Here is a 57,671-nt window from a genome sequence, read left to right on the forward strand (position 1 = left end):
GACGCGTCCGTGCCGGACCGGCCCCGAGGCTGGGCTCGCGACGGACGTTCAGCGGCCGTCGGCGGCGAGGGCGACGCCCTCGGCGTGGACGAGGGCCACCACCTTCTCGAGCACGGTCGGGTCGGTCTCGGGGAGCACGCCGTGGCCGAGGTTGAACACGTGGCCGCGCCCGCCGCCCCGCCGCAACACGTCCCGCGTGGCCTCCTCGACCACGGGCCAAGGCGCCAGGCACAGCGCCGGATCGAGGTTGCCCTGGAGGGCCCGGCCCCCGACCCGCTCGCGGGCGACGTCGAGCGGCACCCGCCAGTCGACGCCCACCACGTCGGCGCCGGCCTCGCCGAGCAGGCCGAGGAGCTCGCCCGTGCCGACCCCGAAGTGGATGCGGGGCACGCCGGTCTCACCGATGCCCTCGAGCACCTTGGTGCTGAAGGGCAGGACGAAGCGGCGGTAGTCGTCGGGGGACAGGGCGCCGGCCCACGAGTCGAAGAGCTGGATGGCCGAGGCGCCTGCGGCCACCTGGGAGCGCAGCGAGGTCAGCGCGAGGTCGGCGAGGGCGTCGAGGAGCCGCTCCCAGAGCGCCGGGTCGCCGTGCATGAGCGCCTTGGTCTTCGCGTAGGTGCGCGACGGGCGGCCCTCGATGAGGTAGCTGGCCACGGTGAACGGGGCGCCGGCGAAGCCGATCAGGGGCACCTCGAGCTGCTCGACCAGCAGGCGCACCGTCTCGAGCACGTAGGGCGTGTCCGCCTCGGGGTCGAGGGGGCGCAGGCGGTCGAGGTCCGAGGCCGAGGTGAACGGCTCGGCGATCACCGGGCCCACGCCGGGCACCACGTCGACCCCGAAGCCGATGGCCTCGGCGGGCACGACGATGTCGGAGTAGAGGATGGCGGCGTCGACGTCGTAGCGCTCGACGGGCTGGCGGGTGATGGTGGCCGAGAGCTCCGGGTCCTTGATGGCCTGGAGGATGCTGCCCTCGCCCCGCACGGCCCGGTACTCGGGCAGCGAGCGCCCGGCCTGGCGCATGAACCAGACGGGGATGCGGTCGACGGGCTCACCCCGGCAGGCGCGCAGGAAGTCGCTGGACGCGGCCGGCGAGGTGGGTTCGGCGGGGGCGGCGGGCACGTCCTCAACGTACCGTCAGGGGTCATGCGGCGATCCATCGACGACCACCCCTTCGACCCTGCGGACCAGCCACCCGACGACGACGACCTGGCCCGCCTCTCGTGGGCGGTCGCCATCTCGGACGACTACGAGGACGCCGAGCCCCGGGTGGTGCTCACCGTCGAGGAGGTCGGCCGCGCCGGCGAAGGCCTCGTCCTGCACCTCACGCCCGCCCTCACCCGCCGCCTCCGCACCGCCCTCCACGACGCCCTCAAAGAGATTGGCCACCCCGACCCTTGACGGTCAGCCGACCGCCCGCCCGTCGGGTCCTGTCCCCGATCCGGTATCCGAAAATCGGGCCGGAAAGGCATTGGCCCGATCTTTCGGACCCTCCGGATCGGCGCCACCCGCCGGGCTCCCCATGCCGCTGACCATCGCCCAATAAGCAGGCGGACGGCGCCCCAGGGGGCGCCGTCCGCGATGTCGCTCCAGCGGGACTAGGACTCCAACTGCCGCGCGACGTCGCGGTAGCGGGAGACGGGGATGAGGTGGATGCCGTCGAAGGCGCCGGTGGCGGCGATCTGGTCGACGAGGTCGCAGGCCAGGGTGACGCCGGCGTCGCGGTCGGACTCGATGGCGGCGACGACGTGGTCGGGCACGGCCAGCTGGGGGATGTCGTGGCTCAGCTTGCGGGCCATCGGCGCCGACGCGATCACCATGACACCGGCGTAGACGGGCCCCGCGAATTCGACGGTCTCGCGCCATTCGACGAGCGCCTCGACGTCGAAGCCCACCTGCACGAAGAGGGAGTCCGCTTCCTGCTTCCAGGCGGGCAGGGGGCGGAGCCCCGTGGTCACTCCGATGCGGAACGGGCCCGTCGAGGCGTCGTGGGTGGCCGCGAACGACCGGGCCTCGTCGATCATGAGGCGCACCGTGAGGTCGTCGGACCGCTTGCCGGACTCGGGCCGGTCGCCGTAGACGAAGAGGAACTCGTCCACCCCGTAGGCCGCCGCGGTGAGCAGATCGCGACGGAAGCCGAGGAGGTTGCGGTCACGGGCGTTGAGGCAGGCGATCGAGCGTCCTCCCATCTGCGCCACCTCGTGGGCGACGGCGATGCTCGACACCGTGGCCCGGCCGATGTGGTTGTCGGGGATGAGGAAGGCGGAGGCGATGGTGCTGAGCACGCCGATCTGGTGGCGCACGTGCATGAGCTCGGGCCGGGTGGCCGGCTCGATCTCGCAGATGACGGGGAGCCCGGCGGCGACCATGGCCCGACCCTAGAGCAGGTCTGCCCACTACGGTCGGGAGATGCCTGCGGTGTTCGTCCACGGTGTGCCCGAGACCCCGGCGGTGTGGGGATCGCTCGTCGAGCGGCTGGGGCGCGATGACGTCGTGCTCCTCCAGCTGCCTGGCTTCGGGTGCCCGCTGCCCGACGGGTTCGAGCCGACGATGTACCGCTACGCAGACTGGTTGGCCGGCGAACTGGCGACGCTGTCCGCCCCCGGTGACATCGACCTCGTCACCCACGACTGGGGTGCGCTGCTCATGCTGAAGGTGCTGGCCGACGAGCCCGGCCTGGTGCGCTCATGGGCCACGGACGCCGGCGATCTCGGCGCCGACTTCAAGTGGCACGACCTCGCCCTGCTGTGGATGACCCCCGGTGCCGGCGAGGAGTTCATGGAGGGCATGGTCAACGGTCCGGTCGCCGATCGTGCCGCGCTGCTCGCCGGCGCCGGCGTGCCCGAGCCGGGCGCCACCGAGATGGCCGAGGCGCTCGACGCCACCATGGCCGCCGCCATCCTCACGCTCTACAGATCGTCGGCCGACATCGGCAACGAGTGGGGGCCCGGCATCGATGCCATCACCGGTCCGGGCCTCGTGATCGAGTCGATGAAGGACCCGTTCCGCAACGCCGGCCGGGCCCGTCGGCTGGCCGAGCGCACCGGTGCCGAGGTCGTCCCGCTCCCCGACGGTGGCCACTGGTGGATGCTCGACTCCGCCGATGACGCCGCCGCGGCACTGACCACCTTCTGGGCCGCCCTCGACCGCTCCTGACCTGCCGCTGGTGCGGGTTTCGAGGCGCGTCAGCGCCGCCAGGAGCGGGCGAGGTCGGTGATGGCGAGGCGCTCGAGGCGGGTCGTGGCCGTGGCGTAGGCCACCTCGACGAGCTCGGCCTCGACGGACTCGTCCATCGACCCACCCTTCATCAGCTCCAGGTCGTCGAGGGTGGGTTCGAACACCAGCACCGGCGTGCCCTCCGCCTCCACCTGGTCGACCTCGAGGCCGAGCACCTTGTGGTAGCCGGCCCGGCTGGCCCAGCGGGGGTGCCACTGGAGGGCCTCGCCGACGGCCGACATCGGTGAGATCACGACCACGCCGTCGAGCCCCTCGCCTGCGAGGAGGTCGGCGTTGGTGGACGAGTGGGCGGCCCCGTCGAGGTAGAGCTCGTCGTCCACCTCGACCGGCTCGAAGTAGCCCGGGATGGCCGACGAGGCCTCGACGGCACGGGCGAGGGGCGGGCACCCCGGCTCGCCCGGGGCGGGGTCCCGGCCGAACACGACCCGGGCACCGTCGCGCATGCGCACGCTGCAGATCCACAGTGGATCCTCGGGCCAGCCGTTGCCGTAGAGGAGCCGGAGCTTGTCGCCGAGGGGGGTGATGGGCACCGTGCCGCGGGGCAACAGTCCTGAGAGGCCGACGCCGAGCCCGGTCGGCCAAGGCCGCCGGAAGCCGTGGCGCACGAGGCGGGGCGCCTGCGGTCGACGGGCGGCGAGGCCCTTCACCGGCTCGGGCTCGTCGAAGTCGGTCGCGTAGGTGAGGTCACCCAGCAGCGCGTGGCCCTCGGCCGAGGTGGGACGGCCGGTCACCCGGGCGCGGTGGTCGGCGGGGGAGAGTCCGAGGCGCAGCGTGGACCCGATCCCGGCGCCCGCCGACGTTCCCACGATGATCGACGCGTCCAGCGCGTCCCAATCGGCGTGATCGGCCAGCGCGGCGAGGGTCCCGATGGTGTACGCCCGACCGATGATGCCGCCCGCACCCGTCACCAGACCGACCGCCATCGGCTCCAGCATCGCACGCCCGCCCGTGCGCGAGGCTGGCGGTATGGCTGAAGATTTCGAGGCCCGCATCGCGGCCGCCTACGCCGTGGACGGCAAGGCGGTCGTGCTCGGGCGCGGCGTGCTCGACGGCACCACCCACCCCGGCGCGGTCGTCCAGATCCCGACCGCGATGTGCAACCGCCACGGCCTCATCGCCGGCGCCACGGGCACGGGCAAGACCAAGACCCTCCAGCTGATGGCCGAGCAGCTCTCCGCCCTGGGGGTGCCGGTGTTCGCGGCCGACCTGAAAGGCGACCTCTCGGGCCTCTCGCAGCCAGGCCAGCCCAACGAGCACATCGACGCCCGCAGCAAGGACCTCGGCGTCGAGTGGCAGCCCGCCGGGCGGGCGGTCACGTTCCTCTCGCTCGGGGGCCTCGGCGCCGGTGTGCCCGTGCGGGCGCCGGTGTCGAGCTTCGGCCCGCAGCTGCTGGCCAAGGTGATGTCGTCCAACGAGACCCAGTCGTCGTCGCTCTCCATCGTGTTCCGCTACGCCGACGAGGCCGGCCTCCCCCTGCTCGACCTGGCCGACCTGCGCGCCGTCCTCCAGTACCTCACCAGCGACGAGGGCAAGCCCGAGCTGAAGGCCCTCGGCGGGGTGTCCACCCAGACCGCGGGTGTGCTGCTGCGCTCGATCAGCGAGCTCGAGGCCCAGGGCGGCGACGCCTTCTTCGGGGAGCCCGAGTTCGACGTCACCGACCTGCTCGGCGTCGGTGCCGACGGCATCGGCCAGGTGAGCTGCCTCGAGCTGCCCGCCGTGCAGGACCGCCCCCGCCTGTTCTCCACCTTCCTCATGTGGCTCCTCGCCGAGCTGTTCCAGAACCTGCCCGAGGTCGGCGACCTCGACCAACCGAAGCTGGTGTTCTTCTTCGACGAGGCCCACCTGCTCTTCGACGACGCCTCGAAGGAGTTCGTCGAGCAGGTCGCCCAGACCGTGCGACTCATCCGGTCGAAGGGCATCGGGGTGTTCTTCGTCACCCAGCTGCCCGACGACGTGCCCGACGACGTCCTCGCCCAGCTGGGCAACCGCGTCCAGCACGCCCTGCGGGCCCACACGCCCCGTGACGCCAAGGCCCTCAAAGCGGCGGTCAGCACCTATCCGTTCACCGAGGACTACGAGCTCGAGCGCGACCTCACGGCGCTGGGCACGGGCGAGGCCATGGTGACCATCCTCGACGAGAAGGGCGCGCCCACGCCGGTGGTGTGGACGAAGCTGCTGGCGCCGTCGTCGCTGATGGCTGCGGTGGACACCGCCACCCTCGACGCAGCGGCGAAGGCGTCGCCCCTGTGGGCGAAGTACGCGGTCGAGGTCGACCGCGACTCGGCCCGCGAGCTGCTCGCCGCGAAGATGGCGGCGGCGGCCGCCGCGACGGCGCCCACCGAGGCACCCGCCCCAGCGCCGGCCGGAGGCGGGGTCCAGGTGCCGAAGCCGCCCCCACGCACCTCGGCCCCCCGGTCGGGGTCCGGCGGACGGCGCTCGTCGTCGAAGGACGACGGCAACGTCGTCACCGACTACCTCCGCAGCCGCGAGGGTCGATCGATGATCAACACCGTGGTGCGGGGCGTGTTCGGGATGTTGAAGAAGCGGTAGAACCCCCGAACACTGGGCCCCTCCGGCAGGGCGGCGGCCCCGGGCGGCGCCGGTAGGATGGTCGACCCCCCATGGTGCGACATCCCGAGCTCGAGGCCGAGCAGGCCTACATCGACCACGCCTACGAGTGCCTCGAGGCGAACCGGCGGTCGGCCACGCGCCTCCAGGACACCCTCGAGGTGGGCAAGGGCGGCACCGAGCAGGCTCGCTGGGAGCGGGAGGTGTTCCAGGGGAACATCCTGAACCGGCTGTCCCAGCTCCACCTCGGCGATGCGTCGCTGGTGTTCGGCCGCATCGACCGCACGCCCGAGGCCGGCGGCGAGTCCTTCCACGTCGGGCGCCTGGCCGTGTCCGACGAGGACCAGGAGCCCCTCGTGGTCGACTGGCGGGCGCCGGTGGCCGAGCCCTTCTACCGGGCCACCGGGCGAGAGCCGATGGGTCTGCGCCGACGACGCCACTTCGCCACCCGGGGTCGCACGCTGCTGGGTCTGGAGGACGAGGTCTTCGGCGGCATCGAGGGCCTCGACGCCAACGGCGCCGACGACGGCATCACCGGGTACGGGGCCCTCATCGCCGCACTGGAGTCGTCGCGGTCGGGCCGCCTCGGCGACATCGTGGCCACCATCCAGGGCGAGCAGGACGAGATCATCCGCGCCCCGCTGCCCGGCGTGCTCGTGGTGCAGGGTGGCCCGGGGACGGGAAAGACCGTGGTCGCACTCCACCGGGCCGCGTACCTGCTGTACACCCATCGCTTCCCGCTCGAGGGCCAGGGCGTGCTCGTGGTGGGCCCCAACCGCCTCTTCCTCGGCTACATCGAGCAGGTGCTGCCCTCGCTGGGCGAGGCCGGGGTCGAGTTGGCGGTGCTGGCCGACCTCATCCCCGAGCAGCGGGTACGGGGCCGCGACGGCGGGCGGACGGCGCGGGTCAAGGGCGACGAGCGCATGGTCGACGTGCTGCGACGAGCCGTGCGCGACCGTGAGCGCCCGCTCCGGGAACGTCTCGAGGTGGGCTACGGGCTCACCGTGCTGCGCCTGTCGGTGGCCGAGAGCGACCGCATCGTCCGGGAGGCCCGCCGGCGCTTCCGCACCCACAACGCCGGCCGGCGCTTCGTCGAGCGGTCGTTCTTCGATGCCCTGGCCGCCAGCAGCCGCCTCGAGCCCGATCCGGTCGAGGTGCGCGCCCAGGTGCGCGGCGACCTCGCCGTGCGTGAGGCTCTCGACTGGATGTGGCCCGTGCTCACCCCCGGCCAGCTGCTCCACGACCTGTTCGGATCACGGGCCCTGCTGCGCTCGGCCGGCCGCCACCACCTCACCGACGCCGAGGCCGACGCGCTGGTCCGCCCTCGCAGCGAGTCGGCCGACGAGGTGGTCTGGACCGCCGACGACGTGCCGTTGCTGGACGAGGCGCGCACGCTGCTGGGCCCGCCGCCGCGCCGCAAGCGGCCCAACGGCAACGGCCCCTCCGCCGCCGACGACGAGGTGCGCACCTACGGCCACATCGTGGTGGACGAGGCCCAGGACCTCTCGCCGATGCAGCTGCGGGTGCTGTCGCGGCGCTCACTCAACGGCTCGATGACCATCGTCGGTGACATCGCCCAGGCCACGGGCGCCTGGGCCCACGACGACTGGGAGGGAGTGCTCGACCACCTGCCCGACCGTCGGCCGTCGCAGCGGGCCGAGCTCACCGTCGGCTACCGCATCCCTGCCGCCAACATGGCCCTGGCGGCCAAGGTGCTGGCCCTGGCCGCACCGGATCTCACGGCCCCGTCCTCGGTCCGCGAGGGCGAGAGCAATCCCCGCATCGAGGCGGTGGCCGACCCGGCGGCGATCGGGGCCGAGGTGGCCCGGCTCGTGGTCGAGGAGAGCGAGGCCGTGGGGATGGGCAGCGTGGGCATCATCTGCCCGCCGTCGCTCACCGCCTCGGTGTCGCAGGGCCTCGAGGCCGCCGGCATCGAGCACGGCGCCGCCGACCGCCACGGCCTTGAGCAGCAGGTCACCGTCGTGCCGGTCGGGCTGGTCAAGGGCCTCGAGCTCGACGCCTCGATCGTGGTCGAGCCGGCCGCCATCGTGCGCGAGGAGCCCCAGGGCATGCGTTCGCTCTACGTCGCCCTCACCCGCGCCACCAAGCGCCTCACTCTCGTGCACGCCGAGCCCCTGCCCGAGGTGCTCACCGACTGAAGGCCCGAGCGGGGGTCAGGCCTCGGCGGCCAGGGCGGCGGCGGCGAGGTCCTCGGGCTGGTCCTCGTCCACCGCTGGTGCCGGCGCCGCCGCACTCGGGCGGTCGGGGCGCAGGAAGAGGTAGGTGACGGGGATGATGTAGGCCACCCACACCACCACCTGCTCGAGGGAGGGGCGGGGGTCCCAGCCGAACAGGCCGGCGAGGAAGCGGCCGGCCTGGGTCTGGGTGGTGAGCCACGAGACGCCGGTGAGGTCGTAGACGGCCCAGTTCAGGCTGTCGAGGGCGTCGAACTCGGTGGCCTGGAGGAACATGATCCCCTTGGCCAGCAAGCCCGCGGCGAAGACGATGACGATCATGCCGGTGATGTTGAAGAACAGCTTCATGGGAAGGACCTTGCTGCCCGAGTACACGAGGTAGCCGAGGACGATGGCGATGCCGAGGCCGATGAGCCCCCCGATGAACACGTCCCAACCGGTGCTGGACGTGGCGGCGGCGATGAGGAACAGGGCGGTCTCGATGCCCTCGCGCAGCACGGCGAAGAAGGCGACCACCAACACGCCGGTCTTCACGCGGTCCGAGGCGAGGGCGGCGTCGACCCGGTGCTCGAGCTCGCCCTTGATGGCCCGGCTCTGGCGGCGCATCCAGAAGACCATCCACGTCAGCACACCGGCTGCGAGGAAGGAGATGGCCGCGAAGGCCCGGAGGCGGGCGTCGCCCTCGAACGAGCCGACGGTGTTGTGCAGCACGACGCCGAACACCACGGAGATCGCCGCGGCCAAGCCCACCCCGGCCCAGACCGGGCCGTCGAGGTCGCGCCGGTCGATCTTGCGGAGGTACCCGAACACGATGCCGACGATGAGCGATGCCTCGAACCCCTCGCGGATGAGGACCAGCATCGATTCACCCATGGTTAGGGTACCTTAACAAGCAGTGCCGCTTCCGCCACCCCACCATCATCGCGCGCCGTCGAGGGGCCCCCGTTCGGCGGAGCTCGTGGTCGTCGGAGCCGGCCCCGCGGGCCTGGCGGCCGCGCTCGGCGCCGCCCGGGCGGGCCATGGGGTCCTGGTGGTCGAGGCCGAGGACCGGGTCGGGGGCATGGCGGGGAGCTTCGACGTGGCCGGCCAGCGGGTCGACCTCGGCAGCCATCGCCTGCACCCCGCCATCGCCGGCGAGCACCTGGCCCTGCTGCGGGACCTGCTCGGCGACGACCTCCAGGTTCGGCCCCGCCATGGGCGCATCCACCTCTCCGACCGTTGGCTGGCCTTCCCGCTTCGCCTGGCCGACCTCGTGCGCCGCCTGCCGCCGTCCTTCGCCCTCGGGGCAACGCGCGACGCCGCCCTCGGCCCGTTCCGTCGCCCACGGGCCGACACCTTCGCCGAGGTGGTGCGGGCGGGGCTCGGGCCGACGGTCGCGGCCACCTTCTACGAGCCGTACGTCACCAAGCTCTGGGGGGTCCCGCCCGATCAGTTGGCCGGCGAGCTGGCTCGCCGGCGGGTGAGTGCCTCGTCCGCGTCCGACGTCCTGCGCCGCCTCGTGCCCCGGCCGAGGGGCGGTCCGTCCGCGAGCGGTGCGCCCGACAAGCGCACCTTCCTGTACCCGGCGACCGGTTTCGGCGCGATCTCGGAGGCCCTGGCCGATGCGGCGGTGGCCGCAGGTGCCGACCTCCGGTTGGGTGTCGCGGTCGACGGCGTCGCCCTCGGCCCGGACGAGGTCGGTGTCCATCTGGTCGACGGCTCGACGGTCGAGGCCGGGCGGGTCTGGTCGACCGCACCGCTTCCGGCCCTCGTCCGTTGGGCGCATCCGGCGCCGCCGGACGGCGTGCTGGCCGCCGCCGGAAGCATCGAGCACCGCGGCCTCGTCCTCGTGTACCTCGTGGTCGACCGCCCGCAGTGGACCGAGTTCGACGCCCACTACTTCCCCGCCGCGGACAACCCGATCGCCCGGCTGTCCGAGCCCAAGAACTACCGCGACGGGCCCGACCCTGCCGACCGCACGGTCCTCTGCGCCGAGGTGCCCGCCGACGTGGGCGACGCCACGTGGACGATGTCGGACGCCGACCTCGGGGCGCTCGTGCAGGACGTGCTCGTCCGTCTCGGCCTGCCCGACCCCGCGCCCGTCGCCGTCGAGGCGCGGCGCCTGCCCCGGGTCTACCCCCGCTACCGGGTCGGCTTCGAGCACGACCTGGCCGCCCTCGAGGAATGGGCGGCGACCCATCCCGAGCTGCTGACCTTCGGGCGCCAGGGTCTGTTCGTCCCGGACAACACCCACCACGCCCTGGTCATGGGTTCGGCCGCGGCCGCGGCGCTCGCCGGTGACGGCTCGTTCGACGAGGCGGCGTGGCAGCAGGCGCGCGACGGCTTCCGGTCCCACGTCGTGGAGGACTGAGACCGACAGGGCATTGACAACGTGTTAGGTATGCCTAACACTCGTGCCCATGCCGTCGACCGCCACGACCTCCCGACCGAGCTGCGCAGCCTTTGACCGGTGGCCGAGCGCCACCGGGGAGGTGCCGTCGTGATCACCGCCGGGGGGATGCGCGCCCTGCGGGTCAGTGCCACGCTCGCCCATGCCGTCCCCGCGCTGCGGGTGCGCCTCCGCGACGGCGAGGACCTCCACGTCGAGGTCGGGTCGTTCGCCGACGCCGACCTCGGCTCGACGGGGCAGCCGGGTCGGGAGGCGCCGCGCCTCCGCCTGTCGCCGTGCCAGTTCCGGATGGCGGTGGCCAAGGGCTGGTCGATGCAGGAGGACGGTCGGCCGATCAGGATGCTCGACCTGCCCGGTGACCCCGCGGTCGACGTCGGTGTCCCGCCCGGTGGCGCCACCCTTGCCGCGGGCATCCAGCGGGTGCCCTTCGGTGGCCGTCACCTCTTCGTGGCCGCCACCACCCTGTCCGTGAACGCGGTGGCGGACTGCGTCGGCGAGGACGACCCCGACGACGATCTCGGCGCCATGGCCGAGCTCTGGGGCGTGGCGCTGCGGGCGGATCCGGTCACCGGGGTCACGGTCATCTGGGCCGAGCTCGACGCCGGCGACCGAGGGCTCCAGCACGCCCTGCTCGACACCCTGGAGCGCGTCGTGGCCCGCGTGGCAGTGGCCGAGCTCATCGCCGGAGCGACAGATGCGGCGTCCTCGCGCGAACGCTGAGCCACCGGGCCCGGAGGTCTGGCTTCGCCAGTGCGTGGCGTGTGGCGGCGCGGACCACCGGAGTGCCTGGGGGAGTGAGGCCGTGCGTGCGTGCCCCGACCGGTTCCGGTGCCCGCGCTGCGGCGGCACCGAGGCCGAGCTGCGGCGGTGGCCGCCTCCGGCACCGCCGCCGCGCTAGTCGTCCCCGTGGATCTGCTGGGACAGGTAGTTCTGGAGGCCGACCTGGTCGATCAGGGTGAGCTGGGTCTCCAGCCAGTCGGCGTGGGACTCCTCGCCCTTCAGGCGCTGCTCGAGCAGCTCGCGGGTGCCGTTGTCGCCCTTGGCCACGGCGAGGGCGATGCCCCGGTTGTAGCGCTCGACGGCGGCCTTCTCGACCACGAGGTCGAGGGCGAACTGCTCGGCCACGGTCTCGCCGACGGTCACGCTGCCGAGGCGCTGGAGGTTGGGGACACCCTCGAGGAAGAGGATGCGCTCGATGAGCTCGTCGGCGTCCTTCATCTCGTCGATGGACTCGTCGCGCACCTTGGCGGCGAGGCGCTGGTAACCCCAGTTCTCGCACATCTTGGCGTGGATGAAGTACTGGTTGATGGCGGTCAGCTCCGCCGTCAACACCTCGTTGAGCAGCTCGATGATCTCGGGGTCGCCCTGCATGTGATGGGTGCTCCTGGTGGGGTGGGGGAGGCCGGCGTCAGGCGGCGGCGGAGGAGGTGGCCTCGAGGCCGAACTGACGCAACAGCTGCTCAATGGTCTCGTGGCAGCCGCCGCACTGTCCACCGGCGCCGCAGCGCTCGGCCAGCGCGTCGGCGTCCAGGGCCCCTTCGATGATCTCGTCGCGGATGCGGCGATCGTTCACGGCCTCGCAGTGGCAGACGACCATGGTCAGTCGCCGTGGGCCCGCACGACGGTGGGGACCCCGTCACGGGCCAGCTCGAGGGCGACGGCGAGGGTGACGCGCTGCTCGACGTCGCGGCGGTGGAGCCGGCCGAACACGGTGCACTCGGCACGGGGGGCGCCGGAGCCGCCGAGCACGATGCGCTGCCCCGTGATGCGTTGGAACCCCTGCAGCATCGGACCGCGTCGGCCCGGCTGGTCTGCGGCCTTGATACGGGGGAGCACATCGGCTTGGCTCACATTGTTAGGTTGCCCTACCAGCGCGGTCCTGTCAACGCGCAGGGTGCTCCTCACCGGAGCAGGCCCTCGCCCAAGAAGTCGCCCTCGTCGGGTGTGCCGGGGAGGGCGAAGAAGAACCCGCCGCCCTCGGGCAGGAGGTACTCCTCCAGCGGCTCGCCGGCCAGGCGGGCCTGGACGGGCAGGAACTGGCGCTCGAGGCTGCGCTGGTAGGAGACGAAGGCGAGGCCCTGGTCGAGCTGGCCGTCGCCGTCGAAGCCGCGTGAGTAGCTGAAGCCCTTGCGCAGGATGCGCTGGTCCTCGGTCTCGGCCGTGCGCGGGTTGGCCAGGCGGATGTGGGCGTCGAGGGGTGTCCGCTCGCCGTCGGGGTCGGCGGCGTAGTCGGGCACGTCGGTCTCGACCTCGCCGTCGAGGGGAGCCCCATCGGACTTGCGCCGGCCGATCAGCGCCTCCTGCTCGCCGAGGCGGGTGCGGTCCCAGAACTCGACGAACATGCGGATGACCCGCACCACCTGGTAGGTGCCGCCCGTCGCCCACGCCGGCTCGCGATCGCCGTCAGCCACCCACACGAGGCGGTCCATGAGCCCGTCGTCGGAGGGGTCGAGGTTGGCGGTTCCGTCCACGAAGCCCATGAGGTTGCGCACCCCGGCCTCACCCGGAGCGGCTTCGGTGCGGCGGTTGTAGCCCTCGAGCATCCAGTGCAGGCCGAGGTTGCCGCGGGTGACCCGCATCAGCTGACGCAACGCGAAGAGCGTGACCTCCTGGTCGGCGCTGGCGATGTTCAACAGCAGGTCGCCGTGGGTCCGGTCGGGGTCGAGGCGGTCGTTGGCGAGGAAGGGCATCGGCTCGAGCTCGACCGGTCGACGGTCGGCGAGGCCGTAGCGCTCGTCGAAGAGGCTCGCCCCGACCGAGACCACCACGCTGAGGTCCGACGGCGGGACGGGGTTGCCCACGGTGCCCGTGTGCAGCGGCGGGAAGTCCGGGTCACGCTCCTCGTACGGGATGCCCGACATGAGACGCCGGATCTCCTCGGTCAGCGCTCGGAACGCGTCCCGCAGCTCGTCCCGGTCGCGGGCGTGGACGGTGAACGCAGCGAGCAGGCCCTCGGCCTGGTGCGTGGCCACCACCCCGACCTGGTGGGCCCCCAGTGGGTCGAGGTAGCGGCGGTCGGTGTCGAGCGCCGCCGTGGCGAGGTCGACCGAGCTGCCCTCGCCCGCGCTCGCACAGGCGGGGAGCACCCCGGCGACGCCGCCCAGCAGGGCGGCGCCGCCGGCGGTGTGGAGGAACCGCCGGCGGCTCAGCCCGGCCATCGGTCAGCTCGACTCGAGGTTCAGCACGCCTGCCATCTCGGCGAGGCGCTCGGAGAGGCCGGCCAGGGTGGCGGCCATGGCGTCGCGGTCCTCGTCGGTGAGCTCGGTGTAGTCGAGGTAGCCGCCCTGCCCGTCCTCGTACTCCTCGAGCTGGTCGTCGAGCTCGTCGAAGTCCGCCTCGATGGCGGACAGCAGCTCGGGATCCGCCTCCTCGAGGGCGGGGGCGAGGAGCTCGATCCCCTCTCCGGAGCCCTCGACGTTGGCGGCGAAGTCCCAGAGGTCGGTGTGCGAGTAGCGGTCCTCCTCGCCGGTGATCTTGCCGGTGGAGACCTCTTCGATGAGATCGGCGGCGCCCACCACGAGGGCGGCCGGCGGGATGTCCATGTCGGTGACCTCGGTCTTCAGGGTCTGGAGGTCCTCGTCGAGCTGGTCGGCGAACGGCGCGGCGGCCTCGGCGTCGTCCTCCTCCCACAGCAGGTACTCGATGCGGTGCCAGCCGGTGAAGGCGGGGTCGTCCACGCCTTCGAAGTCGTCCACGCGGGCGTCGACGGCACCGTCGATCTCCTCGACGAGGCCGGCCACCGGCTCGATGCGCTCCCAGCCCTGGCGGGACGGGGCGTAGGCCTCCTGGGCGGCGGCGACGTCGCCGTCGCGCACCGCGTCGGTGAACACGGTGGTGGCGGCGATGGTCTCGTCGATCTGGTCGAGGACGTAGACCTTGTACTCCGCGAGTGCGGCGGTGATCAGCTCGTTCTCTGTCGTCTGTGCCGCTTCGTCCTCGGAGATGCCGCTCGCGGAGCCGGACCCCGAGCCCGACCCAGAGGCCGACCCCGAACCGGAGCCGGACCCCGAGGCCGAGCCGGTGGAGCGCACGTCACCGCCGTCGTCGGTGCAGGCGGCGGCCCCGGTGAGCAGCAGGGCCACCGTGGCGGCGGTGGCGAGGCGGGCAAGGGGGCGATGGTGCACGTCGGGTCTCCTGGCGTCGGGTGTCGCCGGAGAATTAAGTCTCCCTAACACCAAAAGTCAAGCTCGGTTCAGCTCTCCGTAGACCGCGGGCACGACGTTGCGGAGGTACGTGCCCAGGCGGATGAACGACTGCCCGTGGGTCCGGAACCGGTAGGTGATGGGCACCTCGGCGTAGCGGAAGCCCTTGGCCAGCAGGTCGAGGGTGAGCACCTGGGCGTAGTTGAAGTCGTGGATCACCTCGGCCGCGGCGGTGGCGTCGCCCGACAGCACCCGGTAGCCGCTCTGGCCGTCGGTGATGCGCCGTCGGGAGATGATGCTCACGGCCGCGGTCAGGACCCGGTTGCCGAAGGACCGGTGGGCCTTCATGGTGCGCGGACCGCCGGCGAAGCGTGAGCCCACCACGTAGTCGGCCTCGCCGGCGAGGATCGGGGTGACGAGGCGCTCGAGCTCGGCCGGGTCGTACTCTCCGTCGGCGTCGCAGAACGCGGAGGCGACGGCGCGCCGCTCGGTGGCCTCGGCGAAGCCACGGCGCACGGCGGCGCCGAGGCCCTGGTTGTGGCCCATCGCCACGACGGTGGCGCCCGCTTCGGTGGCCCGCGCCGCCGTGGCGTCGGTGGAGCCGTCGTCGATCACCAGCACCTCGACCGGGTGGCCGAGCACGCTCGCCGGGGCCCGCCGGACGACGTCGGCGACGGTGGCCTCCTCGTCGTGGGCGGGCAGGAAGAGCACGACGGGCCGGAGATCCGGGGCCGCGGGATCGCGCGGGAGTGCGGCGGGGGTGGTGGCCGGTGTGGTCGCCGTGGGCGTCGCGGGGAGGCGGAAGCGGCCCAGGATGCCTGGCGCGGGCGAGAACACGGCCACGGCGCCGACCACGAGCGAATAGGCGGTGGTGAGGGCGTGGACCATGAGGGCGGCGGCCAGGCCCGAGCCGGCATCGAAGCCGAGGGCGAGGTAGGCCGCGACCGCGGCGGCCTCGTAGGTGCCGAAGCCGCTGGGGGCGATGGCCGCGACCTGGGCGCCCACCGCGACCGCGGTGACCACGACGGCCTGGCCGTAGGTGAGGTCGAGGCCGGCCCAGTGCGACGCCTGCCACGTCAGCACGCTCTCGGCCAGCCAGGCGACGAGGGTGAGGGCGGCCACGGTCGGCCCGGGGAGGCGCACGTCGGCTCGGCCGCCCCGGGCGGTGCGGCGGAGCCACCAGAGGCCGGCGCCGCCCACGGCCAGGACCGCGGCCAGCACCGCCCACGCCCACAGCCCGAGGAGCTCGGCCACCACGGCCGGCCCGACCACGATGCCGAGCAGGACGATGGCGAGGATGTCGGCGGCACGCAGCGCCACGGTGGACGACGTGGCCTCGGCCAGGGGGATGTCCGCGCGCCGGACGACGCTGACGATGCGCAGGGGCTCGCCGAGGCGCAGGGGCAGGACGTGGTTGGCCCCGAAGGCGAGGTGGATGCCCGCGAGCGACTGGCGGAACGAGAGGCGGGGGAGCACCCGGCACCACGCCTGGGCCCGGAACAGGAAGGCCGAGCCGAAGGCGGCCATGGCCAGGACCACGACCAGGGGGCGCTCGGCCATGGCGTCGGCGCTCTGGCGCAGGGCGTCGATGTCGACGGCGCGGGCCACCACGACGGCGGCGACCACCATGACGACGAAGCCGAGGACGAACGACCACGGACGGGTGCGGGCGGAGAGCGAGGGCATAGGGTTAGGCAGACCTTACAACGACCGTCGGCGGAAGCGATAACGTGCGACGGTGTCCGGGACCCGTCTGCGGTGGTGGTTGGCGGGCCTCGCCCTCGCCGTCGCCGCGTGGACGGTTTGGGCCGTCCCGGCCCGCGCCACCTACGGCGGGCGGACGACGGCGGACGAGCCGCAGTACCTGCTGAGCGCCATCAGCCTGGGTGAGGACCTCGACCTCGACATCAGTGATGAGCTCCGCGACGAGCGCTGGCGCGACTTCCACGACGCCGAGTTGCCGGTCCAGACCGAGCCCGACGCCGACGGTCGGGCGGTGAGCCCGCACGACCCCCTGCTGCCGGCGGTCCTGGCCGTGCCCGTCCTGGTCGGCGGTTGGGCCGGGGCCAAGCTGGCGCTGGCGGCGCTGGCCGGGCTCTTGGCGGCGGCGACCGCCTGGGTCGCCGTGCGCCGGTTCGCGGTGGCGCCGGCGGTGGCCATCGGTGTGGCGGCGGCGTTCGGGGCCGCCTCGCCGCTCGCCGCCTACGGGGTGCAGGTGTACCCCGAGCTGCCCGCGGCGCTGGCGGTCACGGTGGCCGTCGGCGCGCTCACCGGGCTGTTCGCCCGGCGGGGCCAGGTGGTGTTCGCGCTGGCCATCGTGGCGTTGCCCTGGTTGGCGGTGAAGTACGTGCCGGTCGCCGGCGCGCTGGTGGCGCTTGCCCTGCTCGACCGGTGGCGGCGGGGCCGGCGGCGCGAGGCCGGGGTCCTGGTCGGCGGGCTCGCGGTGGCCGGGGTGGCCTTCGTCGTGTTCCACCGCGTCGTCTACGGCGGGTGGACCGTCTACGCGTCGGGCGACCACTTCGCCGAGACGGGCGAGGCGAGCGTCATCGGCGTCGACCCGGACTACCTCGGGCGGTCCCAGCGCCTGCTCGGCCTGCTCGTCGACCGCTCGTTCGGCCTCGTCACGTGGGCCCCGGTGTTCCTGTTCGCGGTGGTGGCCGTCGGCGCACTCGTCCGGCGTCGCCCCACCGGCTGGTCTGCTCTGCTGGTGCCCGCCGCCGCCGGTTGGGCCACGGCCACCTGGGTGGCGCTCACCATGCACGGGTGGTGGTGGCCCGGCCGTCAGGTCGTCGTGGTGGTCCCGCTGCTCGTCGTCGCCACCGCCTGGTGGCTCGACCGTCACCGCCGTGCGGTGGGGCCCTTCGTCGTCGCGGCGGTGCTGGGCGCGCTGAGCTGGGCGTGGGTGGTCGTCGAGGTGCTCCAGGGGCGCCTGCGCCTCATCATCGACTTCGACGCCACCCGCAACCCGTGGATGCGGGCGCTGCGACCGGTGCTACCGGACTTCCGTCAGCCGGGGGCCCGGACGGGACTGCTGGCGGCGGCGTGGGCGCTCGCCCTGGCAGGCCTGCTGTTGGCGGGGTGGCGGAGCGAGCGGGCGTCAGGCGCGGGCGCCGGCGGCCGCCGCGGCCAGCACCAGGATGCGGGCGCTGGCGAAGCTGCCCAGACCGACGTGACGGCCCTCGATCTCGACCGTGAGGGTGCCGTCGGGTGAGACGGCGGTGACCGTGCCCGACCGGCCCGGCAACACGTCGGAGGACTCGAGGAACTCGAGCAGGCCGGGCGTGAACTCGAGCTCCTCGGGGATGCGCGACACGGTGAACGCCTCGCCCGGACCCAGTCGATCGAGGGTGACGGTGAGGGGCTCGTGGTAGTCGCTGCCCGGGATGGGGTTCCCGTGCGGGCAGGTGGTGGGGTCGCCGAGGACGCGGCTGAGGGCCTCTTCCACGTGCTCGGAGATGACGTGCTCCCACTTGCCCGCTTCCGCGTGGGCCTCGGCCCAGGACAGGTCGAGGATGTCGGTGAGGAAGCGCTCGGCGAGGCGGTGGCGGCGCACGACCCGCTCGGCCAGGCGGGTGCCGTCGGCCGTGAGGCGGATGGAACCGTCGATGGTGACGAGGCCCTCGCCCTCCATGCGGCGGATCATCTCGGACACGGCGGGCCGTGACACCTCGAGGCGGTCGGCGATGCGGGCCTGGATCACCTCGACGGCGTCCTCGTGGAGCTCGAAGATCGCCTCGCAGTACTCCTCGAATGCCGGATGGAACTCTCTCGTCCGGTGCTCGGCCACGGGTGGAGTGTACGTGTCCTTCCCCGTTAGCGTTGGGCCCGTGACCGACACGTGCAAAGCCCCCATGACCTCCCGCGTCCTCGCGGTCGCCTTCGCCGCCGCGCTGGCCTTCGGCCTCGCCGCCTGCGGCAGCAGCGGCGACAGCGGCCCCTCCGGCGGCGGCGACGCCCTCCCGCCCGGCGACGTCGTGATCGTGGCCGACAACATCGCCTGGGACACCGACGAGCTCGAGGCTCCTGCCGACACCGATTACACGATCGTGATCGACAACCAGGACCAAGGCGTGCAGCACAACCTCAACATCAAGGACACCGACTTCAAGACCGAGCTCGAGACCGGCGTGTCCGCCCAGGTCCTCCAGATCAACCTCCCCGCCGGCGAGTACGACTACATCTGCGACCTGCACCCGAACATGGCGGGGACGCTCACGGTCTCGTAGCGGGCGGGCGGGGGCGACCTGCACCCGGCCCGTCCTCGAACAGGGGGCGGGGACGCTCACCGTCTCGTAGCGGGCGGGCGGGGGCGACCTGCACCCGGCCCGCCGCTGAACACCGGGCGGGCACCATCACGCTCTGATCACTATCATCCTAACCATGCGAAGGTTTTGCGCGGGAGGGGTGTGATGTCCGGAGGTGGACCCGAGGAGCGGCCTCCCGGCGGCGCCGAACAGGCGCCGTCATGACCGGCAGCTTCGACCCGCTCGATCCCGCCACCCTCCAGGATCCCCAGCCGCGGCTGGCCCGGCTCCGAGCCGAGGGGCCGGTGCACTACGTCGAGCGCCTGGACGCGTGGTTCGTGGTGCGCCACGAGCTCGTCGTCGAGGCACTGCGCCGGCCCGAGGTCTTCTCCAGCCAGTTCCCGAAGTCCGTCCTGCCCCTGAGCGCGGACGACCAGCGCCGGATCGCCGAGGCGATGGCCGACGGCCTTCCCCGACCCAAGACGATGATCACCGCCGACGGCGACGTGCACACCCGCTACCGGCGACTCGTGTCGAAGGCGTTCTCGCCGCGGGCGATCGCGGTCCTCGAGCCCACCGTCCGCGCCATCACCACGAAGCTCATCGACGCGTGGATCGACCGGGATCGAATCGAGGTCGTGGAGGACTTCGCGGTGCCGTTGCCGGTCGAGGTGATCGCCCGGGCACTCAACGTGCCCGACGACCGTCTGGCCGACTTCCGCCGGTGGTCCGACGCCACCGTGCTCACCTTCGGAGCCACGCCGACCGTCGACGAACGGGTCGCGGCCATCCGCACGGTCCAGGAGCTGCAGCGGTTCTTCGTCGCCGCGATCGAGGAGCGCCGCGCCCGGCCACAGGACGATCTGCTCACCGGGCTCCTCGACGCTCGGATCGACGCCGACGACGACGTCGACGACAAGCGGCCGCTCGACGTCCCCGAGATCGTCAGCCTGGTGCAGGAGCTGCTGGTGGGCGGCAACGAGACGACGACGAAGCTGATCGCGGAGATGGTCCGCCTGTTCGCCGATCACCCGGACCGGTGGGCGGCGGTGCGGGCGAACCCCGACCTCATCCCCGCGGTGGTGGAGGAGTCGTTGCGCCTGGCGTCGCCCGCGCAGGCCATGTGGCGGCTCACGACCGAGGACGTCGAGCTCGGCGGGGTGGCCATCCCGGCGGGGAGCCGTGTCGTCCTCTCCTACGCCTCGGCAAACCGGGACGAGGACCTCTTCACCGAGCCCGACGCGTTCGAGCCCGAACGGGCCAACCTCACCGACCACCTGGCCTTCGGACGGGGCCCGCACTTCTGCATCGGGTCGGGGCTGGCCCGGCTCGAAGCCCGGGTGGCCTTCGAGGAGCTCGCCCGGCGCGTGCGGGTCATGACGCTGTCGGACACCAACGACTTCCCCTACAACCCGAGCTTCCTGCTGCGGGGCCTGGAGCGGCTGGACGTCGACATCGTCGCCGCCTGAGCGGCGCTCTCAGGCGTTGCGGAACGCCGGGTCGTGGCGCAGGAGCTCCCGGCGGGCGATGGTCATCTCGTGGACCTCGTCGGGCCCGTCCGCGATGCGCAGCGTCCGGTGGTAGGCGTACATGTCCGCCAGCGGGAAGTCCTGGGTGACCCCGCCGCCGCCGTGCACCTGGATGGCCCGGTCGATCACCTTCAGTGCAATGCGGGGGACGGCCACCTTGATCCCGGAGATCTCGGTGGCGGCCGCCTTGTTGCCCACCGTGTCCATCAGGTGGGCGGTCTTCAGCACGTACTCCCGTGCCATGTCGATCTCGATCCGGGACTCGGCGATCCAGTGCTGGATGAGGCCCTGCTGGGCCACGAGCTTGCCGAAGGTCGTGCGCTCCAGTGCCCGCTCGACCATGAGGGCTAGGGCGCGCTCGGCGGCGCCGATCGCCCGCATGCAGTGGTGGATGCGCCCGGGCCCCAGGCGGGCCTGGCTGATGGCGAAGCCGCCGCCCTCCTCGCCGAGGAGGTTGTCCACCGGCACCCGCACGTCCTGGAAGTCGACCTCGCCGTGACCGCCGCGGTGCTCGTAACCGAACACACGGAGCGACCGCAGGACGGTCACGCCCGGCGTGTCCTTCGGCACCACGATCATCGACTGCTGGAGGTGCCGCGCCGCCGACGGATCGGTCTTGCCCATGACGATCATCACCTCGCACCGGGGCGCCAGGATTCCGGAGGTGAACCACTTGCGCCCGTTGAGGACGTAGTGGTCGCCGTCGCGCTCGATCCGCAGCGAGATGTTGGTGGCATCTGACGACGCCACTGCAGGCTCGGTCATGGCGAACGCGGAGCGGATCTCGCCCTCGAGCAACGGCGACAGCCAGCGCTGCTGGATCGCCTCGGAGCCGTAGAGGTGGAGGATCTCCATGTTCCCGGTGTCGGGTGCCGAGCAGTTCAGGGTCTCCGAGGAGAAGTCGGACTTCCCCAGCTCCTCGGAGATGGGGGCGTAGTCGACGTTCGACAGCTTCGTCCCCGGCTCGCCGGGGCGGAGGTGGGGGAGGAAGAGGTTCCACAGGCCCTGGGCCCGGGCGACTGCCTTCATCTCGTCGAGGATCGGCGGGTAGCTGTGCTCGCCGAGCTCCTCGTACTGGCGCTGGTAGGTGGCCTCGTTGGGGTACACGTGCTCGTCGAGGAACGCCTTGACCTCGGCGAGGAGCGCTTGGCCCTCTGGGCTGAATTCGTAGGGCATGGTCGTCGTCCTCCTGGGTCAGCCGGCCGGGGTGGGGACGGTTGCCGGCTCGGTGCGGTAGTCGTCGAGGTCGGCCGCTTCGGTGCGGGCCCAGAACTCGACGATGCGGAAGGGGTTGATCGCGACCACGCGGCCCTTGGAGTTCCGGTAGTAGTTCTCGACGCCTGCGTTCGTCCACACCAGGCCTTCGTGGATGGCGTCGACCTCGGCGTTGTAGGCGTCGTGGACCCCTTGGCGGACCTCGACCGAGCCCAGCCCCGCATCGAACATCTGGCGCAGCAGGCTCATCACGTAGTGCATCTGGCGCTCCATGATCGTGATGAGGCTGCCGCCGTGGCCGAACTGGGCGTTGGGGCCGTACAGGCAGAAGAAATTGGGCGCCCCGGGGATCGCGGTGCCGAGGTAGGCGCGTGCATCGTCGGGGCCCCAGACGTCGCGGACGGCCACGCCGTCCCGGCCGATGACGTCCATGGGCGCGAGGAAGTTCACGACGTCGAAGCCGGTCGCCCACACGAGCACGTCGGCGGGGTGCTCGGTGCCGTCACGGGTCACGACCCCGTGGGGCCGGATCTCGACGGCGTCGGTGGCCAGGTGGACGTCGTCCCGGGTCATGGTCCGGAACCACCCGTTGTCCATGAGCATCCGCTTGCCGTACGGCGGATAGTCGGGCAGGACCCGGTCGAGGAGGTCCTGGCGGTCACCCAACTCGGCGACGATGTACTCGGTGTAGAAGGCGCGGTGACGGTCGTTGACCCGGCCGATGGCCCGGCCGTCCGACCCATCCCACTCGGGGTCCTTCTGCAGCGCCGGGTACAGGACGTCGTTGAACGCCCACGCCAGCCGGATGCGGTACCAGTCGTGGTAGAGCGGCACGGTCGCGAGCAGGTGGCGGATCGGCTCGGGGATCTCCTGGTGGAACTTGTCGAACGGCGCCGCCCACTGCGCGGTGCGCTGGAACACCGTGACCGACTCGGCGGTGTCGGCGATGGCGGGGACCAGTTGCATCGCGCTGGCACCCGTGCCGATCACGGCCACGCGCTTGCCCTCCAGATCGATCCCCCCGTCGGGCCAGCGCGCCGTGTGGGCGGCCGGGCCGACGAAGGAATCGGCCCCGGGGAGATCGGGGATCTTGGGCTTGTTGAAGGCGCCGACGGCGCTGATGACGACGTTGGCCCGGTGGGTCGTCGGCGTACCGTCCCGGTCCTGGGTCTCCACGATCCACTGCAGTGCGTCCTCGTCCCAAGTGGCCGACACCACCTCGGTCCCGAAGGTGATGTGGTCGGTCACCCCGAAATCGGCCGCCACGCGGGAGACGTAGGCGTGCAGCTCGTCCCGCAACGAGAAGTACTTCGACCAGTCGGCCCGGGCGAACGAGAAGGTGTAGAGGTAGCTCGGCGTGTCCACCCCGCACCCGGGATAGCGGTTCTCCAGCCAGGTCCCGCCGACGGCGTCGTTGCGCTCGAGGATCCGGTAGGGGATGCCGGCGTCCGCCAGGCGCACGGCGGCGCACACCCCGGAGATGCCGGCGCCGACGATCAGCACCTCGAAGCCCGGCGGGGGGTCGAGGCGCTCGGCGGGCCGCTCGAACAGCCGCAGCTCGTTGGCGATGATCGGGGCGTAGGCCTCGGGCACGTCCTGGCCGACGCAGGCCTCCATCATCTCGAGCAGCAGCTCGGGCGACGGGGCGTCGATCGCCACGGGGGCGCCGGCGTCCCAGGCGACGATGGCCTCCAGCGCCGCAGCCCGGATCTCGTCCTGGACGTCCTCGGGCAACCCACCGGTGTCGTTGTCGTCGAGGCCCCGCGTGCGCGTGGGGCGGTAGGGCTCGTCCAGCCACCGACGGTCTCCGGTCAGGTGGACCAGCACCATCAACAGGGTGGGGATGTTGGCGATGTCCATCGCCTCCTGCCACCGCGTCCTGTCGTCCACCCTGGGTCCCCCTCCGTCTCGGTCTCTCACTACTATACGCAGGGTTATGGATAGCCGATTCGAGGAACTCCTGGCCACCCTGCGGGGCGTGCAGGAGCTGGCCCGCACCGAGACCGGCGTCGCGCTCCGCCGGCTCCCGAGCTGGACCGCGGCGCAGGCCGCGGACCCCGCCCTCGAGGTGATGGCCGGCATGCCCGCCGGCATCCGCTTCGAGCTGGCCACCGACGCCACGACCCTGGAGCTCGACGTCCTCGCCACCTTCCTCGAGGTGGACGGCTCGCCGGTCGGCCCGACCAGCGCGGCGTTCGACCTGGTCGTCGACGGGGAGGAGGTCGACACCCAAGTCGTCGTCGACGGGACCCGGGTCGTCGTCGAGCTCGGCGCCGGCGTCTTCGACGTCGTCGAAGGCGCGACGGCCACCGTCCGCTTCGACGGCCTGCCCGGCGACCCCGCCGCCCGGGTCGAGGTGTGGCTGCCCCACGCCACCACCCTCGAGCTCCGCGACGGCCGGCTCACGAGCGGAGCGACGCTCGCTCCCGCGTCCGGGCACCGTCGGCGCTGGGTGCACCACGGCAGCTCGATCAGCCACTGCATGGAGGTGCACCGTCCGACCCGGACGTGGCCCGCGCTCGTGGCCCGCGGCGCGGGGGTGGACCTGGCGGACCTCGCCTTCGCCGGCCAGTGCCTGCTCGATCCGTGCGTGGCCCGCACCATCCGCGACCTCCCCGCAGACCTCATCAGCCTGAAGCTCGGCATCAACGTGGTGAACGGCGACACGATGCGCGAGCGGGCCTTCGTCCCCGCCCTGCACGGCTTCCTCGACACGATCCGCGAGGGTCACCCCGCCACGCCCCTGATCGTGGCCACGCCGATCCACTGCCCGATGGCCGAGACCCGGCCGGGGCCGCACGTCGAGGGCGCCGACGGGGTGTTCCGCCCGGTCCCCCGCCCACCGGAGCTCGCCGACGGTGCGCTCCACCTCGTGCGCGTCCGCGAGCTCATGGCGGCAGCGGTCGCTGCCCGGCGCGACGCCGGCGACGAGCACCTGCACCTGCTCGACGGGCCGGCGCTGTTCGGTCCGGCCGACGCCGGCGACCTCCCCGACGGCCTGCACCCGAACGAGGCGGGGTACGCCCGCATGGCCGACCGCTTCCTCGAACTGGCCTTCGGAGCCGGCCGCCCGTTCGCCGAGTGAACCTTGTCAGCTAGCAAGGTTTGAGTTACGTTCCCCCCGACGGAACGACGGGGGGAACGATGTACCGCGAGGTCCTCTACGAGGTCGACGACCCGGTCGCGACCATCACGCTCAACCGGCCCGAGGTGCTGAACGCCTGGACGCCGACGATGGAGATGGAGGTGCGCGATGCGCTCGCGCGTGCGGTCGCGGATCCCGCGGTCGTCGGCATCGTCCTGACCGGCGCGGGGCGGGGGTTCTGCGCGGGCGTGGATCTGACGATGCTCGAGGCCTACGCCGCGGGCGACCGCGACGTGCTCGTCGCCGAGGAGGTGGCGCTGCCGGGTGAGGCGTGGAGCGAGGACCTGCGCGGCCCCTACAGCTTCCTGATGTCGCTTCCGAAGCCGGTCGTCGCCGCCATCAACGGCCCGGTGGTGGGCCTGGCCCTGGCCATCGTCCTGGCCTGCGACCTGCGCTTCATGGCCGAAGACGCCCACCTCGCCACCACGTTCGCGGAGCGCGGCCTCGTCGCCGAGTACGGCCTGGGCTGGCTGCTGCCCCGGATGGTGGGCCCGACGGTGGCGATGGACCTGCTGTTCTCGGCTCGTCCGGTGCGCAGCTCGGAAGCCGTCGCACTCGGTCTGGCCAACCGGTCGCTGCCCCCTGACGAGCTGCTCAGCGCGGCGCGCGCCTACATCGTGGATCTCGCCGCGAGGTGCTCGCCGGCCTCGCTGGCGGTGATGAAGCGGCAGGTCTACACGCACCTCCACGCCGGCCTCCGCGAGGCCGAGCTGGAGTCCCGCCGACTCATGTTGGCGAGCTTCGAGCGGCCCGACGCCGCCGAAGGCGTGCGCTCGTTCGTGAAGAAGCGGCCCCCGCGGTTCGCGCGGCTGGGCACGACCACGGGAGGTTGAGACATGGGTGGAGTGATGGGTGGAGGGCAGGCAGGGCTGTGCGCCGACCGGGTGGTCGTGATCACTGGCGCCGGCCGGGGGATCGGGCGGGGCCACGCCCTCGCCTTCGCCCGCCACGGGGCCAAGGTCGTCGTCAACGACCTCGGCGCCGAGGTCGGCGGTAACGGGGCGTCGCTGTCGCCGGCGCAGGAGGTGGTGGCCGAGATCGAGGCCGAGGGCGGCGAGGCCGTCGTCGACGGCCACGACGTGAGCGACTGGGCGGGCGCAGAGGCGCTGGTGGCCACCGCGGTCGAGGCGTTCGGGCGCCTCGACGTGCTGGTGAACAACGCTGGGATCCTGCGGGACCGGGTGCTGGTCAACATGGCCGAGGACGAGTGGGACTCGGTCATCCGGGTCCACCTCAAGGGGACCTTCGCCACCTGCCACTTCGCGGCCAACCACTGGCGGGACCGCGTGAAGGCGGGCGAGGAGGTCGACGGTCGCATCATCAACACCACCTCGGCGTCCGGGCTCTACGGCGCCGTCGGCCAGGCCAACTACGGCGCGGCCAAGGCGGGCATCGCGGCGTTGACGATCATCGCCGCCGAGGAGTTGGCGCGCTACGGCGTGGCGGTCAACGCCATCTCGCCGGGCGGGCGGACCCGGATGACCGAGCCGCTCGGCTACGGCGTCGGCATCCCCGAGGACAAGTTCGACTTCGCCGACCCGGAGAACGTGGCCCCGATGGTCGTGTGGCTGGGCAGTGAGGAGGCGAAGGGCATCACCGGGCAGGTCTTCCAGGCCAGCGGGGGCACGATCGGCATCGAGCAGGGCTGGCACCACGGGCCCGAGGTCCGCCAGAAGGCCCGCTGGGACCCCGCCGAGATCGGCCCGGTCGTGCGCGACCTCCTCGCCCAGCAGGCGGCGGGCTGAGGTGGACCTCGACGACACGCCGGAGGAGGCGACCTTCCGGGCGGAGGCCCGGGCCTGGCTCGAGGGTGAGGTCGAGCCCCTGGCGCCGGGAGAGGCGCCGGCCGCGATCTCGGAATTCGAGGACCCCGACGAGATCGAGCGGTCCCGGGCCTGGCAGGCCCGCAAGGCCGAGGCCGGGTGGGCCTGCTTCACCTGGCCGGTCGAATACGGCGGGCGGGGCGGCACCTCGACGCAGCGCTCGATCTTCGCTCAGGAGGAGGCGCGGTTCCGGATCCCTCCCGACGTCTTCACCGCCGGCATCGGCATGGCCGGCCCCACGCTGCTGGCCCACGGCAGTGACGAGCAGAAGCGGCGCTGGCTGCCCGGGATGGCCCGGGGTGAGCAGATCTGGTGCCAGCTGTTCAGCGAGCCGGGGGCGGGCTCGGACCTCGCCGCCCTGCGCACCGCGGCGATCCGCGACGGCGACGAGTGGGTCGTGGACGGCCAGAAGCTGTGGTCGTCGGCGGCGAACCTGGCCGACTGGGGCCTGCTGCTCGTGCGCACCGACCCGGACGTGGGCAAGCACGCGGGGCTCACCTACCTGCTGGTCGACATGCGCTCACCCGGCATCGACGCCCGCCCGATCCGCCAGATCACGGGCGGCGCCAACTTCAACGAGGTGTTCCTCACCGGGGTGCGGGTCCCCGACGCCAACCGGCTCGGCGAGGTGGGCGGGGGCTGGTCGGTCGCGCTCACGACGCTGATGAACGAACGGTCGTCGCTCGGCGCCGGCGGGACGGGCGGCGCCCTCGGGGTCCGCGCGCTGATCGCGTTGGCGGCGGCGACCCACGACGAACGGGGCCCCCTGCTCGGCGACGATGCCGTGTGCGAGGCCATCGCGGACTGCTACGTGCGCTCGAAGGGGGTCGTCTACACGTCGTGGCGCACCCAGACCGCGATGTCGCGCGGTGTCCCGCCCGGGCCGGAGGTCTCGATCGCCAAGCTGGTCGCCGGCCGCATGCGCCAGGACATGATGGCCCTGGCCCTCGACCTCCAGGACCTCTTCGGTGCGGTCGTCGCGTCCGACCCGGCCGCCGACCACCTGCCCTGGGACCACGGCTACCTGTTCGCCCCCGCCGCCCGCATCGGTGGGGGCACCGACGAGGTCCTGCGCAACATCATCGGCGAGCGTGCCCTCGGGCTCCCCCCGGAGCCGCGGGTGGACAAGGGCCTCGCGTTCCGCGAGATCCCGACGGGACGGTGACGTGAACTTCGACTTCGACGACGACCACCGGGAGCTCCAGCGGGCCGCTCGCGCCCTCCTCGACGATCGGTGCACCCTGCGCGACGTGCGCTCGGTGTTCGAGGGCCCCGCCCCGTTCGACGCCGACCTCTGGGACGCGGGGGCGGCGATGGGTTGGATGGGGCTGGCCGTCCCGGAGGCCGATGGCGGCCTGGGGCTCGGCTACCTCGAGCTCTGCCTGGTGGCCGAGGAGCTGGGGCGGGCTTTGGCCCCGATCCCGCTGTCCTCCTCGGTCTACCTCGGGATCGAGGCCCTGTTGCTGGCCGGCTCACCCGATCAGCGGGCGCGCTACCTCCCGCGCCTCGCCGCGGGGGAGCTCATCGCCACGCTGGCGGTCCAGGAGCGACGGGATCGCGTCGCCGGATTCGACCTCCAGACCCGCTTCGAGGACGGTCGCCTGCACGGCGTGAAGGCGCCGGTGCCCGACGGCGAGTGCGCCGGGCTCGCCGTGGTGGTGGCCAACGGTGGCTCGACGCTGGCCCTGGTCGAGCTGGACGGCGAGGGCGTGCGACGGGAGCCGCTCGCGTCCCTCGATCCCTCGCGCTCCCTGGCCCGCCTGCACTTCGACGGCGCGGCGGCCGAGGTGCTCGGCGCCGACGGCGATGGCCGCCACCTGCTCGACCGGCTCTACGACCGCGCCGCGGTGCTGTTCGCGTTCGAGCAGCTGGGCGGGGCCCAGCGCTGCCTCGACCTGGCCGTGGGCTACGCCAAGGAGCGCTACACGTTCGGCCGGCCCATCGGCTCCTACCAGGCCGTCAAGCACAAGCTGGCCGACGTGTTCGTCGCGGTCGAGCTGGCCCGCTCCAACGCCTACTACGGCGCGTGGGCGCTCTCGACGGGCAGCGACGAGCTCGCGATCGCGGCCTGCCTGGCCCGGATCAGCGCGACGGAGGCATTTCAAGCTGCGGCAGAAGAAGGACTGCACGTCCACGGCGGGATCGGCTTCACCTGGGAGCACGACGCCCACCTCTTCTTGCGTCGCGCCCGGCTGCTCGCGGTCGAGCTCGGGGCCGCCCGCCGGTGGAAGCGCACGCTCGTCCACCGCCTTGCCGCGCGCCCGTGAGCACTACGCTCCCCGCCCGATGAGCCGCGCGGGGGAGGAGCCGGGCGACGCCGGGGTGCCCGGCGTCGTCGAGCCGGTCCAGGGCCGCTCGAAGCTCTCCACCCGACGCCTCCTCGAGGCCGCCGGCGACCTGATCGCCGAGCGGGGCTTCGAGCAGACCAGCCTCGCCGCCATCGGTGAGCGGGCGGGCTACAGCCGAGGCCTGGTCACCACGCGGTTCGGGACCAAGGAGAACCTGCTGAAGGTCCTGATGGAGCGGATCACCTCCGACTGGATCGAGCACAACGTCCTGCCCGAGATCGCCGGCCTGCCCGGCCTCGACGCGATGCTCACCTACCTCGACACCGTGATCCGCCAGCTGGAGCGCGACCCGCAGGCGATGCGGGTGCTCTGGGCGCTGTCGTTCGAAGCGGTCCGCCCCTCGTCCCCACTGCGCCAGTACGCCGAGCCGTACCACCGGAACACGGTGAACGTGGTCACCGAGTTCCTCGAGGCGGGCATCGCGGACGGGACGATCAATCCCGAGATCGACCCGCAGGCCGAGGCCCTGCTCCACGCCGCGACCCTCCGCGGGCTGGCCTACCACTGGATGCTCGAGGGCGAGTCCGCCGACGTCGTGGCGCTCTTCACGTCGTTCCGCGACCGCATCGCCCGCGAGTACCGGAACCCCGAGGGGCCCGACCGCACGTCCTGAGACCGACCACGGCTAGAACCTTGACAGGCGACAAGGTTTGGTGTCAGATGCGTCCGTGACCGATCTGGCGCGCATCGACGGCTTGGCGCAGGCCGAGATGGTCCGGGCGGGCGAGATCAGCCCGCTCGAGCTGCTGGACGCGACGCTGCGTCGCATCGAGGCGGTGAACCCCGAGGTCAACGCCGTCGTCGCCACGATGGAGGAGGAGGCCCACCGGGTCGCCGCGGGGGAGCTCCCCGACGGACCGTTCCGGGGGGTGCCCTTCCTGCTCAAGGACGGCGGCGGCGCCGCCTACGCGGGCGAGGTCGCCTCCGGCGGCAGCCGCTACCTGGCCGACTACGTGCCGCAGGAGGACGGCGAGATCACCCGTCGGTACAAGGCCGCCGGGCTGGTGTGCTGCGCCAAGACCAACCTCTCCGAGTTCGGCATGCAGCCGACCACCGAGCCCGAGCTCCACGGGCCGACCCGCAACCCCTGGGACCTGACCCGCATGGCCGGTGGGTCCAGCGGCGGCGCCGCCGCCGCCGTCGCGGCCCGCCTGGCCCCCATGGCCAACGGCAGCGACAGCGGTGGCTCCATCCGGGTCCCGGCGGCCTGCTGCGGCGTGTTCGGCCTGAAGCCCACGCGCATGCGCACGTCGTCGCCCCGCCGCGAGCTGGGCCTCTCGATCCGCATGGGCTTCCTCTCGGAGCACGCCCTGACGATCTCGGTCCGGGACTCGGCGGCGCTGCTCGACGCGTGCGCCGGCGGCCTCCCCGGCGATCCGTTCATCGCCCCCGCGCCGCGCCGGCCCTACCTCGAGGAGGTCGGGGCCGAGGTCGAGCCGCTGCACATCGTGTTCAGCACCGAGGCCCCGTCGGGGGTGCCCCTCGATCCCGAGTGCGTCCGCGCCGTCCTCGACGCCGCCGAGCTCTGCGAGGAGCTCGGCCACCACGTGGAGGAGAAGGCGCTCCGCCTGGACGTGGCCCGGCTCGCCGGCGCCTTCGGGCACATCTCCGCCGTCGGCACCGCCTGGGACATGCGCAACTGGGAGCGCAAGATCGGCAAGCCGATCGTCCAGGAGGACTTCGAGCCCGGCACGTGGGCGGCCATCGAGCGGGGCCGCTCGGTCGGTACGTCGGCCGACGACCTCATGGACGCCCAGGTCACCATCCAGTCGATCTGCGACGAGGTGGCCGCCTTCTCCGAGCCCTACGACGTCTGGCTGACCCCGACGGTGGGCTCACCGGCCCTGCCGCTCGGGATGTTCAAGGCCACCCCCGAGGAGCCCAACCGGGCGATGACGACGTCGATGAAGTTCCTGCCGTTCACCATGTTGCAGAACATGACGGGCCAGCCGGCCATGTCGGTCCCGCTGGCATGGACCGACGACGGCCTCCCGGTCGGCCTGCAGTTCGTCGGCCGCTACGGCGACGAGGGCCTGCTGTTCCGCCTCGCCGCGCAGCTCGAGGAGGCCCGGCCCTGGGCCGACCGGATCCCGCCCGTCAACGCCCTCGACATCCCCTAGGAGATCCCCCATGGCCGCTTCCGTCGAGTCACCCGTGTCGATCGACTCGCGCGACACCTGGACCGCGTACACCTTCGTCGACGACCCGGTGATGGACGACCAGTTCAAGCACCACCTCAGCATGATGCTGTACGGCATGACCGACCTCGGGGAGTGCCTCGAGGTGGCCCGCCACATCGTGGCCGACGACATGGAGAGCTGGATCGGCGCCTGGTCGGCGATGGCCCAGCGCATCCAGGCCCGGGCCGAGGCGTTCGACGCCAAGGGCAACCGGGCCAGCGCCGCCTCGGCGTACCTCCGCGCCGCCACCTACTGGCGGGCGGGCCTGATGCACTTCGGCCCTCCGTCGGACCCGCGTGAGGAGACGTGCACGAAGACCAGCTACCACTGCTACGACCGGTACCTGGAGCTCTCCGGCTACCCGGGCGAGTACCTCGAGGTGCCCTACGAGGGCAGCGTCCTGCCCGCGTACTTCTACCGGTCGCCGAAGGCGAGCGGCCCCGCACCGACCTTGATCTTCCACCAGGGTCGCGACGCCTGGCCCGACGACACCCGCTGGGTCTACGACAGCGCGATCGAGCGGGGCATCCACTGCCTTGCCCTCCACGGGCCCGGCCAGGGCCTGGCCATCCGCCTCCACGGGCACCCGTTCCGCCACGACTGGGAGCAGGCCATCACCCCGGCCCTCGACCGGGTGCTGGAACTGGACGGCGTCGACCCCGACCGGGTCGGGCTGATGGGGGCGAGCTTCGGCGGCTACCTGGCCCCGCGCGCCGCGGCGTTCGAGAAGCGCCTGGCGTTCTGCATCGCCAACCCGGGCGTCCTCGACTGGGGGAGCTCGATCAAGGCGTCGTTCCCGCCCGAGCTGCTCGAGCAGTACGAGGCCGGGCCCGAGGCGTTCAACGCGGCCATGGACATGGTGATGGGCATCTCGGCCACCCACTCGTGGTTCATCGAGGACTCGATGTGGAAGCACGGGGTGGCGAACCCGTACGACCTCATGAAGGCGTTCGAGGCCTGCGACCTGCGGCCGCACGCGGACAAGATCGAGTGCCCGACCCTGGTCATGGACGGCTCCCAGGAGGCGTTCTCGACCGGCCAGGCCCGACCGCTCTTCGACGCGCTGACCTGCTCCAAGGACTACCTGCTCTTCGACGACGAGTCGACCGCGCAGCTCCACTGCCAGAACGGGGCCAACGCCACGGCCGCGGAATTCATGTTCGACTGGCTCGAAGGCGTGCTATGAAGATCGACGGCGGCATCGGTTCCGACCTCGGTGCGGTCGGCGCCGTCGCCCGGGAACGGGAGGCGCAGGGCTACGACGGGCTCTGGACCGCCGAGACCGCCCACGACCCGTTCCTCCCCCTCGCCGTCGCCGCGCAGACGACCGAGCGGGCCGAGCTGGGCACGGGCATCGCCGTGGCCTTCGCCCGCAACCCGATGCTCCTGGCCCAGGTGGGCTGGGACCTCCAGGCCGCCTCGGGTGGCCGGTTCCTCCTCGGCCTGGGCAGCCAGATCGAGCCGCACGTCACCCGGCGCTTCTCGATGCCCTGGTCGGCCCCCGCGGCTCGGATGCGGGAGATGATCGAGGCGATCCGGGCCATCTGGGCGTCGTGGCAGGACGGCACCAAGCTCGACTTCCGGGGTGACTTCTACACCCACACCCTGATGACACCGTTCTTCAGCCCGGGGCCCAACCCGCACGGCGCCGCGAAGATCTTCCTCGCCGGCGTCGGCGAGCGGATGACCGAGGTGGCCGGCGAGGTCGCCGACGGGTTCCTGTGCCACGCCTTCACCACCGACCGCTACCTGCGGGAGGTCACGCTGCCGGCGCTGGAGCGTGGCGCGAAGTCCGCCGGGCGGTCGTTGGCCGACATCGAGATCTCCGGTCCCGCCTTCGTGGTGACCGGCACGACCGAGGAGCAGATGGCCGACTCGGCGGCGAAGACCCGCCAGCAGATCGCGTTCTACGGCTCGACGCCGGCCTACCGACCGGTCCTCGACCTCCACGGGCTCGGTGAGATGCAGGACGAGCTCAACGCGATGTCGAAGCAGGGCCGGTGGGAGGAGATGGGCGCGCTGATCACCGACGACGTGCTCGACCTGTTCGCCGTCGTCGCCGCACCGGAGGACCTCGCCGACGCCGTGGCCGCCCGTTTCGGCGACGTGGTCCAACGCCTCAGCTTCTACACCCCCCGCTCCGGCGACGTGTCCCGGTGGCGCACCGCGATCGAGCGCCTGCAGGGCGTCGGCGGGTGACGACCGGGCCGGAGCTGCACGTCGACGTCCACGACGGCGTCGGCGAGCACCTCCTCCTGGTGCACGGCTTCCTCTCGAGCCGCGCCCACTGGCTGCCCAACCTCCCCCGCCTGGCCGAGGTCTGCCGCCCGGTCACCGTCGAGCTGTGGGGCCACGGGCGGTCGCCGTCGCCCACGGAGCCCGAGTGGTACGAACCGGCGGCGTACCCCGCGGCGTTCGAGGCCGTGCGGGAGGCCGTCGGGTGCGAGCGCTGGTTCGTCTGCGGCCAGTCGTTGGGCGCAGCGTTCACCCTGCGCTACGTGCTCGACCGCCCCGAGCGGGTGCTCGGCCACATCTTCACCAACAGCGCCGCCGCCGTGGCGGTCGAGGGCCGGATCGATCCGGCCCGCATGGAGGCCATGGCCGAAGCGTTCGAGCAGGGGGGCACCGAGGCCATACGGGCCCAACGCATGTTCCCGGGCAACGTCGAGGGCCTGTCCGACGACGTCCGGGCCGCCCTGTACGACGACGCCGGGCTCCACGACCCCGTCGGTCTCGCCCGCACGTTGCGCTTCGGGTCGGACACGTCGTCGCGGTCGAGGATCGCGGCGAACCAGGTGCCCACCCTCCTCGTGGTGGGGGAGCGGGAGAAGGGGTTCGTCGGCCCTCGTCGCCTCCTCGAGGAGACCATGCCCCACCTCCAGGTCGTGCCGGCCGACGCCGGCCACGGCGTGAACCTCGAGGCCCCCGGCACCTTCGATGACGCGGTCGTGCGCTTCATCACCGAGCTCAGCCCGGTCTGACGTCCACCCGCCGGCGTCACCCAAAACCTTGTCAGGCGACAAGGTTTGAGCTAACGTGGCGCCGTGCACCCGGGACACCACGTGCTCGAGGCGCCGGACCGGGCGGCGCTCGTCGTCGCCGGCACCGGTGAGACCACGACGTTCCGCGAGCTGGACGACGGCTCGAACCAGCTGGCCCGGGTCTTCTGGGAGGCGGGGCTGCGGCCCGGGGACCACGTCGCCCTGTTCAGCGAGAACCACCCGCGGTACTTCGAGGTCTACTGGGCCGCGCTGCGGTCCGGCCTCTACCTCACGCCCATCAACCGCTCGCTCACGGCGGCGGAGGTGGCGTTCATCGTCGAGGACTGCTCGGCCCGCATCGTCGTGTGCTCGGAGCTCCTCGGCGACGTCGCCCAACAGCTCCCCGCTCTCGTCCCGGGCGTGCAGTGGCTCATGTACGACGGCTTCCGCCCCGGCTTCGACAGCTACGAGGAGGCCGTCGGCGCCCAGCCGTCGACGCCGTTGGACGACCAACCGCTCGGGGAGGTCATGTTCTACAGCTCGGGGACCACGGGCCGGCCGAAGGGGATCGTGCGCCCGCTCAGCGGGAAGTCGATCGACTCGAACCCGGGCGGGAAGATGGCCAGGAACTTCCTGGGGATGGGCGACGGGGCGGTGTACCTCTCGACCGCCCCGCTCTACCACACGGCCGCGTTGGGCTTCGCGGCGGCCACCCAGGCCCTGGGTGGCACGTGCGTGCTGATGGAGCGCTTCGACGCCGAGGAGGCGCTGCGGTGCATCGAGATCTACGGCGTCACGCACACCCAGTGGGTGCCCACCATGTTCAAGCGCCTGCTCGACCTGCCCGAGCAGACCCGGGAGCGCTACGACCTCGCCACCCACGAGGTGGCGCTGCACGGCGCCGCGCCGTGCCCCGTGGAGCTCAAGCGCGGGATCATCGAGTGGTGGGGTCCCATCGTGCTGGAGTACTACGGCGCCACCGAGGGCAACGGGATGACGGTCATCGACTCCCACGAGTGGCTGCACCACGTCGGCTCGGTGGGCCGGCCGGTCTTCGGGTCGATCCACATCTGCGACGAGCGCGGCGAGCCCGTGCCCACCGGTGAGGACGGCCTCGTCTACTTCGAGCGGGAGACGCTCCCGTTCGCCTACCACAACGACGACGCCAGGACGGCCGCCACCTGCCACCCCGAGCACCCGCTCTGGACCACCCTCGGCGACGTCGGCCACGTCGACGAGGAGGGGTACCTCTACCTGACCGATCGCCAGGAGTTCCTGATCATCTCCGGGGGCGTCAACATCTACCCGGCGGAGAGCGAGCTGCTGCTGCTGACCCACCCGCTGGTCGCCGATGTCGCGGTCATCGGGGTGCCCGACGCCGAGTTCGGCGAGTCGGTGAAGGCGATCGTGGAGCTCCGGGCGGGTGACGCCGGCACGCCGGAACGCGAGGCCGAGCTCATCGAGTTCTGCCGATCCCAGCTGGCCCACTTCAAGTGCCCGCGCTCGATCGACTTCGTCGACGCGCTGCCCCGACTGGAGACCGGGAAGCTCGCCAAGAAGGCGTTGCGAGACCGCTACCGGGAGGCCGCGGCAGGAAGCGGCTGGACGAGCGGGTCCGGGTGAGCTAGAAATCATGCGAATAGTACGCAGCGGCAATCGAGGGGAGCGCTGGGATGGGACGAGGACGACGATGTGGGGCACGGTGGCATCGATCGACGGGGGCGGCACTCGTGCTCGCGTTCGCCTTGGTGGCGGCCGGGTGCAGCAGCAGCGATGACGGCGGCGGTGAGAATGCCTCCGGCGACGGCACCACGACGAGCGCCCCGGCGCCGGTCGAGGACAGCCACTTCACCGGTACGGACACCTTCTGCACCGCCGTGGAGGGGGAGCCGGCCGAGGCCCCGACCGCCAGCGACGACGGCATCACCGCAGATTCCATCACGCTGACCCACGTGCGCCTGCAGCTGGAGGACCTCGAGAGCATCGGCTTCGCGACCGATCTGGGTGACCAGAACGACTACGCGCAGACCTTCGTCGACGTCGTCAACGACCAGTGCGGCGGCATCAACGGGCGCCAGATCGACCTCCAGAACGTCGAGGTCCCGGTCCCCGGCTTCGCCCCCGACGCCGACGCTGCCGCCCAGGAGGCCTGCATCAACGTCGCCGAGGAGCAGCGGTCGGTCGCGGCGTGGTCGAACAGCGGGGTCGGCGTGCCGCTCGCCAGCTGCCTGACGGGACCGAACGACGTCATCTTCCTGACGACGTACGACCTCAGTGCGACGGACTTCGAGGAGTCCGACGGTCGCCTGTTCTCCGTCTCGCACTCGCCCACGGACATCCTCCGGTACGCCGCGCTCGAGCTCGGCCCGGACCTGGAAGGCAAGAAGATCGGCATCGTCCACGGCGACACCGACCCCGATCCGCAGGTGGCGGAGGAGGGCCTCGTCCAGACGCTGGAGGAGCAGGGCCTCGAGGTCGTCCGCGTGGACACCATCGGCTGCCCGGACGGGCCACCGTGCACCGAGGGCGTTCGGGAGTCGGTGCAGGGGATGCTGGCCGACGAGGTCGACGTCATCTTCCCGCTGCTCGACACGACGTCGTTGCCTGGCTACCTCGCCGAGATGGTCACCCAGGGCGCCGAGCCCGGCGACATCCAGTTCTACAACACCAGCTTCCTCGCCCAGGACAGCGAGCTGGTCACCGGCAAGATCGTCGAGTTCGGCGGTGAGGACGCCGCCGCCCTGTACGACGGCGCCGTGTTCATCAGCGGGGCGCAGTCCGGCCAGCAGCGCGAGGACGCGTTCGAGCCGGACCCGTTCACCCAGATGTGCAACGAGGTGTACGCCGAGAACAGCGCCGCCGCCGGCGGAACGGTCTTCGACCCGACGGCCGGTGACGACGAGGCCCGCTTCTACAGCTCGGTGTCGGGTCACTGCGCCATGGTGCGGATGCTCGCTCGGGCGATCGAGGCCGCCGGCCCCGACCCGTCCCGAGAGGACATCGCCGCCGCCCTGGGCAACCTGGGCGACGTGGACCTCGGTGAGGGTGCGCCCGGTAGCTTCACCCCGGGCAAGCCCACCGCGCCGGATGCCATCACCCGGCTCCAGTTCCAGTATCCGTGCCAGATCGAAGCGGACACGGAGCAGGGCCACTGCGTCCAGTCGGAGGGGGACTTCCTCCCGATCCCGGAGGGTTGATGCAGCACGAGGACGACGGCGCGGCCAGCACGCGCAACGGGACCAACCCCCACACCGCCCCGGCCAGCCTGGCCGGGGCGGTGCTGGCGGAGGAGGCCAAGAGCCAGCAGGTCCACGCCGAGCGATCGGCCGATGTCGTCCTCCCCGATGACCTGTTGCCCGGCGTCGACGTGGCACCCATGAGCCTGCGGGAGACCCTGCGGGCGGGCGGACTGGCCATGATGGTCGTCATCGTGCTGGTCACGATCGTCGAGGAGTTCAACCGCCAGACCACCACCGTCCTCGGCCCGGACATCCAGAGCACCTTCTCGATCAGCGACACGAAGCTCGTCGGCATCGCCTCGTTCGGGGGGGTGGCCCTCGTGCTGGGTGCGGTGCCGTTGGGCTGGCTCGCCGACCGGGTCTCACGGCGTCTCATCGTCGTGGTCTCGTTGCTCGTCGCCAGCCTCGGCCTCGTGCTGGTCGCGGCGTCGGTGAACACCTTCCAGCTGTTCTGGGCGTTCACCCTGATCGGCTTCGGGGCCGCCTACTCGAACCCGGTCTACGGCTCGCTGATCGCCGACCAGTACCCGATCCCCGGTCGGGGTCGGGCATTCGCGCTCTACGCGATGGCCACCCCGATCGGCCTCATGCTGGGGCCGTTCGTCGCGGGCGCCGTCGCCGACCTCGCCGGCGGCCCGGAAGGCTGGCGCACGGTGTACGTGACCATCGCCGCCGTGGTCGTGGTCTTCGCGATCGGCGCCGCCGTGTTCCTGAAGGACCCGGCTCGGGGCCGCTTCGAGCAGGAGCTCGTGCTCGGCGAACTCCTCGACGAGAAGACCACCAAGCAGGAGCTGCCCATCACCATCGCCACCGCCTACCAGCGGATGAAGAAGATCAAGACCTTCTGGTTCGTGTGCACGGGCCTCGGTGTCCTCGGCTTCGCCTTGATCACGGTCCCGCTGCAGCTCGGCCTGCTGCTCCGGGACGGCTACCAGTACGGCGCCTACACCCGCGGCTGGATGCTCTCGCTCGCCCAGATCCCCGCGGTCGTGGCCATGATCGCCGCCGGGTATCTCTACGACCGGGCCTTCCGTGAGAATCCCGAGCGCATGGTGCGCCAGGCCGGGCTCTTCATCGTCGCCTTCGGTCTGGTGCTCGTGGTCGGCCTGCGCTTCGACTCGATCGTCCTGCTCATCGGTTTCTACGCACTGGCGGGCGCCTGCACCAGCGCCGCCCTCGTCGCCGTGGGCCCGATCGTCTCGTCCGTCTCTCCCTACCGGCTGCGCGCCCAGGCCTTCGCCATCGTGCCGGTCTTCACCTTCCTCATGGGCGGGTTCTTCGGGAGCCTGCTCGTCGGCGCGCTCTCCGATGCCCACGGCCAGCGCACCGCACTCACGATCGTCGTGCCGCTGTCGGCCACGATCGGTGGCCTCCTCTTCTTCTCCGGTGGCCGCTACCTCAAGCGCGACATCTCGCTCGCGGTGGAGGACCTCCTCGAGGAGCAGCAGGAACAGCAGCGCATGCGCCGGTCGCCCGGCGACATCCCGGCCCTCCAGGTCCGCAACCTCGACTTCAGCTACGGCCCGGTGCAGGTGCTCTTCGACGTCGACCTCGAGGTGGCCAAGGGCGAGGTCGTGGCCCTCCTCGGCACGAACGGCGCCGGCAAGTCGACCCTGCTGCGAGCGATCAGCGGCCTCGGCATCCCCGACCGCGGCGTCGTCCGGCTCAACGGCCAGGCTCTGACCTACGTCGAGGCCGAGGTGCGGTTCCAGGTCGGCGTGGTCCAGCTCCGCGGCGGCGCCGGCGTGTTCCCCGAGCTCACGGTGGCGGAGAACCTGCGCACGGCGCTCCTGGCCAGCCACTTGCCGTCGCACGAGGTCCAGGAGCGGGTCGCGAAGGCGATGGACCTGTTTCCGGTGCTGACGAGCCGGTCGGGGACCGCCGCCGGCCAGCTGTCGGGTGGCCAGCAGCAGATGCTGGCCCTCGCCATGGCCCTGGTCCACGAGCCCGAGGTCCTGCTCATCGACGAGCTCTCCCTCGGGCTGGCGCCGACGGTGTTGCAGGAGCTGCTCGTGGTCGTGGCCCGCCTGAAGGCGGAGGGCCAGACGATGGTCATCGTCGAGCAGTCGCTCAACGTCGCGCTCGCGTTCGCCGACCGGGCCGTCTTCATGGAGAAGGGCCGGGTGCAATTCGAGGGTCCGGCCCAGGAGCTGCTCGAGCGCGACGACCTGGCCAAGGCGGTGTTCCTCGGCGGGGAACGGGGAAGCGGGTGATGCTCGGCTTCCAGATCACCCAACAGGCGCTCTTCTATGGAGCCGTCAGCGGTCTGACCTACGCCGTCCTGGCCGCCGGCTTCGTCCTCGTCTACCGCTCGACCGGCGTGCTGAACTTCGCCCAGGGGGAGATCGGGGCGTTCGGCGTGGCCATCATCGGCCTGCTCGCGGCCGGGTACGACATCCCCTACTGGCCGTCGTTCTTCCTGGCGGTGGCCGCCAGCGTTCTCATCAGCGTCGTGGTCGAGATGACGGTGGTGCGGCGCCTCTCCAAGTCGTCGCGCCTGGTCCTGCTCATCGCCACCATCGGGCTGGCGCAGCTCCTGTTCGCGGCGCGGCTCCTCCTGCCCGACGCCGCTGCGGCCGAGGCGTTCCCGCTGCCCTTCGACGTGTCGTGGCAGCTGACGGACTCGATCCTGGTCGTCTCCCGCGAGGTCCTGGTCCTCCTCGTCGCCCCGGTGACCATCCTGGGTCTGGCCCTGTTCATGACCAAGACGCGCTTCGGGCTCATGGTCCGGGCGTCGGCGGCGAACCCGGACACCGCCCGTGTCTTCGGGATCAGCGTCAAGACCACCTCGACCATCGTCTGGGCCATCGCCGGTGGGTTCGCGGCGGTGACGGCGATCATGATCGCCCCGATCCAGGGCATCACCCCGGGCAGCGCCGTTCGAGCGGGGACGGCCGCCATCGGCCCGTCGTTGATGGTGCGGGCGCTGGTCGTGGCCCTCATCGCCCGCATGCGGTCGTTGCCCCTGACCCTCGTCGGTGGTCTGGCCGTCGGGATCTTCGAGGCCGTGGTGCGGGCCAACGTCGACCGCAACAACCAGTCGATCGTCGACCTCTGGCTGTTCCTCGCGGCGGTGGTCCTCGTCCTGTTCTGGGTCCGCGGCCAGCGCGATCCCGCCGCCTTCTCGCTCTCCGCCCGGGTGAAGCCGATCCCCGAGCGCCTGCTGGCCCTCTGGTACATCCGTCACCTCACCAAGATCGGCTTCGGCCTGCTGTTCGGCGCGCTGGCCATCCTGCCGTTCTTCCTCGACCGGCCGTCCCAGGACTTCCTGTGGACCGACGTGCTGATCTTCGCCATGGTGGCGCTACCGCTCTCGATGCTGCTGGGTTGGGCCGGCCAGTTCAGTCTCGGCCAGTTCGCGTTCGTCGGCGTCGGCGCCGTCGTGACCGTGATGGTCACCCACGACCACGACATCCCGGTGCCGTTCGACCTGTTCGATCTGCACCTCCAGGTGCCGTGGGGTGTGGCGGTGCTGCTGGCGACCGCCGTCGGGGTGGTGGCCGCCCTGCTCATCGGCCTGCCCGCGCTCCGGGTGCACGGGCTCTTCCTGGCGGTGATCACCTTCGCCTTCTCGGTGGCGGCGGCGAGCTGGTTGTTCGACCAGGGGGCGTTCACGGGCTCGGAGTTCGCCACCAGGACGCCGTTCATGGTGCCCCCGGTCGTCGGGGGCATCGACTTCTCCGACCGGCGCAGCTTCTACTTCCTGTGCCTGGCCTGCCTCGCGCTGATGACCGCGCTCATGGCGCGCGTGCGGCGCACCGGCCTCGGCCGGTCGATGATCGCCGTGAACGAGAACGAGGACATGGCCGCGGCCTCCACCATCTCGGCCACCCGGATGAAGCTCGTCGCCTTCGCCATCTCCGGGGGCATGGCCGCCTTCGCCGGCGCGCTCTTCATCACCCTCCGGGTGGAGCTGAACCCGACCGAGGCCTTCACCCCCGACGACTCGCTCCGCATGATCGCGACGGCCGTCATCGGGGGTCTCGGTTCGGTGGCCGGCCCGATCATCGGGGCGCTGTTCGTCCGGGGCCTGCCCGTCGCCTTCGGCGACGTCGAGGAGGTCCGGCTCCTCACCAGCGCGGTCGGCCTGCTCTTGCTGCTCATGTACTTCCCCGGCGGGCTGATGCAGATCGTCTACGCGGGCCGCGACGCCGTGCTGGGTTGGGCCGACCGCCGCCTCACCGCCAAGGAGCCGGCGGCCGCCCCGGCGGCGCCCGCCGAGGTGCCGGTCCGCTCGAGCCGCGAGATCGCGGTCCCCGAGGGGGCGCCGTGGCTCCGGCTGGACGACCTGCGGGTTCGCTTCGGGGGCATCACCGCCGTCGACGGCGTGTCGCTCGCGGTGGACGGCGGCGAGCTGGTCGGGATCATCGGCACCAACGGCGCCGGCAAGTCGACGCTGATGAACGCCATCAGCGGCTTCGTCCCGTCGTCGGGGACCATCGAGGTGCTCGGCCGCGACGTCAACGGCCTCCCCCCGCACAAGCGCCACCTCGTGGGCATGGGCCGCGGGTTCCAGGCCGCCCGGCTGTACCCCGAGCTCACCGTGCGGGAGACGATCATGGTCGCCCTCGAGGCCCGGGAGCGGTCGCTGGTGGTGCCGTCGATGACCGGCCTGCCCCCGTCGCCCGGCCGTGAGCGGCGCAAGCGCGCCGAGGCCACCGAGCTCATCGATTTCGTCGGCCTGGGGGCCTACGCCGAGCAGTTCGTGGCCAACCTCTCGACCGGTACCCGCCGCATCGTGGAGCTGAGCTGCCTCGTCGCGGCCGACGCCAAGCTGCTGCTGCTCGACGAGCCGACGGGCGGCGTGGCCCAGCGCGAGACCGAGGCCTTCGGCCCCCTGATCGTGAGCATCCGGCGCGAGCTGGGTGCGGCGATGGTCGTGATCGAGCACGACATGCCGCTGATCATGGGGATCTCGGACCGCGTGTACTGCCTCGAGGCCGGGCGGGTGATCGCCGAGGGGAGCCCCGACGCGGTCCGCAACGACCCGCTCGTCGTGGCGTCGTACCTCGGCACCGACGAGCGGGTCATCCAGCGCTCGGGTGCCGTGGCGGTCGGCGCCGCTCCCGATGAGGTCGGCTCGTGACGCGGATCGGCCACTGGATCGCCGGCAAGGCCGTCGAAGGTGCCTCCGGTCGATCGGCACCCGTGTTCGACCCGGCGACGGGCCGCCAGACCGCCACGGTCGCCTTGGCGTCGACCGCGGAGGTCGACGACGCGGTCGCCGCCGCGAAGGCGGCGTTCCCCGAGTGGCGGGCCACCTCCGTGGCCCGACGGGCCTCGATCCTGTTCGAGCTGCGCGAGCTGATGGTGCGCCGCCGCCACGACCTGGCCGCACTGGTCACCGCCGAGCACGGGAAGGTCCTCGCCGACGCCGCCGGCGAGGTGGCCAGAGGGTTGGAGAACGTCGAGTTCGCGTGCGGCGTGCCGACGCTGCTCCAGGGCGCCTTCACGGAGCAGGCCTCGACCGGTGTCGACGTGACCACGATCCGCCAGCCCGTCGGGGTGCTGGCCGGGATCACCCCGTTCAACTTCCCGGTGATGGTGCCGTGCTGGATGTTCGCCACCGCCATCGCCTGCGGCAACACGTTCGTGCTCAAGCCGTCCGAGCGCGACCCGTCGGCGTCGCTCCTGCTGGCCGAGCTGGTGGCCGAGGCCGGCGTTCCCGACGGCGTCTTCAACGTGGTCCAGGGCGACCGTGAGGCGGTCGACCGGCTGGTGGACCACCCGGAGGTCGCCGGCGTCAGCTTCGTGGGCTCGACGCCCGTCGCCTGCTCGATCTACGCCCGGGCGGCCGCCGCCGGCAAGCGCGTCCAGGCGCTCGGTGGGGCCAAGAACCACATGATCGTGCTGGCCGACGCGGACGTCGGCCTCGCCGCCGACGCCGCCGTCTCGGCCGCCTTCGGCTCGGCCGGCGAGCGCTGCATGGCCGTCTCGGTGGTCGTGGCTGTGGGTGCCGTGGCCGACCCGCTGGTCGAGGCCATCGCCGAGCGCACGTCGGCGCTGGTGGTCGGCCCGGGCACCGAGGACGAATCGGAGATGGGCCCGCTGATCACCGCCGAGCACCGGGACCGGGTGGCGTCCTACGTCGACGCCGCCGAGTCCGCCGGCGCCGCCGTGGTGGTCGACGGTCGGGCCTGCGCCGTCGCCGGCCACGCGGACGGCTTCTTCCTCGGCCCCACCCTGGTCGACACCGTCGATCCCGCCATGTCGGTCTACGCCGACGAGGTCTTCGGGCCGGTGCTGTCCGTCGTGCGGGTCGACACTTTCGAGGAGGCGGTCGAGCTCATCGCCCGGAGCCCCTACGGCAACGGCACCGCCATCTTCACCCGTGACGGCGGCGCCGCCCGCCAATTCCAGTTCGAGGTGGAGGCCGGGATGGTCGGCATCAACGTGCCGATCCCGGTGCCCGTGGCCTACCACTCGTTCGGCGGGTGGGGGCAGTCGCTGTTCGGCGACACCCACATCTACGGGCCGGAGGGCATTCGATTCTGCACCCGCACGAAGGTTGTCACCGCGCGGTGGCCCGATCCGGCGACCAGCACGGTCGACCTCGGCTTCCCCCGCACCCACTGATCTCCCGACCCCGAAAGGTCCCCGCATGACCGCATCCCCCTTCGACCTGCACGGAAGAGTGGCCGTCGTCACCGGTGCCAGCTCCGGCATCGGTGCCGAGATCGCCCGCGCCCTCGGCGAGGCCGGGAGCCAGGTCGTCCTCGTCGGCCGGTCGGTCGAGCGCCTCGCCGACGCCGAGGCCGCCGTGGCGGCCACCGGGGCGGACGCGCTGAGCGTGGCCGCCGACCTCTGTGCCGACGACGGTCCCGCGGCGGTGGTGGCGGCGGCGGTCGAGCGGTTCGGCCGCATCGACGTGCTCGTGCACTCGGCCGGCATCTACGAGCAGGCGTCGCTGGCCGACAGCACGGACGCGGTGATCGACGCCCAGTGGGCCACGAACGCCCGGGCCCCGTACCGGCTCACCCGGGAGGCGCTGCCGCACCTCGGGCGCGGCAGCTCGGTGATCTTCCTCTCCTCGACCGCCGGCCACGTGGGCTCGGCGAACGACTCCGCCTACTGCGTCTCGAAGGGGGCGGTGGAGATGCTGGTCAAGGCCCTCGGGGTCGAGCTCGCCCCCCAGGGCATCCGGGTCAACGCGGTCGCCCCGGGCAACGTGCGCACCCCCATGAACGCCGCCTTCTTCGCCGACGCCGAGGTCAAGGCGTCGGTCGAGGCGGCCACGCCCGCCGGTCGGATCGGCGAGGTCACGGACATCAGCCCGGCGGTGGTCTACCTGGCCTCCGCGGCGTCGGCCTGGGTGCACGGCACCAGCCTGCGCGTCGACGGTGGGGAGACGGCGCAATGACCGATCGCTTCCCGAGCGGTATCGACCACTACGACTTCGGCGACGAGCTCAGCCGGCTCGAGCGGGCCTCGCGCTTCCACGAGTGGACCCGGAACTTCTTCGACGAGGGCCCGCACCTGGTGGCCTGCCCGGAGCTGCCCTGGGGCGACGAGGTGCGCCACCGGTCGATCGAGGCCTACGAGCGCTTCGTGCACGGCGAGACGTGGATCACGGGTGGCGGAGCCCGGGAGATGGAGGCCGAGATCGTGTCGTGGATGGGCGGCATCCTCGGCGCCGCCGAGCCCGCCGGGTTCGTCACCTCCGGCGGGTCGGAGTCGAACATGTGCGCCATCCTGGCGGGGCGCGAGCGGTCGGGGATCACCACGGGCGGCAGCCTCGTGTACCCGGCCAACGCCCACTACTCCGTCCCCAAGCTGTGCCGGATGTTCGGGCTCGAGCCGATCGTCGTGCCGTCGGTCGAGGGCTCGCTCTACGAGGTGGACGTCGAGGCCTACGCCGCGGCGATCCGCCCGGACACGGTGGCCCTCTTCACCACGGCGGGCACGTGGGCCTACGGCACGGTCGACCCCATCGAGGCCATCGGGGAGATCGCCCTCGAGCGCGACCTGCATCTGCACGTCGACGGTGCCTTCGGGGGCTACATCCTCCCGTTCCTCGAGCGCTCGGGGTACGACACCGAGCTCCCCCTCTGGGACTTCCGGGTGCCGGGGGTCAGCACCATCAGCGCCGACCTCCACAAGAACGGCATGGCGCCGCCGCCGGCCGGGACGTTGTTCTTCCGCGACGCCGGCGTGCTCGAGCACGCCAAGGCCGTCTGCCCGCCGAACGGGACGATGACGGGCACCCGGGGCACCGGCCCCATCGCCGGGGCCTGGACCATGGTGAAGCTGCTCGGCGAGGAGGGCTACCAGGCCGTGTCGCTGAAGTCGATGGCGCTGCGCGACGAGCTGATCGCCGGCGCCACCGCCATCGACGGCCTGTCGATCTACCCGGGCACCCGCATCAACATCGCTCTGATCGTCAGCGACGAGCTCGACCTGCGGCCGGTGGCCACCGAGCTGCGCGACCGGGGCTGGATGTTCTCGGCGCGGGCGGTGCCGGAACCGGTCAGCATCGTGGTCGTGCCCATGCCCCACAACCACGGCCAGGTGGGCCCGTTCCTCGACGACCTGCGCGACGCCATGGAGCTGGCCGTGCCCTTCGACGGCGCGGCGGCCGGGGCCGACGGCGGCCCGGTCTCCCAGTACGGCTTCTGAGGTCGACGTGCGCATCTCGGTCGACATCGGGGGGACCTTCACCGACCTCGTCCTCGAGGACGGGGGCCACCTCGAGCTGGCCAAGGCGCCGACGGTGCCGCACGACCCCGCCGAGGGGATCCTCGACGTCCTGGCGGCGGCCGCGGCCCGCCGGGGGGTCACCCGGTCCGAGCTGCTGGCGGCGACCGACACGTTCGTGCACGCCACGACCCGGGGGCTCAACGCCGTCCTCACCAGGACGACCGCGACGACGGCGTTCCTGACCACCGCCGGCCATCCCGACGTCCTGCTGCTGCGGGAGGGCGGGCGCGAGGACCCGTTCGACTTCACGGTGCCCTATCCCGAGCCCTACGTGCCGAGATCGCTGACCTTCGAGGTGCCCGGCCGGCTGCTGGCCACCGGCGAGGAGCTCGAGCCCCTGGACCGGGGTTCGGTGGAAGCCATCGCCGATCGCCTGGCGGCCACCGAGGTGGAAGCCGTGGGTGTGTGCCTGCTGTGGTCGACGGTGAACCCGGCGCACGAGCTCGTCGTCGGCGAGGTGCTGGCCGAGCGCCTGCCCGACGTGCCCCACACCCTGTCCCACGCCCTGAACCCGTCGCTGCGGGAGTACCGGCGCGCCTCGTCGGCCTGCATCGACGCCTCGCTCAAGCCGTTGATGAGCCGGTACCTGCAGGACCTCGGTACCCGGCTGGGCGACGCGGGCTTCGGCGGCCGCCTGCTCGTGGTCACGTCGAGCGGCGGCGTGGTCGACGCCGACGACGTGGTGCGGGCGCCGATCCTCTCGATCAACTCCGGCCCGTCGATGGCCCCCGTGGCCGGGCGGGCCTACGCGGCCGCCGACCTCGACTCGGCCGAGGTGATCGTGGCCGACGCCGGCGGCACCACCTACGACGTCACCGTCGTCCGGGGCGGGCAGATCCCGTGGACCCGGTCGGCGTGGGTCGGCCCCCGCTTCACGGGGCACATGACCGGGTTGCCGTCGATCGACGTGAAGAGCGTCGGCGCCGGTGGCGGCAGCATCGCGTGGGTCGACCCCGGCGGGCTGCTGCACGTCGGCCCCCAGAGCGCCGGCTCGGTGCCCGGGCCCGCCTGCTACGGGCGGGGGGGCACGGCCGCCACCGTCACCGACGCCGCGGTCGTGCTCGGCCACCTCGACGCGGCCGCCTTCTCCGGCGGGGCGATGCCGCTGGACGCCGGCGCCGCCGTCGCCGCGGTCCGCCAGGCCGTCGGCGGGCCGCTCGGGCTCGACGACGTGGAGGCGGCCGCGGCCGTCCTCCGCCTCACCACCGAGCAGATGGTGCGGGCCATCGAGGAGATCTGCCTCGAGCAGGGCATCGACCCGGCCGGGTCGGTCCTCGTCGGCGGCGGGGGAGCGGCGGGCCTCAACGCCGTCGCCGTCGCCCAGCGCCTCGGCTGCCGCCGGCTGATCCTGCCCGCGGTGGCCGCCGCCCTCGCCGCGGCCGGCGCGCTCATGTCCGACCTCACCGCGGCCTACACGGCCACGGTGCCGACCACCAGTGCGACCTTCGCCGCCGACGCGGTCAACGACGCGCTTGCCACCCTCGAGGGGCAGGCGGCGGCGTTCGTGTCGCGATCCGGTGCCACCGACGAGGCGTCGACGGTCTCCCTCTACGCCGAGGCCCGCTACCCGCAGCAGATCTGGGAGCTCGAGGTGCCGTTGCGCGTCCCGCGGTTCGCCTCGGCCGCCGACGTGGACGCCTTCGTCGAGGACTTCCACGGCGTGCACGAGACCGTGCTGGGCATCTCCGACCCCGGTTCGCCGGTCGAGGTGGTCGGCTGGGGCGCCCGGGTGCGGTGCCCGCTGCGGCGCTCGGGCGGGCTGCTCACGGCCAGGGCCGAGGACACCACCGTCGCCGGGGCCGAGCGGCTGGCCTACGTGGACGGGGTCGGCATGGTGGCGACCCCGGTCCGGGCCCTCGGCGCGCTCGGCGACGACGAGGCGGCCGAAGGCCCCCTGCTGATCGAGTCCGCGTTCACCACCGCGGTCGTCCCCAAGGGGGCGACCGCCCGCCGCACGCCGGCCGGCTCCCTGGTCGTGGAGCTCTGATGGGCACCCTCGACGGCGCCGAGCTGGCGGTGCTCAGCAACCGCTTCGCCGCCATCGTGCGCAAGATGCAGAACACGCTCGCCCGGTCCGGCCGGTCGGGCGTGCTCAACACCGCCCGGGACTTCTCGTGCTGCATCCTCACCGCCGCGGGCGACATCTTGATGACCGCGGAGAGCCTGCCCATCCACGTGACCGGTGGCCCCGACCTGCAGGCGCGCTCGATGCTCGAGTTCTTCCCCGAGCCGAAGGCGGGGGACGCCTACCTGCACAACTCGCCGTACCACGGCAACACCCACCCGGCCGACCACTCGCTGTTGGTGCCGGTGGTCGACGCCGACGGCGTGCACCGCTTCACGGTGCTGGCCAAGGCCCACCAGGCCGACTGCGGCAACTCGGTGCCCACCACCTACATGGTCAGCGCCCGCGACGTGTACGAGGAGGGGGCGCTGATCTTCCCCTGCGTGCAGGTGCAGCGGGAGTACGAGGACTGCGCCGACGTGCTGCGCATGTGCGAGATGCGCATCCGGGTGCCCGACCAGTGGCGGGGCGACTACCTGGCGCTGGTGGGCACGGTGCGCATCGGCGAGCGGGCCGTCGCCGAGCTGGCCGAGGAGCTGGGGTGGGGGGCGCTCGACGCGTTCGCCGAGCAGTGGCTCGACTACGGCGAGCGGCGGATGGCCGCGGCCATCGGAGCGCTGCCCGCGGGCACGGCATCGGCCTCGACGACGCACGACCCCGTGCCCGGCCTGCCCGACGGGGTCACGGTCGGGGCCACGGTGCGGGTCGACCCCGAGCGCCAGGTGATCGAGGTCGACCTGCGCGACAACCCGGACTGCGTGCCGTGCGGTCTCAACCTGAGCGAGGCGGCGTCGCGGGCCTCGGCCATGATCGGCGTGTTCAACAGCATCGACCACACCATCCCGCACAACCAGGGCGCGTTCCGGCGCGTGGAGGTGCTGCTGCGCGACGGCTGTGTGGTCGGCGTCCCCCGTCACCCGGCCAGCTGTTCGGCCGCCACCACCAACCTGGCCAACCGGGTGGTGAACATCGTGCAGCGGTCGATGGCCGACATCGGGGTCGGTATCGGCCTGGCCGAGGTGGGGACCGGCTTCTCGCCGTCGGAGGCGGTGGTGTCGGGCGTCGATCCGCGGCACGACACGGCGTTCGTCAACCAGCTCTTCACGGGTCCCAACGGCGGTGCCGGCGGCCCCGACACCGACGGGTGGCTGACCATGTCCGACCTCGGCAGCGGCGGCTCGCTGCTGCTCGACAGCGTGGAGATCGACGAGATGAAGCAGCCCCTCGTCGTCCACGAGCGGCGGCTGGTGCCCGACAGTGAGGGCGCGGGCCGCCACCGCGGAGCGCCCGGCCTGCACGTGGAGTACGGGCCGCTGGGCTGCACGATCGAGACCCTCTACGCCAACGACGGCGCGGTGAACGCCACCGCCGGCGCCCAGGGCGGGCTCGGCGGGGCCCCCTCGGCGCAGCACCGACGGGGCGCCGACGGGCGCCTGGAGGAGGTCGACGCCTGGGGGCCGACGGTGATCGCGCCGGGTGAGCGCATGGTCGCCCGGACCGCCGGCGGCGGCGGGTACGGTCCGCCCGTCGACCGCCCGGCCGAGGCCGTGGCCCACGACGTGGCCGAGGGTTGGGTCAGCCGCGAACGGGCGGTCGAGGTGTACGGCGTCGTCGTGGGCGACGATGGCGAGGTGGACGTCGCCGCCACGGCGGCGCGACGAGACGGAGGCAACGGGTGATCGACCGCGAGCGACTGGCCACGGGCATCGGCGGCGTGGTGGGCGACCTGGCCGAGAGGAACCTCGCCGTCATGGCGACCCGATGGGACGGAGGAAACGGGTGATCGACCGGGAGCGACTGGCCACGGGCCTGGCGGAGGAGCGCCGCCTCTTCGCCGAGCGGAACCCGGAGTCCCGCCGGGCGGCGTCGGAGGCGACCAACCTCTTCGGCGGGGTGCCGATGACGTGGATGGCGAAGACGGCCGGGGGCTTCCCGCTGTTCCTGGACCGGGCGTCGGGGGCGAGGGTCACAACGCTCGACGGCCACGAGCTCGTGGACTTCTGCCTCGGGGACACCGGGGCCATGGCGGGGCACTCGCCGCCGGCGACGGTCGCCGCGGTGCAGGCGCGCTATGCCGAGGCGGGCGGGGCGACGGCGATGATGCCGACCGAGGACGCCGCCGCGGTGGCGGCCGAGCTGACCCGGCGCTTCGGGGTCAGCTCGTGGAGCTTCGCCCTGACCGCCACCGACGCCAACCGCTGGGCGCTGCGCCTGTGCCGGGCGCTGACCGGGCGGCCGAAGGTGCTGGTGAACGCGTGGTGCTATCACGGCAGCGTCGACGAGTCGCTGATCGTGACGTCGCCGTCGGGGCCGGTGCCGCGGCCGGGCAACGTCGGCGCGCCGTGCGACGTGACCGAGAGCAGCCGGGTGGTGGAGTTCAACGACCTCGCCGCGCTCGAGGCCGAGCTAGCGCACGGTGACGTGGCCGTCGTGTTGATGGAGCCGGCCCTGACCAACATGGGCATCGTCCTGCCCGAGGACGGCTACCTCGACGGCGTGCGCGAGCTCACCCGCGCCGCGGGGACCCTGCTGATCATCGACGAGACCCACACGCTGTCGGCCGGGCCCGGTGGGTGCACGCAGGCGTGGGGGCTCGACCCCGACATCGTCACCCTCGGCAAGGCCATCGCCGGCGGCATCCCCATCGGCGCCTACGGGCTCCACGCCGACCTGGCCGAGCGCCTCCTGTCCCGCTCGGACCTGGACCTGGTGGACACCGGCGGCGTCGGCGGCACCCTCGCCGGCAACGCCCTGTCCCTGGCGGCGGCCCGGGCGACGCTCGAGCAGGTGCTGACCGAGGAGGCGTTCGCCGCGATGACCGCCCTGTGCACCCGCTACCACGAGGGCGTCGAGCGCCTCATCGCCGACCGGGCCCTGCCGTGGTCGGCCAGCCAGCTCGGCGCCCGCTCCGAGTACCGCTTCACGTCGCCCGCCCCCCGCAACGGCACCGAGTCCCACGCCGCCACCGACGTCGACCTCGAGGACTACCTCCACCTCTACCTGGTGAACCGCGGCGTCCTGCTGACCCCGTTCCACAACATGGCCCTCATGTGCCCAGCGACGACCGAGGCCGACGTCGACCTCCACTTGCAGATCCTGGACGAGGCGGTGGCGGCGCTGACGTGACCCAACCTGACGTGTGACCGCGCTATCCCTGATGCCTGGGCTGTAAGGAAACAGGATCTCGTTTATGGGCTCTACGCGACCAACCTGGGACGGCGGGGTCGGCCGGCCCGGCCACGAAGCCCCGGATGGTCAGCCAGGGTCCGTCCATGTCCAGTGACGTGCTAGTGCCTTCACTGGCGACTCGTCCGGCCAGGGATCGAACAAGGGCACCGGACGGGCGATCCACCCCCCTCAGCGCCGACACCACCCGCTCGACGAGGTAGGCGACCGTGCCCGAGTCGAGCTCATCGTCGCTGACCATCACGCGGCCGTCACGCGCTTTCGCCGAGCGGCGATCTGCGCGGACGACGGCGCTGCTTGCCGCTTCGCCGGATGGATGGGAAGACCGGCTACCTATCGTCCGAGGCAAAGGCACTGAAGTCGACGGCCGAAGCAAGGTCCGTAGTCCGCTCGATGCACCGCAGGACCCCAGGGTCCTTCACTCGTTTCACCAGTTTGTCGAGGGCGCCCAGTAGATCAGCGGCTTGTTGCCCGAAGCCGTTACGCAGCTCTTCACGGGCCAACATGGCCCGGGCCATCGCCTCCGCTTCGGCTTCGTTGGACCGTCGTGCCAACTCGATAGCGTCCCGGTAGAGCACTCGACCGCCCTCAGGGTTGCCGCTCCGGAACTCGAACAGACCGGTGGTTGCGCTGATGGCAACTCGTTCGAGTCGCTCGTGCGCGTTCACCCGCGCCGTACGCAGTGCAGCCACCGCATCATTGGGCTTGCCCATTTCGATCAGCGAGTAGGCGAGGTTGTTGGCAAGAGTCGAGTCGTTGGGGTTAGCGCGGAGGCCCACCTGCGCAGCGCGCTGGCTAGTCTCCCAGTCCTCCTTGCCGATGGCCGCGACGTACGATGCGTGAATCGCTGCACTTGCATCGAAGGGTTGATCGTCGAGCCACGCCCAGCTTTCGGCCAGCGCCAAGTCCCATTGGCCTCGTTGCGTTGCCGCTTGGGCGAGCGCCTCGGCACGGAATGGAACCTGCAGCGCCTCTGGGTCGACCTCCAGGGTTGTGAGCTTGTGGGAAGCCCACTCGGCCTGGGCGAGGCTGTTGTCGGTGGGTGCGGTGAGACTCGCTACGAACAGTTTCTTGGCGGCGCGGTCGCCGCCCGCCTTCAGTTCAAGGGTCGCCATCTCGCTGACGAGGTCCGAATTCTCGATGGGCCTGAACCGGCCCGAATCGATGATCCGCCGAGCGACACGCTTTCCCGGCAGCGGCTTCCTCTCGAGGCTCGTAGCCGATAGGAGCGTGGCCATAAGCCAGGGGTCCGAGTTGGTTCGAGCTGACTGCCGCAAGAGTTGGGCGGCCGCACCTGGCTTGCCGATGTGAATGTAGAAGCGAGCGGAGACGCGGAGGAGATACCGGCTCTCGGGAGCGAGGCCTCGGGCGATCGTGAGTGCCTTCTCGGCCTGTTCGATGTGACCGAGGGCGGTGTAGCGCCGGGCGAGGTCGGACCATGCAATCGGGTTGCGGACGTCGTGAGCGATCCGTCGCTTGGAGTCGCGGATCTTCGACGCAAGGAATCCTTCCGATGCGGAGCCAAGATTCGCTCCGGGAATCTCCGTGGGCTGGCCGGGGTCCCGGATCCGCGCCGCGAGCCCGAGGTAGGTCGGGTTGTTGCTTCTGGAGAGCAGGTCGATTGCGGGGTGCGACTCGCTGGCCGTTCCAGCTACCAGGTGGGCACCAACGACCTCCGCCGCTGCCAGCTCGGTTCCGACGATCGACCATCGGAACTCAAGACCTTCGAGATCGTCGCGCTGGCCCTCTGTGAGCGGACGCTGTTGAGGCAGGTTCTGAAACTCTCCTGCCTCAATGGTCCTGCGGATGCTGCGCCACCGAGGTACTACGTGGCGGTCCTTCCTGGTACGGCCCGCCGCCACCTACGACAGAACCCTGGCGAGATGGAGGTCGGCCTGCTTGGACAGCCGGTCGAACAAGGATGTGTACCGGCCGATGGCGTAACGCGGAAGTCCCTCCAGGCGGGGGCTACCGCGAAGGGCCGGGTCAGGGTCACACATCTCCCGGATGACTTTCATCAGGTCGCCGCGAAGCGGTTCGCGGATCCGGTCGGCGATACCAAGGAGAGCGCGGTCATACGCGTCCCGGACATACGGAAGCACGTTGCGGTAGGAGTTGGGCCAGACCCGGTGATGAAACGTCGGGTCGAGTTCCTTGAAGATCAACGCAGTGAGTCCACTGCCCGTGGCGAGAAACACGACCATGGAGCCGACGTGGTACATATCGCATGCCCATCGCCGGACCCGATCGTCGGTCTGCGGGTGGTTGTAGAGGAGTTCCAACGGCGCGTACGTCGAGTCCCCGTTTATTCCGGCCCCGCTCCACAGGGACCCATCGACACCATCCGAGGCTCGCCCCAGGTCTCCGACCTTCGCATCATCCCCAAAGGTCATAATGTTCGACGGCTTCACGTCTTGGTGCGAGATCGACATCGCGTGGAGCTGCCCGATGCCTTTGGAGATGCCATGCATCACGTTCAGCGACCAGGCCTCGTCGAACGCGTTCCCGTTGCTCTCAATGGCCTTCCGGATGTCACCATCAGCGCACTCGAAGATGAGGTACGGCACGGCGGAGAGGACACCGAACATCGGGTCGAAGCGCCCGGCGGGGGCAACGGTCTCACCTGCACTGATGCCGCGGACAACGTTTGACATGCGCCGCGATCCGCACCGCAGGACGATGGCCTTCTCGTGCTCGTAGGACACGGTGCCGAGTGCCAGGGCCCGGGCGACATCATGACCAATCGTCGTGAGCTTGGCGAGGTCGAGCGCCTTCATGAATGCACGCTCGGGCTCACCGTGGACCTCCCGCTCGACGATGTACGGCACCGAGAACGTCGAGCCTGTGGCGTGATCGGCCAGCGGCATGCCTTCGGTCACGACCCAGCCTTCGTCTAGCTCCACGCCGATGAGGACTTCGGCGGGACGCTTTTCCGGGGACGGATCGGCTGGTGTACGGGCATCATCGGACATCAGCCATGCCGCCCGTCGGCACGCCGGCGCTCGCGGCCCGTCCGCACGTGCGCGCCAGAATCGTTGATCCGCCACCTCATCATCTGCTCACTGACTCCAAAGTGCTCCGCTGCCTTCACGAGGGGTACTCCCGACCGAACCACCTCTACGGCCGCTGGCTCTGGGACCAACAGCACCGAGCCGAAGTAGTCCGCCTCCGCCTCTACACCTGCGTGGAGCTCTCGACACCCAGTCTCGTTGAGCGGCGGGGCATCCTGATGGTCCAGGATCACGTGCGCGAGTTCGTGGGCGAGGTTCGACTGCTGGCGGGCCGGCGAGTGGCTGTCATTCAGCCAGATGCCAACCCGGTCTCGTCGTCGCACGATTGCTGCGGACATAGCGTTCGGCTCAACGTGGGTGAGGTGGTGGGAGTACTCGCTCTCAGGCATCTCGCTCAGGCGGATGATCTTGATGTCGAGCTGGTCAGCGAGCTCGAAGCAGCAGACGCGATCGTGGACCCCTGCCCCTGCAGCGCTCCGGACGCGCAGACTCTGCAGCTTAGCGGCTGCTTTGAACCCGTAGGGCAGCTTCCGTTTCCGCAGCTGGGCTCGGCTCAGGTGGTCGTCGTCAGCTGTCGGCATCTTCCCGCAACGCTTCGTACGTGGCTCGCAACATCTCTTCAATAGCGGTCACTGACGTTTTCGAGAGGTTCGGGTCGGCCCGCAGCAGCGCACTGATGCGAGGCAGTGCTTCAGCCTCGCCGCGGACATCTCCGACCACGAAAGTGTCGAGGTCCAACCCCGCCCAGCTGGCCAAGGCAGCCATGCTGTCGACGTCAGGTCGCTTACCTTGCTTCATCCGCGTAAGAGTCGACGGGCTGACGCCGGCGGCGGCGGCCACGTCTTTCCAGGTGAGGCTCTTCGTGTCTCGTTGTAAGTCGAGCGCCTTGTAGAAGGCCTCGGCATTGAAGGAGTTGCGCCGGTTCATGTGTGCGACGCGCTGATTCGCCAACGGAGGGCGATGCCTGATTCGGTCATCGGTTGCAGGATAGCAATCATGCCGTGGATGCGAGCGAACTCTCCGGCTCCGGCGCCTCCGCTGCGCGCTCATCGGTCCGTGGTCGGCAGCGTGCGCCCGTCAGCGCGGCCGCGACGCGATGCCCGGATATCTCCGCACTCGGAGCATTCCGGGCCCTGGCGCGGCGTGGTGTATTCGACTTCGCCAGTGATCGGGAGGGCTCGGAAGTAGTTGGTGCCGGCGTGAGCGCGAGGCAGTCCGGTGATGTGAAACATGAACTCGTTCACGGCATGGGACGCAGCGACGCTGTTGATGGTGACGACGCTCGGCGCAGCGACATCAGGGTCGTCGACGTAGCGTTGTCGGCCTGCCTGCTCGACGCCGACGGCCTCCTCGGCGAGACGGGTGGGCGGGATGAGGTTGTTGCACCAGAGGCATCCCGTTTCGGGCCCGAAAGGGCGGACGACGGAGAATACGTCGGTGATGGCGCCGTCAGCCTTACGGACCGCGACCTTCGCGCCGAGCTGCACCGCGGGGATGCCGTACTGGAACGCGACGGCATTGACAACGAGGCGGGCTCGGAACGAGTCGGCAGCGAGGAAGATGTAGTCCGCTCCGGTGAGAGTCCGGGCTACGTCCTCGTGGGAGACGTCACCGTTGATGCGGGTGACTTCGCAGCGCTTGTTCGCCCGCTTCGCGATCCTGGCGGCGACGTTCACCTTGGGCCGGGCAAACCGGCGGCCGATACGCCGGACCCAGGCGGGGCGACCATCACGGGTAAGCCACTCCATGGCATCGAGACGTCGGGCCCCGACCCAGCGCGGGAGGTTTGTGGGCTCGACGACGTCGTCATCGATGACGATGAGGTGCCCGACGCCGAGGCGAGCGAGGAGCTCTACGAGGATGGACCCGATACCGCCGCACCCGACGACTACGACGGTCGCTCGTCGGAGCAGCTCCTGGCCACGGTCGCCAAACAGAAGTGCCTGACGGGTGTAGTCACCCTCGCAGGTGTCGACGTCGCGGAGGTTGGGAGTGATGAGCAATCTAGTGGTCCCCGAAACGACCACTCGATCGAGCGGGTGTCGGCTTCGATCGGGAAGCCAAACGTCGCCGGCTGCAGATGCGACGGCGAAGACAGCGCCAACTACTGGCTGACCGCCAAGGATGTCGAGGAGGGCCGGGTATCCGCGCTCCTGGGACGCGCGGTCCGCGGACGACAGGCCGACGCCTGTCGTACCCCCGTGGCAGTGGACGGCGATGTAGGCGAGCCCCTCCTCGGCGGCCCGGTCGCTAACCTCCTGGACGAAGTCAGCAGTGAGCATTCGGTAGCCCCGTCGTCCGGGGACGTAGTCGACGCCGTCCTGGGCGAGGATGACATCGCGGGCGATCAGCCGCACACCGTTGGTCGTGTGAGCGACCCCGGCAAGGATTGCGGCGCCGTGTTCATCGTCGTCTCCGGGGAACAGGTGGTCGTACAGGCGCCGCCACTGGGTTTCAGTAACGCGGAGCTCGTAGGTCGGGCTCATGCGGACCGGAGCCAGTCGATGACCTTCAAGGCTTTCCCTGTTGCGGTGTCGCGCGTCGGGTCCCAGCGGTTCGACTTCCGGGAGACCTGGAGACAGGGCCCTTCGCGAATGGGTACGACGGCCCCGGCGGTGACCGCCGGCGGCAGACCACCGGTTGTGAGTGCGCAGGTGGCGTCGATGAACAGGGGGTAGACGTCGGCGTATGGGTAGGTCGACGCTATGTGGAACGCGAGCCATGTTGAACCAGGCGCCCACTTGGATCCCAGATCGATGCTGTCGATCTCGACCCACGCCCCGGCGGTGTCGGGTGTGACGGCGACGCAGTTGTCGCCGAAGGTGGCCTTGATCTCGTCGATCGCTCCGGCGATCTCCGGCGAGAGGGTGGTCGCCCCGCTCACGAGTTGTCGTCTGGGGCGACTGCGCGAAACTCGCTCTTCTCGACGATGGCGATCTTGTCGTCGTCTCCTACTACCTCCAGGCGCCCGTTCGGGCGCCGGATTGAGAGCTGGAAGTCGAGTTCGATGTCGACGCCGGCGGCGATGGCAGCCTCCTTGACCTGCAGGCCGGTGACGCGGTGGTCGGTCATTGGGACTGGCTTCTTGTTGACGGTGATGTTGAACGGGCGCATGGTCTACCTCGGTTCTGAAACTGGCTGTCGATTTGACAAGTGCAAGTATACCGAGAGTCGAAGAGAATTGCATTTGTCAAACTATGACATCCGTCACATGCTCAGCGCCTACAGAGCGGATCCACCGCCCCCACCCAGGATCCGAGTTGGCGCGCTGCTGGGGTGGGACCTTCGCCAATCCGATGGTCGTCCCGTCGGTGCTCTCGTGGGTCGTCTCAGGCGAGAGGCCGGAGTCGCTCGTTGCCACCCCGTGAAACGCCGTGGAACCCTAAGGCCGCAAGGTCAAGTCGTCCCCCGCCCCCAAGGAAGTCCCGGGCCAGGAGCACTTCTCGGCGTGGGGCCTCCTGCTTCCAGGCCGACCTGTGG

49 protein-coding genes are annotated in these 57,671 nt (G+C 71.5%); 29 read left to right on the forward strand and 20 right to left on the reverse strand.

Annotation, left to right across the window (positions count from 1 at the left end):
• Positions 1-48: 48 nt before the first annotated feature.
• Entirely contained in the window at positions 49-1,119 is a 1,071-nt protein-coding gene (gene hemE, locus JNK12_08785; GenBank protein MBL8776013.1) for a uroporphyrinogen decarboxylase, read from the reverse strand.
• Positions 1,120-1,143: 24 nt separating this feature from the next.
• Here hemE and JNK12_08790 point away from each other — a divergent pair, with 24 nt between their 5' ends.
• Positions 1,144-1,398, forward strand: a complete 255-nt coding sequence (locus JNK12_08790; GenBank protein MBL8776014.1) for a hypothetical protein — start codon at positions 1,144-1,146, stop codon at positions 1,396-1,398.
• Positions 1,399-1,595: 197 nt separating this feature from the next.
• Here JNK12_08790 and JNK12_08795 read toward each other — a convergent pair whose 3' ends face one another.
• Entirely contained in the window at positions 1,596-2,366 is a 771-nt protein-coding gene (locus JNK12_08795; protein MBL8776015.1) for a methylenetetrahydrofolate reductase, read from the reverse strand.
• Positions 2,367-2,406: 40 nt separating this feature from the next.
• On the opposite strand from JNK12_08795, the gene JNK12_08800 reads away from it, so the two are divergent.
• Entirely contained in the window at positions 2,407-3,153 is a 747-nt protein-coding gene (locus JNK12_08800) for an alpha/beta fold hydrolase (protein MBL8776016.1), read from the forward strand.
• Between the two features lie 29 nt (positions 3,154-3,182).
• On the opposite strand, the gene JNK12_08805 is transcribed toward JNK12_08800, so the two are convergent.
• Positions 3,183-4,157, reverse strand: a complete 975-nt coding sequence (locus tag JNK12_08805) for a patatin-like phospholipase family protein (protein MBL8776017.1) — start codon at positions 4,155-4,157, stop codon at positions 3,183-3,185.
• Between the two features lie 43 nt (positions 4,158-4,200).
• Between JNK12_08805 and JNK12_08810 the strand changes: the two genes are divergently transcribed.
• Both JNK12_08810 and JNK12_08815 read left to right on the forward strand, forming a co-directional pair.
• Positions 4,201-5,784, forward strand: a complete 1,584-nt coding sequence (locus tag JNK12_08810) for a DUF853 family protein (protein MBL8776018.1) — start codon at positions 4,201-4,203, stop codon at positions 5,782-5,784.
• Between the two features lie 71 nt (positions 5,785-5,855).
• A complete protein-coding gene (locus JNK12_08815) occupies positions 5,856-7,961 on the forward strand; it encodes an AAA family ATPase (protein MBL8776019.1) in 2,106 nt (701 codons plus the stop codon).
• A gap of 15 nt (positions 7,962-7,976) precedes the next feature.
• On the opposite strand, the gene JNK12_08820 is transcribed toward JNK12_08815, so the two are convergent.
• Positions 7,977-8,870: an FTR1 family protein gene (locus JNK12_08820; protein MBL8776020.1), complete on the reverse strand. Its 894-nt coding sequence runs from the start codon at positions 8,868-8,870 to the stop codon at positions 7,977-7,979.
• An 85-nt stretch (positions 8,871-8,955) separates the two neighbouring features.
• Between JNK12_08820 and JNK12_08825 the strand changes: the two genes are divergently transcribed.
• A complete protein-coding gene (locus JNK12_08825) occupies positions 8,956-10,347 on the forward strand; it encodes an FAD-dependent oxidoreductase (protein MBL8776021.1) in 1,392 nt (463 codons plus the stop codon).
• 99 nt (positions 10,348-10,446) lie between these two features.
• The gene (locus tag JNK12_08830) at positions 10,447-11,106 is read left to right on the forward strand and encodes a hypothetical protein (GenBank protein ID MBL8776022.1); all 660 of its coding nucleotides are present in this window, start codon (positions 10,447-10,449) and stop codon (positions 11,104-11,106) included.
• 174 nt (positions 11,107-11,280) lie between these two features.
• On the opposite strand, the gene bfr is transcribed toward JNK12_08830, so the two are convergent.
• The 6 genes from bfr to JNK12_08860 form a co-directional block, all read right to left on the reverse strand.
• A complete protein-coding gene (gene bfr, locus JNK12_08835; GenBank protein MBL8776023.1) occupies positions 11,281-11,757 on the reverse strand; it encodes a bacterioferritin in 477 nt (158 codons plus the stop codon).
• A 37-nt stretch (positions 11,758-11,794) separates the two neighbouring features.
• Positions 11,795-11,959 carry a (2Fe-2S)-binding protein gene (locus JNK12_08840; GenBank protein MBL8776024.1) on the reverse strand — a complete coding sequence of 55 codons (165 nt, stop codon included), beginning with the start codon at positions 11,957-11,959 and terminating at the stop codon, positions 11,795-11,797.
• A 26-nt stretch (positions 11,960-11,985) separates the two neighbouring features.
• Positions 11,986-12,174, reverse strand: a complete 189-nt coding sequence (locus tag JNK12_08845; protein ID MBL8776025.1) for a hypothetical protein — start codon at positions 12,172-12,174, stop codon at positions 11,986-11,988.
• 113 nt (positions 12,175-12,287) lie between these two features.
• Positions 12,288-13,544, reverse strand: a complete 1,257-nt coding sequence (efeB, locus tag JNK12_08850) for a deferrochelatase/peroxidase EfeB (protein ID MBL8776026.1) — start codon at positions 13,542-13,544, stop codon at positions 12,288-12,290.
• 3 nt (positions 13,545-13,547) lie between these two features.
• The gene (locus JNK12_08855; GenBank protein ID MBL8776027.1) at positions 13,548-14,510 is read right to left on the reverse strand and encodes an EfeM/EfeO family lipoprotein; all 963 of its coding nucleotides are present in this window, start codon (positions 14,508-14,510) and stop codon (positions 13,548-13,550) included.
• A gap of 57 nt (positions 14,511-14,567) precedes the next feature.
• Positions 14,568-16,214 (reverse strand): flippase-like domain-containing protein, encoded by a 1,647-nt coding sequence (locus JNK12_08860; protein ID MBL8776028.1) that lies wholly within the window; start codon positions 16,212-16,214, stop codon positions 14,568-14,570.
• A gap of 52 nt (positions 16,215-16,266) precedes the next feature.
• Here JNK12_08860 and JNK12_08865 point away from each other — a divergent pair, with 52 nt between their 5' ends.
• A complete protein-coding gene (locus JNK12_08865) occupies positions 16,267-17,739 on the forward strand; it encodes a hypothetical protein (GenBank protein MBL8776029.1) in 1,473 nt (490 codons plus the stop codon).
• On the opposite strand, the gene JNK12_08870 is transcribed toward JNK12_08865, so the two are convergent.
• Entirely contained in the window at positions 17,626-18,381 is a 756-nt protein-coding gene (locus JNK12_08870) for a metal-dependent transcriptional regulator (GenBank protein ID MBL8776030.1), read from the reverse strand. The two genes, JNK12_08865 and JNK12_08870, sit on opposite strands and share 114 nt — an antisense overlap.
• Between JNK12_08870 and JNK12_08875 the strand changes: the two genes are divergently transcribed.
• Entirely contained in the window at positions 18,356-18,754 is a 399-nt protein-coding gene (locus JNK12_08875; protein MBL8776031.1) for a cupredoxin domain-containing protein, read from the forward strand. The genes JNK12_08870 and JNK12_08875 overlap by 26 nt on opposite strands.
• Before the next feature lie 239 nt (positions 18,755-18,993).
• Positions 18,994-20,241: a cytochrome P450 gene (locus JNK12_08880; GenBank protein MBL8776032.1), complete on the forward strand. Its 1,248-nt coding sequence runs from the start codon at positions 18,994-18,996 to the stop codon at positions 20,239-20,241.
• A gap of 9 nt (positions 20,242-20,250) precedes the next feature.
• On the opposite strand, the gene JNK12_08885 is transcribed toward JNK12_08880, so the two are convergent.
• Positions 20,251-21,477 carry an acyl-CoA dehydrogenase family protein gene (locus JNK12_08885; GenBank protein MBL8776033.1) on the reverse strand — a complete coding sequence of 409 codons (1,227 nt, stop codon included), beginning with the start codon at positions 21,475-21,477 and terminating at the stop codon, positions 20,251-20,253.
• A gap of 18 nt (positions 21,478-21,495) precedes the next feature.
• Positions 21,496-23,406, reverse strand: coding sequence for an NAD(P)/FAD-dependent oxidoreductase (locus JNK12_08890; GenBank protein ID MBL8776034.1), 1,911 nt, complete (start codon positions 23,404-23,406; stop codon positions 21,496-21,498).
• 46 nt (positions 23,407-23,452) lie between these two features.
• On the opposite strand from JNK12_08890, the gene JNK12_08895 reads away from it, so the two are divergent.
• The 20 genes from JNK12_08895 to JNK12_08990 all read left to right on the forward strand — a co-directional run bounded on the left by JNK12_08895 (position 23,453) and on the right by JNK12_08990 (position 51,120).
• Positions 23,453-24,601 carry a lipase gene (locus JNK12_08895; protein ID MBL8776035.1) on the forward strand — a complete coding sequence of 383 codons (1,149 nt, stop codon included), beginning with the start codon at positions 23,453-23,455 and terminating at the stop codon, positions 24,599-24,601.
• Positions 24,602-24,660: 59 nt separating this feature from the next.
• Entirely contained in the window at positions 24,661-25,494 is an 834-nt protein-coding gene (locus JNK12_08900; protein ID MBL8776036.1) for an enoyl-CoA hydratase/isomerase family protein, read from the forward strand.
• A gap of 15 nt (positions 25,495-25,509) precedes the next feature.
• Complete coding sequence (locus JNK12_08905; GenBank protein ID MBL8776037.1) at positions 25,510-26,406, forward strand: SDR family NAD(P)-dependent oxidoreductase; 897 nt, start codon at positions 25,510-25,512, stop codon at positions 26,404-26,406.
• A gap of 1 nt (position 26,407) precedes the next feature.
• Positions 26,408-27,649 (forward strand): acyl-CoA dehydrogenase family protein, encoded by a 1,242-nt coding sequence (locus JNK12_08910; protein ID MBL8776038.1) that lies wholly within the window; start codon positions 26,408-26,410, stop codon positions 27,647-27,649.
• Position 27,650: 1 nt separating this feature from the next.
• Positions 27,651-28,751 (forward strand): acyl-CoA/acyl-ACP dehydrogenase, encoded by a 1,101-nt coding sequence (locus tag JNK12_08915; protein MBL8776039.1) that lies wholly within the window; start codon positions 27,651-27,653, stop codon positions 28,749-28,751.
• Positions 28,752-28,770: 19 nt separating this feature from the next.
• Complete coding sequence (locus tag JNK12_08920; protein ID MBL8776040.1) at positions 28,771-29,445, forward strand: TetR/AcrR family transcriptional regulator; 675 nt, start codon at positions 28,771-28,773, stop codon at positions 29,443-29,445.
• Positions 29,446-29,500: 55 nt separating this feature from the next.
• Complete coding sequence (locus JNK12_08925; protein MBL8776041.1) at positions 29,501-30,952, forward strand: amidase; 1,452 nt, start codon at positions 29,501-29,503, stop codon at positions 30,950-30,952.
• Positions 30,953-30,962: 10 nt separating this feature from the next.
• Positions 30,963-32,198: an alpha/beta fold hydrolase gene (locus JNK12_08930; GenBank protein MBL8776042.1), complete on the forward strand. Its 1,236-nt coding sequence runs from the start codon at positions 30,963-30,965 to the stop codon at positions 32,196-32,198.
• Positions 32,195-33,211 (forward strand): LLM class F420-dependent oxidoreductase, encoded by a 1,017-nt coding sequence (locus JNK12_08935; GenBank protein MBL8776043.1) that lies wholly within the window; start codon positions 32,195-32,197, stop codon positions 33,209-33,211. The genes JNK12_08930 and JNK12_08935 overlap by 4 nt, the downstream gene beginning before the upstream one ends.
• Positions 33,208-33,993, forward strand: coding sequence for an alpha/beta fold hydrolase (locus JNK12_08940; GenBank protein MBL8776044.1), 786 nt, complete (start codon positions 33,208-33,210; stop codon positions 33,991-33,993). Before JNK12_08935 ends, JNK12_08940 begins: the two co-directional genes overlap by 4 nt.
• A gap of 63 nt (positions 33,994-34,056) precedes the next feature.
• Complete coding sequence (locus JNK12_08945; GenBank protein MBL8776045.1) at positions 34,057-35,616, forward strand: acyl-CoA synthetase; 1,560 nt, start codon at positions 34,057-34,059, stop codon at positions 35,614-35,616.
• Between the two features lie 107 nt (positions 35,617-35,723).
• Positions 35,724-37,190 carry an ABC transporter substrate-binding protein gene (locus JNK12_08950; GenBank protein ID MBL8776046.1) on the forward strand — a complete coding sequence of 489 codons (1,467 nt, stop codon included), beginning with the start codon at positions 35,724-35,726 and terminating at the stop codon, positions 37,188-37,190.
• Positions 37,190-39,445 (forward strand): MFS transporter, encoded by a 2,256-nt coding sequence (locus JNK12_08955; protein MBL8776047.1) that lies wholly within the window; start codon positions 37,190-37,192, stop codon positions 39,443-39,445. The genes JNK12_08950 and JNK12_08955 overlap by 1 nt, the downstream gene beginning before the upstream one ends.
• Entirely contained in the window at positions 39,445-42,318 is a 2,874-nt protein-coding gene (locus tag JNK12_08960; GenBank protein MBL8776048.1) for an ATP-binding cassette domain-containing protein, read from the forward strand. Before JNK12_08955 ends, JNK12_08960 begins: the two co-directional genes overlap by 1 nt.
• A complete protein-coding gene (locus JNK12_08965) occupies positions 42,315-43,808 on the forward strand; it encodes a CoA-acylating methylmalonate-semialdehyde dehydrogenase (GenBank protein MBL8776049.1) in 1,494 nt (497 codons plus the stop codon). Before JNK12_08960 ends, JNK12_08965 begins: the two co-directional genes overlap by 4 nt.
• A 25-nt stretch (positions 43,809-43,833) precedes the next feature.
• Positions 43,834-44,592, forward strand: a complete 759-nt coding sequence (locus JNK12_08970) for an SDR family oxidoreductase (GenBank protein MBL8776050.1) — start codon at positions 43,834-43,836, stop codon at positions 44,590-44,592.
• The gene (locus JNK12_08975; protein ID MBL8776051.1) at positions 44,589-45,848 is read left to right on the forward strand and encodes an aminotransferase class V-fold PLP-dependent enzyme; all 1,260 of its coding nucleotides are present in this window, start codon (positions 44,589-44,591) and stop codon (positions 45,846-45,848) included. The genes JNK12_08970 and JNK12_08975 overlap by 4 nt, the downstream gene beginning before the upstream one ends.
• A gap of 7 nt (positions 45,849-45,855) precedes the next feature.
• Positions 45,856-47,916 carry a hydantoinase/oxoprolinase family protein gene (locus tag JNK12_08980; protein ID MBL8776052.1) on the forward strand — a complete coding sequence of 687 codons (2,061 nt, stop codon included), beginning with the start codon at positions 45,856-45,858 and terminating at the stop codon, positions 47,914-47,916.
• Positions 47,916-49,673, forward strand: a complete 1,758-nt coding sequence (locus JNK12_08985; GenBank protein ID MBL8776053.1) for a hydantoinase B/oxoprolinase family protein — start codon at positions 47,916-47,918, stop codon at positions 49,671-49,673. Before JNK12_08980 ends, JNK12_08985 begins: the two co-directional genes overlap by 1 nt.
• 82 nt (positions 49,674-49,755) lie before the next feature.
• Positions 49,756-51,120: an aminotransferase class III-fold pyridoxal phosphate-dependent enzyme gene (locus JNK12_08990; protein ID MBL8776054.1), complete on the forward strand. Its 1,365-nt coding sequence runs from the start codon at positions 49,756-49,758 to the stop codon at positions 51,118-51,120.
• A 389-nt stretch (positions 51,121-51,509) separates the two neighbouring features.
• Here the strand turns inward: JNK12_08990 and JNK12_08995 are convergent, their stop codons facing one another.
• The 7 genes from JNK12_08995 to JNK12_09025 all read right to left on the reverse strand — a co-directional run bounded on the left by JNK12_08995 (position 51,510) and on the right by JNK12_09025 (position 57,305).
• Positions 51,510-53,042 (reverse strand): hypothetical protein, encoded by a 1,533-nt coding sequence (locus tag JNK12_08995; GenBank protein ID MBL8776055.1) that lies wholly within the window; start codon positions 53,040-53,042, stop codon positions 51,510-51,512.
• Positions 53,043-54,152 (reverse strand): hypothetical protein, encoded by a 1,110-nt coding sequence (locus JNK12_09000; protein MBL8776056.1) that lies wholly within the window; start codon positions 54,150-54,152, stop codon positions 53,043-53,045.
• Positions 54,152-54,772, reverse strand: a complete 621-nt coding sequence (locus JNK12_09005; protein ID MBL8776057.1) for an ImmA/IrrE family metallo-endopeptidase — start codon at positions 54,770-54,772, stop codon at positions 54,152-54,154. Before JNK12_09005 ends, JNK12_09000 begins: the two co-directional genes overlap by 1 nt.
• Positions 54,759-55,118 (reverse strand): helix-turn-helix transcriptional regulator, encoded by a 360-nt coding sequence (locus JNK12_09010; protein MBL8776058.1) that lies wholly within the window; start codon positions 55,116-55,118, stop codon positions 54,759-54,761. The genes JNK12_09005 and JNK12_09010 overlap by 14 nt, the downstream gene beginning before the upstream one ends.
• Before the next feature lie 119 nt (positions 55,119-55,237).
• Entirely contained in the window at positions 55,238-56,677 is a 1,440-nt protein-coding gene (locus JNK12_09015) for a ThiF family adenylyltransferase (protein MBL8776059.1), read from the reverse strand.
• A complete protein-coding gene (locus JNK12_09020) occupies positions 56,674-57,075 on the reverse strand; it encodes a hypothetical protein (GenBank protein MBL8776060.1) in 402 nt (133 codons plus the stop codon). Before JNK12_09020 ends, JNK12_09015 begins: the two co-directional genes overlap by 4 nt.
• A complete protein-coding gene (locus tag JNK12_09025) occupies positions 57,072-57,305 on the reverse strand; it encodes a multiubiquitin domain-containing protein (GenBank protein ID MBL8776061.1) in 234 nt (77 codons plus the stop codon). Before JNK12_09025 ends, JNK12_09020 begins: the two co-directional genes overlap by 4 nt.
• Positions 57,306-57,671: the final 366 nt, after the last annotated feature.

Source organism: Acidimicrobiales bacterium (assembly GCA_016794585.1).
GTDB lineage: Bacteria > Actinomycetota > Acidimicrobiia > Acidimicrobiales > DATDAH01 > JAEUJM01.

What these genes read in the sequence shown, in the direction of transcription:
- JNK12_08790 (MBL8776014.1), top strand. Translation starts at nt 1,144, where the DNA reads ATGCGGCGATCCATCGACGACCACCCCTTCGACCCTGCGGACCAGCCA.
- JNK12_08795 (MBL8776015.1), bottom strand. Translation starts at nt 2,366, where the DNA reads ATGGTCGCCGCCGGGCTCCCCGTCATCTGCGAGATCGAGCCGGCCACC.
- JNK12_08800 (MBL8776016.1), top strand. Translation starts at nt 2,407, where the DNA reads ATGCCTGCGGTGTTCGTCCACGGTGTGCCCGAGACCCCGGCGGTGTGG.
- JNK12_08805 (MBL8776017.1), bottom strand. Translation starts at nt 4,157, where the DNA reads ATGGCGGTCGGTCTGGTGACGGGTGCGGGCGGCATCATCGGTCGGGCG.
- JNK12_08810 (MBL8776018.1), top strand. Translation starts at nt 4,201, where the DNA reads ATGGCTGAAGATTTCGAGGCCCGCATCGCGGCCGCCTACGCCGTGGAC.
- JNK12_08815 (MBL8776019.1), top strand. Translation starts at nt 5,856, where the DNA reads ATGGTGCGACATCCCGAGCTCGAGGCCGAGCAGGCCTACATCGACCAC.
- JNK12_08820 (MBL8776020.1), bottom strand. Translation starts at nt 8,870, where the DNA reads ATGGGTGAATCGATGCTGGTCCTCATCCGCGAGGGGTTCGAGGCATCG.
- bfr (MBL8776023.1), bottom strand. Translation starts at nt 11,757, where the DNA reads ATGCAGGGCGACCCCGAGATCATCGAGCTGCTCAACGAGGTGTTGACG.
- JNK12_08845 (MBL8776025.1), bottom strand. Translation starts at nt 12,174, where the DNA reads ATGCTGCAGGGGTTCCAACGCATCACGGGGCAGCGCATCGTGCTCGGC.
- efeB (MBL8776026.1), bottom strand. Translation starts at nt 13,544, where the DNA reads ATGGCCGGGCTGAGCCGCCGGCGGTTCCTCCACACCGCCGGCGGCGCC.
- JNK12_08860 (MBL8776028.1), bottom strand. Translation starts at nt 16,214, where the DNA reads ATGCCCTCGCTCTCCGCCCGCACCCGTCCGTGGTCGTTCGTCCTCGGC.
- JNK12_08870 (MBL8776030.1), bottom strand. Translation starts at nt 18,381, where the DNA reads ATGGGGGCTTTGCACGTGTCGGTCACGGGCCCAACGCTAACGGGGAAG.
- JNK12_08880 (MBL8776032.1), top strand. Translation starts at nt 18,994, where the DNA reads ATGACCGGCAGCTTCGACCCGCTCGATCCCGCCACCCTCCAGGATCCC.
- JNK12_08885 (MBL8776033.1), bottom strand. Translation starts at nt 21,477, where the DNA reads ATGCCCTACGAATTCAGCCCAGAGGGCCAAGCGCTCCTCGCCGAGGTC.
- JNK12_08895 (MBL8776035.1), top strand. Translation starts at nt 23,453, where the DNA reads ATGGATAGCCGATTCGAGGAACTCCTGGCCACCCTGCGGGGCGTGCAG.
- JNK12_08900 (MBL8776036.1), top strand. Translation starts at nt 24,661, where the DNA reads ATGTACCGCGAGGTCCTCTACGAGGTCGACGACCCGGTCGCGACCATC.
- JNK12_08905 (MBL8776037.1), top strand. Translation starts at nt 25,510, where the DNA reads ATGGGTGGAGGGCAGGCAGGGCTGTGCGCCGACCGGGTGGTCGTGATC.
- JNK12_08920 (MBL8776040.1), top strand. Translation starts at nt 28,771, where the DNA reads ATGAGCCGCGCGGGGGAGGAGCCGGGCGACGCCGGGGTGCCCGGCGTC.
- JNK12_08930 (MBL8776042.1), top strand. Translation starts at nt 30,963, where the DNA reads ATGGCCGCTTCCGTCGAGTCACCCGTGTCGATCGACTCGCGCGACACC.
- JNK12_08935 (MBL8776043.1), top strand. Translation starts at nt 32,195, where the DNA reads ATGAAGATCGACGGCGGCATCGGTTCCGACCTCGGTGCGGTCGGCGCC.
- JNK12_08955 (MBL8776047.1), top strand. Translation starts at nt 37,190, where the DNA reads ATGCAGCACGAGGACGACGGCGCGGCCAGCACGCGCAACGGGACCAAC.
- JNK12_08960 (MBL8776048.1), top strand. Translation starts at nt 39,445, where the DNA reads ATGCTCGGCTTCCAGATCACCCAACAGGCGCTCTTCTATGGAGCCGTC.
- JNK12_08970 (MBL8776050.1), top strand. Translation starts at nt 43,834, where the DNA reads ATGACCGCATCCCCCTTCGACCTGCACGGAAGAGTGGCCGTCGTCACC.
- JNK12_08975 (MBL8776051.1), top strand. Translation starts at nt 44,589, where the DNA reads ATGACCGATCGCTTCCCGAGCGGTATCGACCACTACGACTTCGGCGAC.
- JNK12_08985 (MBL8776053.1), top strand. Translation starts at nt 47,916, where the DNA reads ATGGGCACCCTCGACGGCGCCGAGCTGGCGGTGCTCAGCAACCGCTTC.
- JNK12_08990 (MBL8776054.1), top strand. Translation starts at nt 49,756, where the DNA reads ATGGGACGGAGGAAACGGGTGATCGACCGGGAGCGACTGGCCACGGGC.
- JNK12_09000 (MBL8776056.1), bottom strand. Translation starts at nt 54,152, where the DNA reads ATGTCCGATGATGCCCGTACACCAGCCGATCCGTCCCCGGAAAAGCGT.
- JNK12_09005 (MBL8776057.1), bottom strand. Translation starts at nt 54,772, where the DNA reads ATGCCGACAGCTGACGACGACCACCTGAGCCGAGCCCAGCTGCGGAAA.
- JNK12_09010 (MBL8776058.1), bottom strand. Translation starts at nt 55,118, where the DNA reads ATGAACCGGCGCAACTCCTTCAATGCCGAGGCCTTCTACAAGGCGCTC.
- JNK12_09015 (MBL8776059.1), bottom strand. Translation starts at nt 56,677, where the DNA reads ATGAGCCCGACCTACGAGCTCCGCGTTACTGAAACCCAGTGGCGGCGC.
- JNK12_09025 (MBL8776061.1), bottom strand. Translation starts at nt 57,305, where the DNA reads ATGCGCCCGTTCAACATCACCGTCAACAAGAAGCCAGTCCCAATGACC.